53 protein-coding genes (1 of these 53 running past the window's edge) are annotated in these 57,671 nt (G+C 69.5%); 15 read left to right on the top strand and 38 right to left on the bottom strand.

Features of this window, described 5'->3' with window-relative positions; all coding sequences use genetic code 11:
- The 12 genes from murG to A5780_RS08310 all read right to left on the bottom strand — a co-directional run.
- A protein-coding gene (gene murG, locus A5780_RS08365) for an undecaprenyldiphospho-muramoylpentapeptide beta-N-acetylglucosaminyltransferase (protein WP_063017878.1) crosses the window boundary here: on the bottom strand, positions 1-963 show its 5' portion. The gene continues 213 nt to the left of window position 1, outside the view; 963 of the gene's 1,176 nt are visible here — the first part of the coding sequence; the start codon lies at positions 961-963; its stop codon lies beyond the left edge, outside the window.
- Positions 960-2,483, bottom strand: a complete 1,524-nt coding sequence (ftsW, locus tag A5780_RS08360) for a putative lipid II flippase FtsW (protein ID WP_064908159.1) — start codon at positions 2,481-2,483, stop codon at positions 960-962. The genes murG and ftsW overlap by 4 nt, the downstream gene beginning before the upstream one ends.
- A complete protein-coding gene (murD, locus tag A5780_RS08355; protein ID WP_063017874.1) occupies positions 2,480-3,943 on the bottom strand; it encodes a UDP-N-acetylmuramoyl-L-alanine--D-glutamate ligase in 1,464 nt (487 codons plus the stop codon). The genes ftsW and murD overlap by 4 nt, the downstream gene beginning before the upstream one ends.
- Before the next feature lie 48 nt (positions 3,944-3,991).
- The gene (gene mraY, locus A5780_RS08350) at positions 3,992-5,068 is read right to left on the bottom strand and encodes a phospho-N-acetylmuramoyl-pentapeptide-transferase (RefSeq protein ID WP_030514716.1); all 1,077 of its coding nucleotides are present in this window, start codon (positions 5,066-5,068) and stop codon (positions 3,992-3,994) included.
- Positions 5,065-6,585: a UDP-N-acetylmuramoyl-tripeptide--D-alanyl-D-alanine ligase gene (murF, locus tag A5780_RS08345; RefSeq protein ID WP_064908158.1), complete on the bottom strand. Its 1,521-nt coding sequence runs from the start codon at positions 6,583-6,585 to the stop codon at positions 5,065-5,067. Before murF ends, mraY begins: the two co-directional genes overlap by 4 nt.
- Entirely contained in the window at positions 6,582-8,267 is a 1,686-nt protein-coding gene (locus A5780_RS08340) for a UDP-N-acetylmuramoyl-L-alanyl-D-glutamate--2,6-diaminopimelate ligase (RefSeq protein ID WP_064908157.1), read from the bottom strand. The genes murF and A5780_RS08340 overlap by 4 nt, the downstream gene beginning before the upstream one ends.
- Positions 8,268-8,450: 183 nt before the next feature.
- On the bottom strand, positions 8,451-10,373 hold the full coding sequence (locus tag A5780_RS08335) for a penicillin-binding protein 2 (protein ID WP_082976342.1): 1,923 nt from the start codon (positions 10,371-10,373) through the stop codon (positions 8,451-8,453).
- Complete coding sequence (locus tag A5780_RS08330) at positions 10,370-11,299, bottom strand: hypothetical protein (protein WP_231982892.1); 930 nt, start codon at positions 11,297-11,299, stop codon at positions 10,370-10,372. The genes A5780_RS08335 and A5780_RS08330 overlap by 4 nt, the downstream gene beginning before the upstream one ends.
- Before the next feature lie 84 nt (positions 11,300-11,383).
- On the bottom strand, positions 11,384-12,355 hold the full coding sequence (gene rsmH / locus A5780_RS08325; RefSeq protein WP_063017292.1) for a 16S rRNA (cytosine(1402)-N(4))-methyltransferase RsmH: 972 nt from the start codon (positions 12,353-12,355) through the stop codon (positions 11,384-11,386).
- A gap of 164 nt (positions 12,356-12,519) precedes the next feature.
- Positions 12,520-12,951, bottom strand: coding sequence for a division/cell wall cluster transcriptional repressor MraZ (gene mraZ / locus A5780_RS08320; protein WP_030514722.1), 432 nt, complete (start codon positions 12,949-12,951; stop codon positions 12,520-12,522).
- 489 nt (positions 12,952-13,440) lie between these two features.
- Complete coding sequence (locus A5780_RS08315; RefSeq protein ID WP_062966235.1) at positions 13,441-13,869, bottom strand: DUF3040 domain-containing protein; 429 nt, start codon at positions 13,867-13,869, stop codon at positions 13,441-13,443.
- Positions 13,870-13,993: 124 nt separating this feature from the next.
- Positions 13,994-14,437 (bottom strand): SAV_6107 family HEPN domain-containing protein, encoded by a 444-nt coding sequence (locus A5780_RS08310; protein ID WP_227462782.1) that lies wholly within the window; start codon positions 14,435-14,437, stop codon positions 13,994-13,996.
- 241 nt (positions 14,438-14,678) lie between these two features.
- On the opposite strand from A5780_RS08310, the gene A5780_RS08305 reads away from it, so the two are divergent.
- From A5780_RS08305 to A5780_RS08285, 5 genes are all read left to right on the top strand, one after another.
- A complete protein-coding gene (locus A5780_RS08305) occupies positions 14,679-15,305 on the top strand; it encodes an N-acetyltransferase (RefSeq protein WP_063017290.1) in 627 nt (208 codons plus the stop codon).
- The gene (locus tag A5780_RS08300; protein ID WP_064908156.1) at positions 15,302-16,864 is read left to right on the top strand and encodes an NAD(P)/FAD-dependent oxidoreductase; all 1,563 of its coding nucleotides are present in this window, start codon (positions 15,302-15,304) and stop codon (positions 16,862-16,864) included. Before A5780_RS08305 ends, A5780_RS08300 begins: the two co-directional genes overlap by 4 nt.
- Positions 16,861-17,646: a carotenoid biosynthesis protein gene (locus A5780_RS08295; RefSeq protein WP_064908155.1), complete on the top strand. Its 786-nt coding sequence runs from the start codon at positions 16,861-16,863 to the stop codon at positions 17,644-17,646. Before A5780_RS08300 ends, A5780_RS08295 begins: the two co-directional genes overlap by 4 nt.
- 74 nt (positions 17,647-17,720) lie before the next feature.
- On the top strand, positions 17,721-18,428 hold the full coding sequence (locus tag A5780_RS08290) for a hypothetical protein (RefSeq protein ID WP_030514728.1): 708 nt from the start codon (positions 17,721-17,723) through the stop codon (positions 18,426-18,428).
- A 66-nt stretch (positions 18,429-18,494) separates the two neighbouring features.
- Positions 18,495-19,718, top strand: a complete 1,224-nt coding sequence (locus A5780_RS08285; protein ID WP_064908154.1) for a glycosyltransferase family 2 protein — start codon at positions 18,495-18,497, stop codon at positions 19,716-19,718.
- On the opposite strand, the gene A5780_RS08280 is transcribed toward A5780_RS08285, so the two are convergent.
- Positions 19,702-20,409: a hypothetical protein gene (locus A5780_RS08280; RefSeq protein ID WP_063017282.1), complete on the bottom strand. Its 708-nt coding sequence runs from the start codon at positions 20,407-20,409 to the stop codon at positions 19,702-19,704. The two genes, A5780_RS08285 and A5780_RS08280, sit on opposite strands and share 17 nt — an antisense overlap.
- A gap of 150 nt (positions 20,410-20,559) precedes the next feature.
- Positions 20,560-21,552, bottom strand: a complete 993-nt coding sequence (locus tag A5780_RS08275) for a methylenetetrahydrofolate reductase (RefSeq protein ID WP_063833572.1) — start codon at positions 21,550-21,552, stop codon at positions 20,560-20,562.
- A 479-nt stretch (positions 21,553-22,031) separates the two neighbouring features.
- On the opposite strand from A5780_RS08275, the gene A5780_RS08270 reads away from it, so the two are divergent.
- The 4 genes from A5780_RS08270 to A5780_RS38970 all read left to right on the top strand — a co-directional run bounded on the left by A5780_RS08270 (position 22,032) and on the right by A5780_RS38970 (position 27,608).
- A complete protein-coding gene (locus A5780_RS08270) occupies positions 22,032-23,144 on the top strand; it encodes a polyprenyl synthetase family protein (protein WP_227462781.1) in 1,113 nt (370 codons plus the stop codon).
- A complete protein-coding gene (gene crtI, locus A5780_RS08265) occupies positions 23,141-24,718 on the top strand; it encodes a phytoene desaturase family protein (protein ID WP_064908153.1) in 1,578 nt (525 codons plus the stop codon). The genes A5780_RS08270 and crtI overlap by 4 nt, the downstream gene beginning before the upstream one ends.
- Positions 24,719-24,828: 110 nt before the next feature.
- Positions 24,829-26,418 (top strand): alpha-(1->6)-mannopyranosyltransferase A, encoded by a 1,590-nt coding sequence (locus tag A5780_RS08260; RefSeq protein WP_082940588.1) that lies wholly within the window; start codon positions 24,829-24,831, stop codon positions 26,416-26,418.
- The gene (locus tag A5780_RS38970) at positions 26,415-27,608 is read left to right on the top strand and encodes a phytoene/squalene synthase family protein (protein WP_082976341.1); all 1,194 of its coding nucleotides are present in this window, start codon (positions 26,415-26,417) and stop codon (positions 27,606-27,608) included. The genes A5780_RS08260 and A5780_RS38970 overlap by 4 nt, the downstream gene beginning before the upstream one ends.
- A gap of 238 nt (positions 27,609-27,846) precedes the next feature.
- Here A5780_RS38970 and A5780_RS08250 read toward each other — a convergent pair whose 3' ends face one another.
- On the bottom strand, positions 27,847-28,215 hold the full coding sequence (locus A5780_RS08250; RefSeq protein ID WP_063017302.1) for an Rv2175c family DNA-binding protein: 369 nt from the start codon (positions 28,213-28,215) through the stop codon (positions 27,847-27,849).
- 136 nt (positions 28,216-28,351) lie between these two features.
- Between A5780_RS08250 and pknB the strand changes: the two genes are divergently transcribed.
- A complete protein-coding gene (gene pknB / locus A5780_RS08245) occupies positions 28,352-30,334 on the top strand; it encodes a Stk1 family PASTA domain-containing Ser/Thr kinase (protein ID WP_156769420.1) in 1,983 nt (660 codons plus the stop codon).
- Between the two features lie 7 nt (positions 30,335-30,341).
- Here the strand turns inward: pknB and A5780_RS08240 are convergent, their stop codons facing one another.
- The 3 genes from A5780_RS08240 to A5780_RS08230 form a co-directional block, all read right to left on the bottom strand.
- Complete coding sequence (locus A5780_RS08240; RefSeq protein ID WP_146097653.1) at positions 30,342-30,656, bottom strand: hypothetical protein; 315 nt, start codon at positions 30,654-30,656, stop codon at positions 30,342-30,344.
- A gap of 146 nt (positions 30,657-30,802) precedes the next feature.
- Complete coding sequence (locus tag A5780_RS08235) at positions 30,803-31,195, bottom strand: hypothetical protein (RefSeq protein ID WP_030514739.1); 393 nt, start codon at positions 31,193-31,195, stop codon at positions 30,803-30,805.
- 13 nt (positions 31,196-31,208) lie between these two features.
- The gene (locus A5780_RS08230) at positions 31,209-32,594 is read right to left on the bottom strand and encodes a class II 3-deoxy-7-phosphoheptulonate synthase (protein ID WP_030514740.1); all 1,386 of its coding nucleotides are present in this window, start codon (positions 32,592-32,594) and stop codon (positions 31,209-31,211) included.
- A gap of 169 nt (positions 32,595-32,763) precedes the next feature.
- Between A5780_RS08230 and A5780_RS08225 the strand changes: the two genes are divergently transcribed.
- Positions 32,764-33,279 carry a polyadenylate-specific 3'-exoribonuclease AS gene (locus tag A5780_RS08225; protein ID WP_030514741.1) on the top strand — a complete coding sequence of 172 codons (516 nt, stop codon included), beginning with the start codon at positions 32,764-32,766 and terminating at the stop codon, positions 33,277-33,279.
- A 75-nt stretch (positions 33,280-33,354) separates the two neighbouring features.
- Here A5780_RS08225 and A5780_RS08220 read toward each other — a convergent pair whose 3' ends face one another.
- The 10 genes from A5780_RS08220 to A5780_RS08175 all read right to left on the bottom strand — a co-directional run bounded on the left by A5780_RS08220 (position 33,355) and on the right by A5780_RS08175 (position 42,624).
- Positions 33,355-34,080: a 1-acyl-sn-glycerol-3-phosphate acyltransferase gene (locus A5780_RS08220; protein WP_030514742.1), complete on the bottom strand. Its 726-nt coding sequence runs from the start codon at positions 34,078-34,080 to the stop codon at positions 33,355-33,357.
- A 320-nt stretch (positions 34,081-34,400) separates the two neighbouring features.
- A complete protein-coding gene (locus tag A5780_RS08215; protein WP_064908152.1) occupies positions 34,401-35,462 on the bottom strand; it encodes an ROK family protein in 1,062 nt (353 codons plus the stop codon).
- Positions 35,459-36,202, bottom strand: coding sequence for a hypothetical protein (locus A5780_RS41765; RefSeq protein WP_231982891.1), 744 nt, complete (start codon positions 36,200-36,202; stop codon positions 35,459-35,461). Before A5780_RS41765 ends, A5780_RS08215 begins: the two co-directional genes overlap by 4 nt.
- Positions 36,199-37,443 carry an ArsA family ATPase gene (locus A5780_RS08205; protein WP_321190234.1) on the bottom strand — a complete coding sequence of 415 codons (1,245 nt, stop codon included), beginning with the start codon at positions 37,441-37,443 and terminating at the stop codon, positions 36,199-36,201. The genes A5780_RS41765 and A5780_RS08205 overlap by 4 nt, the downstream gene beginning before the upstream one ends.
- Positions 37,444-37,496: 53 nt before the next feature.
- Complete coding sequence (locus A5780_RS08200) at positions 37,497-37,934, bottom strand: SRPBCC family protein (protein ID WP_063017261.1); 438 nt, start codon at positions 37,932-37,934, stop codon at positions 37,497-37,499.
- Between the two features lie 23 nt (positions 37,935-37,957).
- Entirely contained in the window at positions 37,958-38,341 is a 384-nt protein-coding gene (locus tag A5780_RS08195; RefSeq protein ID WP_030514747.1) for a hypothetical protein, read from the bottom strand.
- Between the two features lie 123 nt (positions 38,342-38,464).
- A complete protein-coding gene (locus A5780_RS08190) occupies positions 38,465-39,637 on the bottom strand; it encodes a glycosyltransferase family 4 protein (RefSeq protein ID WP_064908151.1) in 1,173 nt (390 codons plus the stop codon).
- A gap of 66 nt (positions 39,638-39,703) precedes the next feature.
- The gene (locus A5780_RS08185) at positions 39,704-40,705 is read right to left on the bottom strand and encodes a hypothetical protein (RefSeq protein ID WP_064908150.1); all 1,002 of its coding nucleotides are present in this window, start codon (positions 40,703-40,705) and stop codon (positions 39,704-39,706) included.
- Between the two features lie 53 nt (positions 40,706-40,758).
- The gene (locus tag A5780_RS08180) at positions 40,759-41,775 is read right to left on the bottom strand and encodes an NlpC/P60 family protein (RefSeq protein ID WP_064908177.1); all 1,017 of its coding nucleotides are present in this window, start codon (positions 41,773-41,775) and stop codon (positions 40,759-40,761) included.
- Between the two features lie 255 nt (positions 41,776-42,030).
- Positions 42,031-42,624 carry a C40 family peptidase gene (locus tag A5780_RS08175; RefSeq protein WP_063017254.1) on the bottom strand — a complete coding sequence of 198 codons (594 nt, stop codon included), beginning with the start codon at positions 42,622-42,624 and terminating at the stop codon, positions 42,031-42,033.
- Positions 42,625-43,174: 550 nt separating this feature from the next.
- Between A5780_RS08175 and A5780_RS08170 the strand changes: the two genes are divergently transcribed.
- Positions 43,175-45,010: a DEDD exonuclease domain-containing protein gene (locus A5780_RS08170; protein ID WP_082976340.1), complete on the top strand. Its 1,836-nt coding sequence runs from the start codon at positions 43,175-43,177 to the stop codon at positions 45,008-45,010.
- Positions 45,011-45,056: 46 nt separating this feature from the next.
- On the opposite strand, the gene A5780_RS08165 is transcribed toward A5780_RS08170, so the two are convergent.
- From A5780_RS08165 to A5780_RS08145, 5 genes are all read right to left on the bottom strand, one after another.
- Positions 45,057-45,332 (bottom strand): Lrp/AsnC family transcriptional regulator, encoded by a 276-nt coding sequence (locus A5780_RS08165; RefSeq protein WP_036500227.1) that lies wholly within the window; start codon positions 45,330-45,332, stop codon positions 45,057-45,059.
- A 157-nt stretch (positions 45,333-45,489) separates the two neighbouring features.
- The gene (locus A5780_RS08160; RefSeq protein ID WP_063017252.1) at positions 45,490-47,118 is read right to left on the bottom strand and encodes a cytochrome bc complex cytochrome b subunit; all 1,629 of its coding nucleotides are present in this window, start codon (positions 47,116-47,118) and stop codon (positions 45,490-45,492) included.
- A complete protein-coding gene (locus A5780_RS08155; RefSeq protein WP_064908175.1) occupies positions 47,115-48,263 on the bottom strand; it encodes a ubiquinol-cytochrome c reductase iron-sulfur subunit in 1,149 nt (382 codons plus the stop codon). The genes A5780_RS08160 and A5780_RS08155 overlap by 4 nt, the downstream gene beginning before the upstream one ends.
- Positions 48,264-48,283: 20 nt before the next feature.
- A complete protein-coding gene (locus A5780_RS08150; RefSeq protein ID WP_063017250.1) occupies positions 48,284-49,162 on the bottom strand; it encodes a cytochrome c in 879 nt (292 codons plus the stop codon).
- A gap of 81 nt (positions 49,163-49,243) precedes the next feature.
- Positions 49,244-49,855, bottom strand: a complete 612-nt coding sequence (locus A5780_RS08145) for a heme-copper oxidase subunit III (RefSeq protein ID WP_082857314.1) — start codon at positions 49,853-49,855, stop codon at positions 49,244-49,246.
- A gap of 209 nt (positions 49,856-50,064) precedes the next feature.
- On the opposite strand from A5780_RS08145, the gene A5780_RS08140 reads away from it, so the two are divergent.
- Positions 50,065-50,502 carry a hypothetical protein gene (locus A5780_RS08140; RefSeq protein ID WP_063017248.1) on the top strand — a complete coding sequence of 146 codons (438 nt, stop codon included), beginning with the start codon at positions 50,065-50,067 and terminating at the stop codon, positions 50,500-50,502.
- 150 nt (positions 50,503-50,652) lie between these two features.
- Positions 50,653-51,705: an anthranilate phosphoribosyltransferase gene (gene trpD / locus A5780_RS08135; RefSeq protein WP_063017245.1), complete on the top strand. Its 1,053-nt coding sequence runs from the start codon at positions 50,653-50,655 to the stop codon at positions 51,703-51,705.
- Positions 51,706-51,729: 24 nt separating this feature from the next.
- Here the strand turns inward: trpD and A5780_RS08130 are convergent, their stop codons facing one another.
- The 5 genes from A5780_RS08130 to A5780_RS08110 are packed head-to-tail and all read right to left on the bottom strand — an operon-like array spanning position 51,730 to position 56,818.
- Positions 51,730-52,182 carry a MaoC family dehydratase gene (locus tag A5780_RS08130; protein ID WP_063017243.1) on the bottom strand — a complete coding sequence of 151 codons (453 nt, stop codon included), beginning with the start codon at positions 52,180-52,182 and terminating at the stop codon, positions 51,730-51,732.
- 41 nt (positions 52,183-52,223) lie between these two features.
- On the bottom strand, positions 52,224-53,708 hold the full coding sequence (locus A5780_RS08125; protein ID WP_064908149.1) for a long-chain fatty acid--CoA ligase: 1,485 nt from the start codon (positions 53,706-53,708) through the stop codon (positions 52,224-52,226).
- The gene (locus A5780_RS08120) at positions 53,705-54,862 is read right to left on the bottom strand and encodes an acyl-CoA dehydrogenase family protein (protein WP_064908148.1); all 1,158 of its coding nucleotides are present in this window, start codon (positions 54,860-54,862) and stop codon (positions 53,705-53,707) included. Before A5780_RS08120 ends, A5780_RS08125 begins: the two co-directional genes overlap by 4 nt.
- A gap of 20 nt (positions 54,863-54,882) precedes the next feature.
- Positions 54,883-55,641, bottom strand: coding sequence for an SDR family NAD(P)-dependent oxidoreductase (locus A5780_RS08115; RefSeq protein WP_064908147.1), 759 nt, complete (start codon positions 55,639-55,641; stop codon positions 54,883-54,885).
- A gap of 25 nt (positions 55,642-55,666) precedes the next feature.
- Positions 55,667-56,818, bottom strand: a complete 1,152-nt coding sequence (locus A5780_RS08110) for an acyl-CoA dehydrogenase family protein (RefSeq protein ID WP_064908146.1) — start codon at positions 56,816-56,818, stop codon at positions 55,667-55,669.
- A 140-nt stretch (positions 56,819-56,958) separates the two neighbouring features.
- Between A5780_RS08110 and A5780_RS08105 the strand changes: the two genes are divergently transcribed.
- Positions 56,959-57,624, top strand: coding sequence for a TetR/AcrR family transcriptional regulator (locus tag A5780_RS08105; RefSeq protein WP_036523997.1), 666 nt, complete (start codon positions 56,959-56,961; stop codon positions 57,622-57,624).
- Positions 57,625-57,671 lie beyond the last annotated feature (47 nt).

Genomic DNA, 57,671 nt, shown 5'->3' with positions numbered 1-57,671 from the left:
CTCGCCGTTGCCGTGCGGCAGCGGCACGTAGAACGCCGGCAGGCCGACCGCCGACACCTCGGCCACGGTCATCGCGCCCGAGCGGCACACCGCGGCGTCGGCGGCGGCATAGGCCAGATCCATCCGCGACAGATACGGCACGGCAACGTATTTCGCGCCGTCGCGACCGGATTCGGTATCGATGCCCTCCAGATCGAGGGTGTTCTTGGGACCGTGCGCGTGCAGCACCGAGATACCGGCCGCCAGCAGTTGCGCGGCCGCGCCGGACACCGCCTCGTTCAACCGGCGCGCGCCCTGGGAGCCACCGAAGACCAGCAGCACCGGCCCCTGCTGGGGCAGGCCGAAGTGGTCGCGGGCCTGGTTGCGCAATCCGGCCCGGTCGAGGGTGGCGATCGAGTCGCGCACCGGAATTCCGACCACCTCGGCGTCGGCGCGCCCACGTGCGTGCACACCCGAATTCGGCACGGCGGCGAGGACACGCGCCGCGCGGCGGGCGCCGAGCTTGTTCGCGATCCCGGCCTTCACATTGGCCTCGTGCACCACCAGCGGCACCCGGCGCGAGCGCCGCAGCACTCCCCCACCGGCCGCGAGGTAGGCGGGCACCGAGACGTAGCCGCCGAATCCGATGATCACATCGGCCTCGACCGCGTCGATCACCGCGCGGGTGCGGGCGACCGCGGCGCGGACCCGGCCGGGCAGGCGCAGCAGATCGGCGGTGGGTTTACGCGGCAGCGGGACCGGCGGAATCAGCTCCAGCGGATAGCCGCGTTCGGGGATCAGCGTCGTCTCCAGCCCGCGCTGGGTGCCCAGTGCGGTGATCCGGATCGAGGGATCCAGCCGGCGCAGTGCGTCCGCGACCGCCATCGCGGGTTCGATATGCCCGGCCGTGCCCCCACCGGCGACGATCACCGAGAGCGTCCGTTGCCCGGAACCCGTCGTGCCGCCGCTCTCGCCGGTTGTCACCTCGAATTACCTCGTTCTCTCGCATGTGTCATCGGATAGCTGGGCTCCCAGGCCCGGGTCGTGCGCCACGACGACGCTCCACGCGCCTCCCGCCGTCCGGCGTCGGCGCTGCGTCGTCGTGCCGAATCCGAATCTATCGACCGCCGGGGTATCGCCGCACCCCCACCCCGCGCCGGAGCGGCCCCGCGGGACGTGCCCGCGCCGCGCGACCGACCGGATTTGTCCGACCGCTTGCGCGCCGGCGGCAGTTCCCGCCGGCGCGGGCCGGAGACCGCGCGGGCCCGGCCGGCGCGAGCGGGTGCGTAGGTTTCCGGGATCGGCAGCCGCAGCAACCGGCTGAACCGCCCGTCCTGCCCGGCCTTCAACGCGGCGATCGCCTCGGGTTCGTGCCGGGCCGCGCTCGCGATCAGGCCGAACATCATCAAGGTGATCGCCAGCGACGAACCACCGGCCGACACCAGCGGCAACTGCAGGCCCGTCACCGGCAGCAGACCCACCACGTAGCCGATGTTGATCAGCGCCTGCCCGGTGATCCAGGTGGTCGCGGCCGCGGTCAGCAATCGCAGGAACGGATCGGCCGACCGGCTGGCGATGCGCAGGCCGACGAAGACGAACAGCGCGAAAAGGCCCAGCACCAAGGCACATCCGAGAAATCCGAGTTCCTCGCCGATGATGGCGAAGATGAAGTCGTTGTGCGCGTTGGGCAGATAACTCCACTTGGCCCGGCTCTGGCCGAGCCCGCGCCCCCAGATCCCGCCGTCGGCGAGGGAGAACAGCGCCTGGCGCGCCTGATAGCCGATGCCCTGCGGATCGTCGCCGGGATTGAAGAACGCGCGCATGCGATCGGAGCGATAGCCGGCCGACAGCGCCAGAATTCCCGCCGCGACCGCACCCGAGACCGCGATGGTCACGAACAGCCGCACCGGCAACCCGCCGAACCACAGCAGCGCGACCAGCACCAGGCCGACCGCGATGGTCGTCGACAGGTTCGGTTCCAGCACGATCAGCAGACAGACCAGCAGACCGGCCGGCACCAGCGGCACCAGAATGTCCTTGTAGCCGGTTTGGTCGCTGCGGCGGGTCGCCAGCAGGTGCGCACCCCACAGGATCAGGGTGACCTTCACGATCTCCGACGGCTGCACCGAGACGAATCCGAGGTCGAACCAGCGCCGCGATCCCTGTACCTGCGAACCGATGCCGGGAATCAGCACCAGCACCAGCAACAGCACCGACGCCGCGAACAGCGGGAACGACAGCTGCCGCAGCACGCGCATCGGGATCCGCAGCGCCACGTAGAACAGCGCCGCGCCGAGTGCCGCGAAGAACGCCTGCTGCATGAACAGCGAATACGCCGAACCGCCGTCGGCGTAGGCCTCCACGCTGGACGCCGACAGCACCATCACCAGCCCGAGCACGGTGAGCAGGGTGGCGATGGTTACGACCAGGTGGAAATCGGCCAGCGGGCGCGCCAGCCAGGCACCGAACCAGGTGCCCACGGGCTTGCGCGCCGGTTTCGTCACTGCTGGCTCCCGATATCTCTCTCGTCCAGGGCCTGCACCGCCGCCACGAAACTGCGGCCGCGGTGGGTGTAGTCGGCGAACATGTCCAGGGAGGCCGCGGCCGGGGCGAGCAGAACGGTGTCACCGCGCCCCGCGTATCCGGCGGCGATGCGTACCGCGCGGGCCATCACCGCGTCGGCGCCGTCGATCTCGGCGACCAGAGAGGCCGTGGAGGGTTCCCCGCTCATCTGTGCATCGTCACCCGAACCGAGCTCGACCACCGGGACATCCGGCGCGTGTCGCGCCATTGCCGCCGCGATGACCGGCGCATCCTGACCGAAAACCACCGCGGCGACGAGACGCTCGGCGACCTCCTCGATCAGATCGTCGATATGGGCGCCCTTGAGCTGACCACCGGCGATCCACACCACCTGCGGATGCGCCAGGATCGACGACCGCGCGGCGTGCGGATTGGTCGCCTTCGAATCGTCGACGAATCCGACTCCGGCCAGTTCCCGCACGAAGGCGGCGCGATGCGGGCCCACCTTGTGCTCGGCCAAGCCCTCCTTGACGAACTGCGGGGCCACGTCGATAGCGCGAGTCAGCGCGGCCGCGGCCAGCGCGTCGGCGACACCGGCGGGTCCGGGCGGGCTGATGTCGCCGACCTCGGCCAGGATCGCGGCCTTGGTGAAGGCGCGGTCCAGCAATTTACCGTCGACCACGCCGAGTTCGCCGTCGGCCGGCACCCCGATCCGGAATCCGACGGTGCGGCGCGCCTTGGACTTTCGCGCCAGCGCGGCGGCGACGGGGTCGTCGAGGCCGACCACGCCGACCCGTCCGGTCAGGGCACGCGCCTTGGCCGCGGCGTAGGCGTCGAGGCCGCCGTGCCAATCCAGATGATCCTCGGCCACATTCAGCACCACACCTGCCTCCGGGCGCACCGACGGCGCCCAGTGCAGCTGGAACGACGACAGCTCGACCGCGAGGATCTGCGGTCCCGGGGTGCGGCGCAGCGCGTCCAGGATCGGCAGCCCGATATTGCCGCAGGCGACGCTGGGCAATCCGGCCGCGCGCAGGATGGCGTGGGTCATCTGGGTGGTGGTGGTCTTACCGTTGGTTCCGGTGATCACCAGCCATTTGCGCACCGGACCGTAGAGCCGGGCCTGATCCACCCACCAGGCGAATTCCACATCGCCCCAGACCGGAACGCCCTCGGTGACCGCGGAGACCAGCACCGGCGAACCCGGCCGCCAGCCCGGGCTGGTGATGACCAGCGCGAACCGTTCCAGCGCACCGGGTTCGACGAGTTCGGCCGCGGTGGCGGTGTCGAGGCCGAGTTCGGCGGCCTCGGCCATCGCCTTCTCCCCGGCGTCGGTGACGACGGGGCGGGCGCCGATATCGCGCAGCGGCTCGATCAGCGAGCGGCCCGACACCCCCCATCCCGCGACGAGAACGTCACGGCCACGCAGAAATTCGAGCATGGGACCCGGTGATCGCAGGGCCCGCGGAGTATGTTCGACCATCGCTGCTTACCCGACCTGAGAGAGGTATTCGCTGTAGAACAAGCCCAGACCCACCGCCGCCGCGATTCCGGCGAGCAGCCAGAACCGAATGATGACCGTCGTCTCCGCCCATTTGCTCAACTCGAAATGGTGATGGAACGGCGCCATCTTGAACAGCCGGTTGCGGGTGGTCCGGAACACCGCCACCTGCAGCACCACCGACACGGTCTCGGCGACGAACAGCGCGCCGATCACGACCATGAGCAGTTCGGTGCGGGTGGTGATCGACAATCCGGCCAGCAGGCCACCGAGGGCCAGCGAACCGGTATCGCCCATGAAGATCTTGGCGGGAGCCGCATTCCACCACAGGAATCCGACGCACGCGGCCGCGCCCGCGGCACACACCAGCGCCAGGTCCAGCGGATCGCGCACGTTGTAGCAGCCGGCCTCGGCCTTGAACTCGCAGGCGTGGTAGTACTGCCAGAACGTGATGATCACGTAGGCGCCCAGCACCAGGCTCATCGAACCCGCGGCCAGGCCGTCCAGGCCGTCGGTCAGATTCACCGCGTTCGACCACGCGACCACGACCAGGCAGACGAACGCCAGGAAGATGATCACGCTCATCGAGACGGTGTTGATCTCGCGCACGTACGACAGATGCCGGCTGGCCGGGGTGCGCCCGCCCGCGCCGCGGAACTGCAGCGCGAGCACTCCGAAGATCACCGCGGCGCCGAGCTGGCCGATGTACTTACCGGCGGCGGTCAGGCCGAGGTTGCGCTGTTTGCGCAGTTTGATGAAGTCGTCGATGAAGCCGACCACGCCGAGCGCGGTGGCCAGACCGAGTACCAGCAGACCCGAGACCGAGGGCCCGTCGGCGTGATAGCCGATCCCGATCAGATGCGAGCCCAGATATCCGGCCCACATGCCGATCAGGATCGCGACGCCGCCCATGGTCGGGGTGCCGCGCTTGGCCTGATGACTCTCGGGGCCGTCGATGCGGATCTCCTGGCCGAATCCGCGCCGGGCGAACATGCGGATCAGCAGCGGCGTCAGCAGGATCGATACCGCCAGCGCGATCCCCGCCGCGAACAGAATCTGCCTCATCCAGCTGCCTCCGTGCCCTGCCCACCCGATGCGAGCACGTGCTGCGCCACCGCCCACAGACCGGCGGAGTTCGACGCTTTGACCAGTACCACGTCACCGGCCGCGATCTCGTTGTCCAGCAGGGCGATCGCGGATTCGATATCGGGTACGAGGATCGATTCCTCGCCCCACGAGCCTTCCATGACCGCGCCCTGGTGCAGCGCGCGGGCCGGGCGCCCGGTGCCGACCACGATCAGCCGGTCGACGTCCAGCCGCACCGCGAGCCGTCCGATGGTGTCGTGTTCGACGACCGATTCCTCGCCCAGTTCGGCCATTTCGCCCAGGACCGCCCAGCTGCGCCGGCCACGCGGCGCATCCGGCGTACCGCCGGCGCGCGACATCGACACCAGCGCCTTGAGCGCGGCGCGCATGGAATCCGGATTGGCGTTGTAGGAGTCGTCGACGACGGTGACCCCGTCGGCCCGGGTCCGCACATCCATCCGGTGCGCCGAATCGACCGTCGCACCGGCCAGGGCCCGGGCCACGGTGTCGAGATCCGCACCGCATTCCAGCGCCACGGCGGCCGCGGCCAGCGCGTTCGAGATCTGATGCTCGCCGTACACCGCCAGATGCACCTCGGCGTGAGACCCGTTGGCGTGCAGGGTGAATCGCGCCCGCGCCTCGGAGTCGAGCACGATGTCGGTGGCCCGAACGTCCGCGCCGGACGCCTGACCGAAGGTCACCACCCGGGCCCGGGTCCGCTCGGCCATGGCCGCCACCCGCGGGTCGTCGGCGTTGAGCACCGCGACGCCGGTGGGCGGAAGCGCTTCCACCAGTTCGCCTTTGGCCTGCGCGATGGCGTCCCGGCCGCCGAACTCACCGAGGTGCGCGGTGCCGACGTTGAGGACGACACCGATCCGCGGGGGTGCGATCTCGGTCAGCGCCTTGATATGGCCCGGACCGCGCGCGGACAGTTCCAGCACCAGGAAGCGGGAGTCGGCTCCCGCGCGCAGCGCCGTCCACGGATGGCCCAGTTCGTTGTTGAAGGATCCGGGCGGGGCGACCACCGCGCCCAACGGCGCCAGCACCCGCGCCAGCAGGTCCTTGGTGGAGGTCTTTCCGGCCGAACCGGTCACCCCGACCACGTTCAGGCCGGCGACGGCCAGCCGGTCCACACTCGCCCGCGCCAATTTCGCCAGCGCCGCCAGCACCGCGGCGCCCGAGCCGTCGGTGTCGTGGGCCAGCACATAGGAACGATTCGCCGACGCGCCGGCCGCGGGGGCGAAGGGTTCGACCACGATCGCCGGCACGCCGACCGGCCGCGCCGCCAGCACCGCCACCGCACCCGAGGCCACGGCCTTGCCCGCGTAGTCGTGCCCGTCGACATGCTCCCCCGGCAGGGCCAGGAACAGGTCGCCGGAATTGATTCGGCGCGAATCGAATTCGACCGCACCGGTCACCGTCACCGCGGGATCGCCCACATCGTGCAGCGTGCCGCCGACGATCTCGGCGATCTCCCGCAGAGTCATTTCGATCATGAAACCGTCAGGTCTTTCGTTTTACGTTCCAGGGCCTGTCCCAGCACCTCACGGTCGTCGAACGGATACTTCACACCCGCAATCTCCTGCCCGGTCTCGTGTCCCTTACCTGCCACCAGCACCACATCCCCCCGCCGTGCCCAATCCACGGCGGCGGCGATGGCGGCGGCCCGATCGCCGATCTCGCGCACCTCACCGCGTTCGGCCTCGGCGATGCCCAGCGCGCCCGCGCGGATCGCGGCGCGGATCTCGGCCGGATCCTCGGTGCGCGGATTGTCGTCGGTGATGACCAGCAGATCCGCGCCACGCGCCGCGGTGGCGCCCATCAGCGGCCGCTTACCGGCGTCGCGATCGCCACCGGCGCCCACGACCACGGCCAGGCGGCCGCCGGAGTCGCGCAGATGCCGGCGCAGCGTCGCGATCACCGATTCCACCGCGGCCGGCTTGTGCGCGTAGTCGACGAGGGCCAGGAAATCCTGTCCCGCGTTCACCCGCTGCATCCGGCCGGGCACATCCACCTCGCCCAGCGCCGCGGCCGCCACCGCCGCGTCGACACCCGCCGCGGCGCACACCGCGATCGCGAGCAGGCCGTTGGCGATGTTGTAGCGCCCGGGCAGCCGCAGCCGCGCCGAAATCTCACCCGCGGGACCGATCGCGGTGAACTGTTGCCCGCCGTCGGCCAGCGCGGCGGCGCCGGTCACCGTCCATTCCGGTTCGGTCTCCCCGGTCGGGCAGTCCGCGGTCGCCACGGTGACGACCCGGGCTCGCCCGCCCGCCTCCCGCGCCAGCCGCCGGCCCCAGGCGTCGTCCACGCAGATCACACAGGTGTCGGCCGCGACCTGTCGCTGCGGCGCGCCCGGATCCGGGACGAACAGCCGGCGCTTGGCGGCGAAGTAGTCCTCGAAATCGGCGTGGAAGTCCAGGTGATCCTGCGACAGATTCGTGAACGCGCCGACGGAGAAGTGCACACCGTCCACGCGGCCCAGCGCCAGCGCGTGGCTGGACACCTCCATCACCACGGCCCGCACGCCCTGTTCCACCATCAGCGCGAACATCGCGTGCAGCTGCGGCGCCTCCGGTGTGGTCAGCGCGCTGGGCACCCGGCGGTACTCGACGACGGCGCTCGCACCTGCCGCGGTCTCCTCCGGATTCGGATCGACGCGCCGCGCGATCCGCGTCTCGATCGTGCCGATCAGCGCGGTGGACAGCCCGGCCGCGGTGAGGCCCGCCTCCACCAGATACGAGGTGGTGGTCTTGCCCGAGGTGCCGGTGATGCCGATGACCTGTAGTCGCCGCGAGGGGTGACCGTACACAGCCGCCGACAGTTCGCCCAGTACCGCGCGCGGATCGTCGTGCACGAGCACCGGCACATCCAGTTCGCCGATCAGCTCCGCCCCCGCGGCGTCGGTGAACACCGCGACCGCGCCGCGCTCCACGGCGTCGGCGGCGAAGCGGGCGCCGTGGGCCTTGGCGCCGGCCAGACCTGCGAACAGGTCACCGGGCTGCACGGCGTTCGAGCGCTGTTCGATGCCGGTGATCTCGATCCCGGCCGGGTCGCCGGAGTTCAGCCGCGCACCGGTCAGTTCGGCAACGGCCTGCACCGGCGTCGACAACGCAACGGCGGGGCGAAGCACCTGCGGGCTGGGCTGCACGGGCACCAGGCTCCTTTCGTGGGCGCACATCTGTGCATCGGGTCGAGATTCGGGGTCGGGGAGTCAGGTTACCTGTGGGCGATCGACGGCCACGCAGCGTGGCCGCCTCGCGCGCACCGGGTCCCCGGACTCACCGCGCCCGCACCCGCCCGTGCGGCGGGCCGCAGACGGACACCCACGGTTCCGAAACCGGACATTCAGGCGCACACACCACTACATCGCCTGGAGCACAAGCTGTTTCGGCGGCACGGTGGACGGCGGAATCCGATCGCGCTGCAGCGCCCAGGAGGCGATGCTGTGGAACAGCGGCGCCGCCGACTGCCCGCCACTACCGTCGGTGCTGCGCACGGGGGCGTTCAACATGATGCCGATGACGTAGCGCGGATTGTCGGCCGGGGCGATCCCGGCGAAGGTGATCCAGTAGCGATCGCTGGAATAGCACTGGCATTTGTCGTCGATCTGCTGCGCGGTTCCGGTCTTCCCTGCGATCTGATAGCCCTCGATCGCCGCGGGCGCGCCCGTACCCTGCTGATAACCCATCGGATCGCGCTGCACCACGGCCTGGAACATCTGCCGCAGCGTACTCGCGGTCTGCGGGCTCACCACCCGCACGCCGTCCGGCTGCGGTTCGCCGGTGCGGTGCCCGTCGGGGCCGATCACGTCCTTGACGATGCGCGGCGGGATCCGCACACCGTCGTTGGCGATGGCCTGGTACATCCCGGTCATCTGCAGCAGCGTCATCGAAAGGCCCTGTCCGATGGGCAGATTCGCGAACGTCGAGCCGGACCACTGGTCGCGCGGTGGCACGATGCCGCCGCTCTCGCCGGGCAGTCCGACACCGGTGCGCTGCCCCAGGCCGAAACGCTTGACCATATCCGCGAAGCGGTCCTCACCGACTCGCTGCGCGAGCATCAGCGTGCCCACATTCGACGACTTACCGAAGATGCCGGTAGTGGTGTAGGGCATCACGCCGTGCGACCACGCGTCGTGCACGACCACGCCGCCCATGTGGATCTCACCGGGGACCTGGTGCACCTCGTCCGGATTGGTCAGGCCGTACTCGATGGAGGCCGCCGCGGTGATGATCTTGTTCACCGAACCGGGCTCGTAGGCATTGGTCACCGACGGATTGCCGATATCGGCCGAGGCCCAGAACTTCGGATCCTGCGCCGGATTGAAGGTGTTGTCGTTGGCCATGGCCAGCACCTGGCCGGTGTGGGCGTCCAGCACCACCGCCGAGGCGTCCTGCGCGCCGGATTTGTCCTTGGCCTCCTGGACCTGCTGCTGCACGTAGTACTGCAGATCGGAGTCGAGGGTCAGTTCGACATCGGAGCCGTTGACCGCGGGCACCTTGTCGCGCTCGCTGCCGGGGATGACCGCCCCGTCGGAGCCGCGATCGTAGGTGTGCGAACCGTCGGTGCCGGCCAGCGTCGCGTCCATCGACGCTTCGAGCCCCACCTGGCCGTGCCCGTCCCAGCCGGTCGCGCCCACCACGTTGGCCGCCAGCGCGCCGCCCGGATAGACCGGCGTGTCCTGACGTTCGGTCCCGACTTCGGGGAACTTCTCGGTGATCTCGTCGGCGACCCGGGAGTCGACGTTGTAGGCCAGATAGGTGAACTGGTCGTCGCTGCGCAGTTTGGCGAGCAGTTCCGCTTCGGGAGGCGCGTCCTTGCCCAGCTTCTCGTGGATCGTCTTGGCGATCTCCTCCAGCCGCTTGTCGACCTCGGGCGCCTTGTCGCTCTTCGCCCGCGCGTCGGCCAGATCCTTGCGCACGGCCACCGGCCGGAAGTTGAGCTTCTTGGTCACGACGGTGAACGCGAGCCTGCGGCCGTCCCGATCGAGGATGGCGCCGCGTTGCGCCCAGTCGGTCTGATGCACCGTGCGCTGGCTGGCCGCCTCGGCCGACAGGTTGGGCGCGGAAAACGTTTGCAGCCAGAGCAATTGCATCGCGACGACGAGCAGCGCCACCAGCATGAGGACGCGCCCGACTCCGAACCGCAGCCGCGTGGAGGCATCCGCGCGCGAACCCGCCCGCGGGCGGGGAGCGCGGCGCGGCCGGGCGGGTGTGGATCGCACACCCGCCCGGCCGCGTCCCGTGGCACCACCGCCGGTTCTGCCTCCGGCGCGGCCGGTCATCGATCGGCCCCCTCGGGTGCCGCCTGGACCACCGGCTGAGTGCCGGCCGGCTGCGCGGCGGGTGCTACGGGCGCGGGCGGACCGGCCGGTGCCGTCGGTTGGATACCCGCGGGTGCGACCGGCGCCGCCTGCGCCGCGGGCTCCGGTTCGGCAGCGGGTGCGGCCGGGGCCGCCTGTGCCGCCGGTTGAGTCCCGGCCGGAGGTGCGGCCGGCGCCGCCGGTGCGGCCTGTACCGGTGCCGGAACCTGCGTCGACTGGGCCGGCGGATGCGGCGCTGTCGTCGTCGGCGCCGGGGGCGGATTCTGATCGGCCGGACCGGGAGCGGGAGCCGGCGGGGCGGGGGTCGTGGTCACCGGGACCAGCCGTTCCCCTTGAGCCTGAGCGAGTTTCGGCGGCAGCGCACCCGGCTTGGCGGGAGTCGTGTTCAGCGGCGGCACCGGCGCGCCCTCGGCCGGTGTCTCCTTGCCGACCACCGTCACCGAACCGTCGGGAGCCACGAGCAGGCGGGCGGGATCCTTGGCCGGGATCATGCCCAGCTCGCGTGCGCGGTTGGCCAGTTCGGGCGCCGAGTCGGCGGCCTCCACCTCACGCTGCAGTGCCGCACGCTCGTCGAGCAACTGCCGGTTGATGCGGCGGGCGTCGCTGAGCTGATAGCTGTCCTCGGCGGCATGCGTGGTCAGCACCAGGGTCGCGAGCAGACCGCAGCCGAGCAGGGCGAGAATCGCCGCCACGAACGGCAGCCGCCCGGCCATCATCGACCCGGCGCGCCGGGGCAGCGGCGGAAGCACGCGCTCCCCCGCCCGATTGCGCCGGCGCGCATAGGCGCGTTGGGCCGCACCGGATTTCACGCGGTCGGCGCTGTGCGCTCGCCGCGGCGCGGACCGCTGCGTCCGCTGTGGTGCGTCCACCCGTGTCCGCACGCTCATATTCCTGCCTCCCCTACCGATTTCCTGTGGGACTGCCCGTCGTAGTGCTGCCGAACCGGCAATACCCCCGTCGCCGGATCGCTGTCACCCGGCCGCCTGTATTCGCTCCGCGGCCCGCATGCGCACCGGCGCCGCGCGTGGGTTCTCCTCGATCTCCGTTTCGCTCGCCTTCTCCGCGCCCCTGGTCAGAATCGCGAATTCCGGTCCCATGCCGGGCAATTCGACGGGCAGGTCCAATGGTGTGCGCGAGGCCGAGGCCTGCGCGAAGATCTGTTTGACGACCTTGTCCTCCAGCGACTGGTAGGACATGACGACGATCCGGCCGCCGACCTCCAGCGCCGCCAATGCCGCCGGCACCGCGGCCTCGAGCGACTCGAGTTCGCGATTGACCTCGATCCGCAGGGCCTGGAAGGTGCGTTTGGCGGGGTGCCCGCCGGTGCGCCGGGTTGCCGCCGGGATCGCGTCGTAGAGCAGTTCCACCAGTTGGGCACTGGTCGTGAACGGCCGCTGCGCGCGCCGGCGGACGATCTCACTCGCGATCCGGCCCGCAAAGCGTTCCTCGCCATAGGTTTTCAGGATCCGGGCCAGATCGCCGTGGCTGTAGGTGTTGAGCACATCCGCCGCGGTGAGGTCGGACGTCGGGTCCATCCGCATGTCCAGCGGGGCGTCCACCGAATAGGCGAAGCCCCGCTCGGCCTCGTCGAGCTGCATCGAGGACACACCGAGATCCATCAGCACCGCGCGCACGGAGCCTCGTTCGGGCAGCCCGGCCTGGCGCAGCGCGCCGGGCAGGCCGTCATATCTGGTGTGCACCAGCGTGATTCGATCGGCGAAGGGCGCGAGCCGCTCGCCAGCCAGGCGCAGCGCCTCGGTATCGCGATCCAGCCCGATCAGGCGGATCGCGGGATAGGTCCGCAGGAAATGTTCGGCATGCCCGCCCAAACCGAGCGTGGCGTCGACGAGGACTCCGCCGGATTCCAGTGCGGGGCCGAGGATTTCGTCGGCACGACGCAAAAGAACCGGAACATGGCGGGGGCGGTCGCTATCATGGTTCACCTCGACCTCCCGGATCCTGGCTCACGGTGCTTGCGACGGGTGGATGGTCTAACGAGTGGACAGCCAATGCCCCGGGGTCTCTGACCGAACACGGCACCTGGCGTTGGGGAAGTACGTCAGGGTCCGTGCCGGGCAGAGGCCGCAGGGCACTCGCCTGTCTCGGATCAGAAAATTCCGCCCAGCGACTCGTCTCCTGCCAGCGAGTAGTCCTCCTCGTGCTCGGCGAGGTAGGAATCCCACGCCTGTTTGTCCCAAATCTCGAGGAAATCGACCGAGCCGATCACCACGCAGTCCTTGGACAGATTCGCGTAGCGGCGATGTTCGGCCGACAACGTGATCCGGCCCTGCCCATCGGGACGTTGCTCGTCCGTGGACGCCGCCAAGGCACGAACGAAAGCCCTTGCCTGCGGGTTGCTTCGGGACGCCGCCGCGGCTCGCCGCGCCAGGGCGGTGAACTCTTCTTTGGGATAGACGGCAAGGCTGTGGTCCTGACCTTTCGTGACCATCAACCCTCCCGCCAGTTCGTCGCGAAACTTCGCAGGCAACGTCAGTCGCCCTTTGTCGTCCAGGCGAGGCGTGTAGGTACCGAGAAACACAGTCTCGACACCTCCCGCTCGATCACCTCGTCTGGTCGGCGCTCTTATCAGTGCGCGCTCCACATTACCCCACTTTCCCCCACTTTCAATCGAAAGCCGCGGTGATCTCGGTCCCCGGCTCGGGGATTGAGCAGGTCAACTCAGCTATCACCGCGGTGGGGAGATTTCGTCGAGTTCCCCCGACACGCGCCGCCGGCGAGCCGGGCAGCCCGACAACCATCAGCAAACCCGCAGCTGGGAGCGGCCCCGGCCGGTGGTGGGCGAGAGTGGGGACCGGGCGTGGGGAAAGGTGGGGAGATGCGGGGACCGACGAATCCGCCACCCCGTGAACGCGATCCGGATCACTCCGCGAAAGAAAAACGACACGCCGCACATCACGGCGTGTCGTTCGAGGCGGTTCAGTTGTCGGCTACTCGCCGCTGGGCACGGCAATCATCGCGCAACCACATTCGGCCGCTCGCCTCCGCTCCCGCGGACGCGAGCGGAGGCTCAGCTGTCCTGCTCGAAGCGGCGCCTGAACCGATCTTCCATGCGGGCGGAGAAGCCACCGGCCTTGCGTTGCTTACCCTTTGCCGCACGGCCGGGAATGCCACCGGGACCGGAGGGGGCGTCGCCGCTGCCTCGGCCGCTCTTGGTCATACCCGAGCCGCCCAGCAGCAACAGCACACCCGCGCCGAACATCACGATGAAGCCGAGCAGGCTGATGATGGGGAATCCGCCGGGCTTGACGGGCAGGGCGATTCCCGCAATGAGAAGAACGAGGCCGAGGACGAAGAGCGCGGCCGCCTGAAGTCTGCGTCTTCCGGTGGCAGAGCGAAGCCGACCACCACGCACGGTCGAGGCGAATTTAGGGTCCTCAGCATAGAGCGCGCTCTCGATCTGTTCGAGCATGCGCTGCTCGTGCTCGGAGAGTGGCACGGTACCTCCCCCGGCACTAGGTCCTGGTTGTCGCCTCCGGGTAGACGACAAGTAGCCGACCTTGGCGGCTACTGCCACCAATGATACGAGTTCGATCAGTGCGCTACCACCTACTCGCCGATGTTCACGCCGTACCGTCGGCGAGCCAGCCCGGCGCGGGACGCAACCGGGCCGCCGTAATCGCCAGCGCATCCTCCACATCGCGCAGGAATGCCTCCACCCGCGAGGCGAACTCGTCGGCCTGGGTATCGCTGATCGCCCGGTCCAGTCCGGCCTCGAGCGCGGCACGGGTCTCGGAGAAGGAACTGAAGTAGTCCGACCACATCACGAATTCCGGTGCGGCCTGCTGCATCAGCACCCAGGCGTTGCGGGAGCGGGCCCGCGGTGCGCGGTCGGCACCGGTCGCGGCCAGCACCGCCCCGGCCCCGCGCAGCGCCGCGAGGTAGGCGCTGCGCAGCCGCTCACGCGGATCGGGTTCGGCCCAGGCCTGCTGCACCATCGTGTCCGCCCGGTCGAGCAGTCCGCCCGCCCGGCCGGCACGTCGTGGATCGTCCATCCGACCAGCCATCTCGACACCTCCACATTTCGCATACCGCGCCCGGTCGACCGTGCCGAACCGAACAGGTATTCGAACGTTTCAATTGAATGTGAATATAGAGACGACCACCGACAGACTTTCGCGCCGAACGCGCGCCGCGCACTCTGGATGGGGACCCCCGCACCCCACGCACCCAACTCCGACGCCCGCCCCCGACACCACAGACACCTTCGACAGACAGAGACGGCCCCGAAGATATGGCTCCCCGCTCATGACCGCCGTCAGGCCCCGCCACACCCCCGCGCCCGTCGTCGTCGACCTCTCGGCAGCGACGTTGCGCCACCGGCTGCACGACGCCCTCGCCGTGTACGTCGCGGCGATGGACTATCCACGCGGCACCGAACACCACCGCGCCCCGATGTGGGCCGAACACACCACCCGGCCGGGCTGGCAGGCCGTCGCCGCGGTGGTCCCCGACGACAGCGGCCAGGTCGATCTGCGTACCGCGCCGATCGTGGCGATCGCCTACGGCTATCGCGGCGCGCCGCACCAGTGGTGGCATCAGCAGGTCCACACCGGCATGCGCCGCTCGGGCTGGCCGGAGCAGACCGCGCGGGCCCTGCTGTCCGACTACTTCGAACTCACCGAACTGCACGTCCATCCGTCCGCTCAGGGCCGCGGCATCGGCGAGACCCTGCTGGTACGGCTGCTCGAGCAGCGCACGGAGGCGGCGGTGCTGCTGTCCACCCCGGAGGTCGACCACGAGGCCAACCGCGCCTGGCGGCTGTATCGCCGGCAGGGATTCACCGATGTGGTCCGGCATTTCGTCTTCTCCGGCGATACCCGGCGCTTCGCCGTGCTCGGCCGCCGGCTGCCGTTACGGACGCCCGAACAGTGACGACACTGGTTCTCGGCTCCGGCCACAACGCACTGGTCGCGGCCTGCTATCTGGCACGCGCGGGACATCCGGTCGAGGTACTCGAGCGCGACGAGGTGCTCGGTGGCGCGGTGTCGACGGTCGAACGCTTCCCGGGCCATCTCATGGACCGCGGTTCCTCGGCGCACATCATGATCCGCCACACCGGCATCATCGAGGAACTCGAGCTGGAGAAGTTCGGCCTGCGCTACATCGATTGCGACCCTTGGGCTTTCGCCCCCGCACCGGTGGGCTCGGATGCCCAGCCGATCGTCTTCCACCGCGATGTCGACCGCACCTGCGCCTCGATCGAACGGGCCTGCGGCCCCCGCGAGGCCGAGGCCTACCGGCGGTTCGTCCGAACCTGGGGTCCCCGGGCCCAGCGGGTGATGCGGGCGTTCGGCGGCGCGCCGACGCCGGGCCGGTTCCTGCGCGCGTTCTGGGGCCTCGACGCCCGGGCCGGCGGCAGCGCGCTGTCACGTGAATTCCTGCAGTCCGGAGATGCCTTGCTGGACAGCTGGTTCGACGACGAACGGCTGAAGGCGGCGCTGGCCTGGTTCGGCGCGCAGTCCGGACCGCCGATGTCGGAACCCGGCACCGCGCCGATGGCCGGTTTCGCCGCCCTGATGCACACGCTCCCGCCCGGCCGCGCGGTCGGCGGGAGCGGTGCGCTCACCACGGCACTCGTGGCGCGGCTGCGCGCCGACGGTGGCATCGTCTCGGCCGGTGACGAGGTAACCGAACTGCGCCGCTCGGGCGAGGGCTGGCGGGTGCGCACGGCGAGCGGCCGCGACCTGTCCGCCCGCACCGTGATTTCCGGCACACACGTGCTCACCACCCTGGAGTTGTTGCGGCGCGGCGGATTCGACGACACCGTTCTCGCCGACTGGCGGCGGCGTATCCGGGTCGGCCCCGGCATCGGCATGGTCGTGCGGACCGCGACCTCCGCCCTCCCCGTATACCCCGGTGCCACACCGGAGGAGTCGACGCGCGGACTGCAATTGCTGGTGACCGATCGACGGCAGTTGCGACTCGCCCACGCCGCCGCGCTGGCCGGGGAACTGCCGCCGCGTCCGGTGGTGCTGGCCATGAGTTTCAGCGCCCTCGACCCCACGATCGCACCGCCCGGCGAACATCAGCTGTCACTGTGGGCGCAGTGGCATCCGCACCGGCTCGCCGACGGCAGCGAGTGGAGCGCGCACGGTGAGCGCGAGGCCGACCGCATCATCGCCGAAGTCGATTCCTACGCACCCGGTTTCGCCGATTCGGTGCGGCAGCGGTATGTGCAGACACCCGCCGATCTGGAAACCGAATTGGGGCTCATCGGCGGCAATGTCATGCATGTGGAGATGTCGATGGATCAGATGTTCTTCTGGCGGCCGATTCCGGAACTGTCCGGACAGAAGGTGCCGGGGGCGCCCGGGCTGTATCTGACCGGCGCCTCCACCCACCCCGGCGGCGGAGTGTCGGGCGCCAGCGGGCGCACCGCGGCGGGGCTGGTGCTGCGATCGCTGCGCCGCGGTCGCTTCACTCGGCGATGACGGCGCGGCAATGGCCGGCGGTGACCGCCGTGGCCTGGGTCGCGGCCCAGATCGCCTATCCCCTCACCGACGGCTCGGCGCGCGATCGGGTGACGATCCTGATCGTCGCGCTGTCGGCGGCCACCGCACTGCTGCACGCCTGGGTGGCCCGGGGCATCGGCTGGGCGGCCGGCTACGCGATGATCGTCGGCGGCGTCGGCGCGGTCGCCGAGATGATCGGCACCGCAAGCGGATTCCCGTTCGGCTGCTACCACTACGCGCACGGGCGGCTCGGTCCCGATCTCGCGCAGGTGCCGCTGCTCGTGCCGGTGGCCTGGGTCGGCGGTCTCTACCCCATCTGGGTGGCGACCGGGCTGCTGTGCCGCCGCACCGCCACCCGCATCGCCGCGACGGCCGTGGGGGCGGTGGGCTGGGACCTCTACCTCGACCCGCAGATGGTGGCCGACGGGCAGTGGACCTGGTGTTCGGCCCATCCGGGCCTGCCGGGAATCGGCGATATCCCGTATACGAACTACGTCGGCTGGTTCGCAGTCGGCGCCCTGATGGCGACACTGCTCGCGGCGCTCGAACGCCGTTGCGCACCGCGCGGCGCCGGACCCGCGGTACCGATCGCGGTGCTGTTGTGGACGTGGTTCGGATCGGCCCTGGCCCATGCGGTGTTCCTGGATCTGCCCGCGTCCGCGGGGTACGGCCTGATCGGTCTCGGGCTGGTGGCGCTACCCACGGCGGTATGGGTGCTGCGGGCGGCGCGGCACCGCGACCGGCTGCCCGCGCCGCCGTAAACGCCCGTCGCGTGCCGACGATCACTGCGGCTCATGGCACGATGTGTGCCGTGCAGCCGAGTCCGACACCATCGATGCCAGAGTCGACCCACACGCCGCGGCGAACCCGGCGTCATCGCCTCTGGTCCGTAGCCCTGCTGGCGCTGCTGTTGGCGCCGCTGCTGACCGGCTGCCTGCGGGTCCAGGTCTCGATGGGCGTGTCCTCCAACGACCGCGTGTCCGGCCATCTGGTGGCCGCCGTGATCCCGGCCAACGACAAGGACAAGGGCCCCGAGCTGAAGGCACCCGAAACCCTGGCCGCGAAGATCCGGGTCGAGCCCTACAGCCAGGACGGCTACGTCGGCAGCCAGGTCTACTTCGACGACCTGACCTTCGGCGAGGTGCAGCAGCTGGGCGCGCTGTCGGATCAGACGCAGGGCATGTTCAACCTGCAGTTCATCCGCACCGGCGACAAGGTCACCCTCACCGGCCGGGTCGACCTGAAATCCGTTCCGCCGCAGGGTTCCGACGTGCAGTTCACCGTCGCCTTCCCGGCCCGGGTGGCCACCACCAACGGCACTCGCCAGGGCGATTCGACAGTCTCGTGGAAGCTGCCGGCCGGCGATGTGAGCACCGTGCGCGCCGAGGTCAACTACGCCGACCCGAACACCCGCTCCTTCGCCGGATGGGCCGGCATCGTCGGCGGCATCACCCTCGCGGTGGCCGCCATGGTCGCGGTGCTGGCGTATCTGAATCGCAACCCCACGCCGCCGTGGCGTCCGCGGGTGAAGCAGGACGCCTGATCAGGGACCACGATGGGCGTCCGTGAGCACCGCCTCCGCCGTCTCGGCCCAGCCGGGAACGGCCACATGACACGGCTCGGTGCGCGGTCGGTCGTCGGGCCGCTCGTCACGGCGGGCGCGATCGTGGCCGGCGCGGGATGTGCGATGGCACTGGTGAACCGGCTCGGCACGCGGCGGCTGCGGGCCGATGCCACCCCCGCGATCGAGCCGGTGATCATCGCGATCCCGGCCCGCGACGAAGCACCACGACTACCGCGGCTGATCGCGGATCTGCGTGCCCAGCAAGGTGTTTCGCGCATGCGGATCTGGATCCTCGACGACGGATCCACCGACGGCACCTTCGCGGCCGCCGTCGAGGCGATCGGTGACGACGATCGATTCACCGTGGTCGCCGCCGACACCGACCCCGAACCCGGATGGACCGGCAAGAACGCGGCCTGCGCGCGTCTGGCCGAACTCGCGGGTGTCACCGCCGACCCGCCGCCCGGCGTCCTGATCTTCCTCGACGCCGACGTACGGCTGCGCCCGCAGGCGATCGCCGCGGCGGTGAGCGAATTGCGCCGCAGCGGTGCGGGTTCGGTGTCTCCCTGGCCGTATCAGCGGGCGGGATCGCTCGCGGAGGCGCTGGTGCAGCCGCTGCTGTGCTGGTCGTGGGCCACGACGCTGCCGGTGCGGCTCGCCGATCGCGGCCTGCGGCCGTCGACCGCGGTGGCTTGCGGGCAGTTTCTCGTCTTCGACACCGCGGTCTATCGCGCGGTGGGCGGGCATGCGGCGGTGGCCGGTTCGATCACCGAGGATCTGGCGCTGGCGCGGGTGCTGCGCCGCGCCGGACATCGCACCGTGCTGGCGGCGGCGGGGACACTGGCGAGTACCCGCATGTACCGCGGCGCGGCCGAAGTCGAGGGCGGCTACACCCGCTGGCTGTGGTCGGCCTACGGCGGCCCGGCCGGCGCCCTGGCGGTGGATATGGTGGCCGCGGTCGCGTACGTGCTGCCCGCCCTCGCCGCGCTGTTCGGTCGCGGCCGGATCCGGCGGATAGGTGTCGCGGGCTACGGCGCGGGTGTCGCGAGCCGGCTGCTGGCCCGCTCACTGGAATCCGGGACGCTGCCGCGCGGCGCCGATATCGGTGCGGCGCTGGCACATCCGGTGTCGATCGGCGCGTATCTGCGCCTGTCGGGCCGGTCGTGGCTGCTGCATCGGCGCGGGGCGCTGCGCTGGAAGGGCCGCCCAGTGCCGGACGGCCCGGACCGTTCCCGGCCCGGGCGCGCCGAACTCAGGGCACCGAGGTAACGCCGACCGTCGGCAGGAACGCGCAGGTGTTGGCGCCGTTGCGGACCGTGCCGAACACCGCCGCCAGCACCGTTCCGGAGCCGGTGTCCACCGGCACCGCGCGCACGCCGCCGACCGGCAGCGCCGCCAGGAAGAAGTTGCGGATCGCCTGCTCGAACGCCGGGCGCACCTCCGGCGGCAGATTCGGCGGCACCATCGAGCCGACGACCTGGGACAGCGGGCCCATCGCGGCGAATCCGCCGCGGCCGTTGGACACGTTGAACCAGGCCACCTGCATACCGGTGGTGTCGGCGCCGTCGGGGCCCATGCCGTAGGGGACGAAGGCGAACATCGTCTGCCCGGCCTTCACCGCGGACAGATCCAGCCCGGGCACCGGCACCGCCAGCTTGGGCCACGGCCCGGGTACCGCACCGGCCAGCGCCGGGACGAGTCCGAGGGTGCTGCCGTCCTGGCAGAACGCCGACCCGGACGGATACAGGAACGGCTGGATGCCCAGCTGTTTCAGCGATTCGACCGCGGTCTGATAGGCGGTCAGCAAATCCGTCGCCGCCGCCGGGTTCTGGCCCACGGCAGCGATGGTGGCGGCGGGGTCGGGCGGGGCGGCGGTCGCGGCGGCGGCGCCGGCGAAGGTCAGCGCACCGGTCACGGTGAGCGCTGCGGAAAGACGGACGAGACTGGTCACCACGGCCATCGGGGTTCTCCTGAGTTCGGCGGAACATCCGCACCAGGGTCGGTCCGCCGGGCCGCACAGCATGACTCGGGGACCTCCGCGTCGTCACGGTGCACGAGAGGGTACCGCCGGTGGAGGCGAATGCGCGGCAACTCGCCCGCGAAACGCCGATCAGGCGCTGACGGCCGCCGGGGTCACCGTATAGCCGAGGTTGGTGAGCACCTCGGTGGTCGCCTTGGCGAAGTTCAAGGTGATGAAATGCAGGCAGGGCGCACCCTCGTCGATCAGTCGCTGCCCGATCTCGGTGGCGATCTCGATGCCCACCGCGCGCACGGCGTTGCGATTGGCCTCCGGATCGTTTCCGGCCGCCTGCTCGAGCCGCTGCATGACCCGCGCGGGCAGCGGCCGGCCCGACAACTCCTCGGCCCGCTGCACGGTGCGCAGCGAGGTGATCGGCATCAGCTCGGGAATGATGGGCTTGGCGCCCTGTTCGGCGTCGTAGGCCGCGACCCGATCCCGCAGGCGCAGATAGTGTTCCACGTCGAAGAACATCTGCGTGATCGAATACTCCGCTCCCGCACGCAGTTTCGAGACCAGGTAGCGAGTGTCGTGCTCCAGGTCGGGAGACCGGTAGTGGCCCTGCGGGAACGACGCCACTCCCACGTGGAAGTCGCCGAGCTCGCAGACCATGCGGACCAGTTCCTCGGCGTATTCGACACCGTCGGGATGTTTGCGCCACTCCCCCAGCGGATCGCCCGGCGGGTCGCCGCGCAGCACGAGCATGTTGCGGATGCCGGCATCGGCGTAGCTGCCGACGATGGACCGCAGTTCGGCCACGCTGTGCCCGACCGCGGTCAGATGCGCGACGGTCAGCAGTGTGGTTTCGCGGGCCAGCTGCCCGGTGATGCGCGCGGTGCGATCGCGGGTGGATCCGCCCGCCCCGTAGGTCATCGATACGAACGCCGGATGCATCCGCTCGAATTCACGGGCGGCGCGCCACAGCCGCGCCTCGGCCGCGGCATCGCGCGGCGGATTGAATTCCACCGAGAACGGGATGGTGCCGTCGGGGCGGCGGCCCAGCTGCCCCACCACGGAGGGAGTTCCGGACGGCGTCCGGGAAGGTCGGCCTGGGGTCGATCGTCCCCGTACATTGTCGAAACTCACCGGTCCAGTGTAGTAGGACGACCTCTTCGGACGGGCCGCCCGGCCCGGATCCGCGCCGGTCCAGCGGCCGGTGCGCCTGCGGCCGGAGCTGTGCATCGGTGTCGCGGCCCACCGTCCGCCCCGACGGCGCCGGGCCGGCGGTCCCCACCCGCCTGCGCTCCGCCGACCGACCACCCCGAGCGCCACGAGACGGTCGCGCACGGACCGGCCGACCGGCCGCGATCTCGCCCGTCCGATGCGATGCGGTGCCGGTCACGCACCGGCTACGGCGCTGTCGGGCGACGGAACCGACGCAGTAAGGTTCACGGTGGGCCGCTGGACGCCGCGATACGACTTCCCCGCGACGACCGGCCGGGACCGCCGCAGCCGTCGCCGGTGCATACACAGGGTCTCGCCCCGGCCACATCCTCGGCACGCCGGAGCCGCCCCGGCGTACCCGGCATCGGCTCGCCGATACGACGAACTACCTGGAGGTTGCGTTGTCCGTTGGTCCGGCCAGCCCGGCACGTCCGGCGCCGAACGACTCCGCGGCGCTGGTGCGCGCGGTCGAACAGGCGCTGACCGGATTCTTCGCCGACCGCCGCGAACTGGTCGCCGAACTGGGGCCGGTGGTCATCTCCGCGACGGCCGCCCTCGAGGATTTCGTGCTGCGCGGCGGCAAACGGACCCGACCGGCGTTCGCCTGGACCGGATGGCTCGGCGCGGGCGGCGATCCATCCGGTGATCAGGCCGAATCGGTGCTCACCGCGTGCGCGGCCCTGGAACTGGTGCAGGCGTGCGCACTGATCCACGACGACATCATCGACTCCTCGCGCACCCGGCGCGGCTTCCCGACCGTGCACGTGGACTTCGAAGATCGCCACCGCGACCACGGCTGGGGTGGCGATTCGGCGCATTTCGGAGTGAGCGTGGCGATCCTGATCGGCGATTTGGCGCTGACGTGGGCCGACGACATGGTCGCCGCCGCCGGCCTGGACGCCGCGGCCCGGGCGCGGTTCGCGCCGGTGTGGGCGGCGATGCGCACCGAGGTGATGGGCGGCCAGCTGCTCGACGTGCACGGTGAGGCCGGCGCCGACGATTCGGTGGCCGCCGCGCTGCGGATCAACCGGTACAAGACCGCCGCCTACACCGTGGAGCGGCCGCTGCATCTGGGCGCCGCGCTGGCCGGGGCCGATCCGGAGCTGATCGCCGCCTACCGGGAGTTCGGCACCGATATCGGCATCGCGTTCCAGTTGCGTGACGACCTGCTCGGCGTCTTCGGCGATCCGGCCGTCACCGGCAAACCGTCGGGTGACGACCTGCGCGAGGGAAAGCGCACGGTCCTGGTCGCCGAGGCGCTGCGCCGCGCCGACGCCACCGATCCCGCCGCGGCGCGGCTGTTGCGCTCGTCGCTGGGCACCGACCTCGCTCCCGATCAGGTCACCCGGTTGCGCGACCTCATCACCGGGCTCGGCGCCGTCGACGATGTCGAGCGCCGCATCACCGAACTGACCGACCGCGGCCTCGGCGCGCTGGCGGCCAGCTCGGTCACCCCCGAGGCCGGCGATCGGCTGCGCGCGATGGCGCTGGCCGCGACCAGGCGGGTGTCGTGAAAACCGTTGCCGGACGGTGCGATCGGATCGTCGTCGTGGGCGCCGGCCTGTCCGGGCTGGCGGCGGCGCTGTATCTGACCGGAGCCGGGCGCCGGGTGACCCTGCTCGAACGCGCCGATCATCCGGGCGGACGAGTCGGCCTCTATCGCGGGCCGGACTACGAGATCGATTCGGGCGCAACGGTTCTCACCCTGCCCGGGCTCATCGACGAGGCGCTGGCCGCGGTCGGCACCGACACCGCCGCCCACGGACTGCGGATCCACCGACTCGATCCCGCCTACCAGGCGCATTTCGCCGACGACAGCGTGATCGGGGTGTATCCGGATCCGGAGCGAATGGCGGCCGAGGTGCGCCGCGCATGCGGAGACGCACAAGCACAACGCTATCGGAACCTGCGGGACTGGCTGGCCCGGATCTACGCCGGCGCCTACGACCAGTTCATGGACACCAATTTCGATTCCCCGCTCGATATGGTCCGCATACCCGAGAAGCGCGCGGCGCTGTGGGAACTGGTGCGGCTGGGCGCGTTCGGCCGGCTGGGCCCGCGGGTCGAGCGCATCCTGAGCGATCCTAAGCTGGCGCGGCTGTTCACCTTTCAGGCTCTCTACGCCGGGACCGCACCCGCGCAGGCGTTGGCCGTCTACGGCGCGATTCCGCATATGGACACCTCGCTGGGCGTCTACTACCCGGTCGGCGGCATGCGGGCGATCACCGCGACGCTGGCGGCCGCGTTCACCGGCGCCGGTGGGCAGCTGGAACTGAACTGCGAGGTCAGCGGTATCGATTACCACGCCGGGCGCGCGCGGCGGGTCCGCACCGCCGACGGGCGCGACTTCGACTGCGATGCGGTGGTCCTGACCGCCGATCTCGGCTCGCTGAGCCGTTTCGGCATTCGCCGGCACCGTCCGTTGCGGGCGGCACCTTCCGCGGTGGTCGCGCACGGCACCATCCCGGCCGAGGTGGCGGCGCGGTGGCCGCTACAGGCCCACCACACCATCGATTTCGGCCGGGCCTGGGAGGAGACGTTCGCCGAAATCGCCGCCCGGCGCGGCCGCGGGCGACTGATGAGCGATCCGTCGCTGCTGATCACCCGGCCCGCGCTCAGCGATCCCGGCCAATTCGTCGAACGGCCCACCGGACGCTACGAACCGCTGTCGGTGCTGGCGCCGTGCCCGAATCTCGATGCCGCGCCCCTGGATTGGCCGCGTCTGGGACCGGCGTACCTGCGAGAACTGCTGGCCGTACTGGAGCAGCGCGGATACCGGGGTATCGCCGGACATTTCACCGTCGATCACCTCGACACGCCGCAGACATGGCATGAGCAGGGAATGATCGCCGGAACGCCGTTCTCGGCCGCGCACCTGTTCCGCCAGACCGGACCGTTCCGCACCCGCAATCTCGCTCGCACCCCGGCCAACGTGGTGCTGGCCGGATGCGGGACCACGCCGGGGGTCGGCGTGCCGACCGCGCTGCTGTCGGGAAAACTGGCCGCCGAACGCATTACCGGCCCCTTCCGGCACGCCGACGGCGCCACGGCGCCGACCGGCGCGCTAGGGTTGCCGACAACCCATTAAACTGGCCCGCGAACTGACCACTCCCGCGGTTCCGCACCGCACCGACATTCCCGGGGGGAAGACGAACCATGCCGACCCCCGATATGGACACTGCCCCCGCGACAGCGCCGATGACCAGCACCGTTACCACGGTGCCGGTGACCACCGTGCCGGTCCCCGAGCCGGCCGTGCACACCGTGCGCTGGTGGGTGCGCTGGGCGGGCGACTTCTTCCGCAGCCCCGAGGGCCACGCCGCCCTGCTCGGCTTCTGGGGCGCGGTTCTGATCACCTTCGGCGGCTTGGGCGCCGGCGCGGTGCGCCGCAGCGATCCCCTGCTGGAAGCGGCCCACCTGTCCTGGCTGCGATTCGGGCACGGCTACGCGCTGGCCACCATCGTGGTGTGGCTGGGTGTGCTGTCGATGATCGTCGCGTGGGTCCGGTTGGGACGCATCACCATCGGCACCGGCGCCCGCCGCGGCCCCGGCAGCACCGTGACGCTGAACGAACTGCGGGTGATCGTCGGCATCTGGATTCTGCCGCTGCTGTTCGCGGTGCCCATGTTCAGCCAGGACGTGTACTCGTATCTGGCGCAGGGCGCGCTGTTGCGCGACGGTTTCGACCCGTACAAGGTCGGGCCGGTGGTGAATCCCGGTGTGCTGCTGGACAATGTGAGCCCGGTCTGGACCACCACCACCGCACCCTACGGCCCGATCTTCCTGCTCATGGGGCAGGCCATCACCAGTATCACCGGTGACAACGTGGTGGCCGGCACCATCGCGATGCGCCTGGTCATGCTGCCGGGACTGGCCCTGATGATGTGGGCCGTCCCCCATATGACCAAACACCTCGGCGGTAAGCCGACGGTGGCGCTGTGGCTGGCGGTGCTCAACCCGCTGGTGCTGATCCATCTGATCGGCGGCGTGCACAACGAGATGCTCATGGTCGGCCTGATGGCGGCCGGCATCGCCCTGGTGCTGGAGCGCCACCACGCGGCCGGCATCGTGGTGGTCGCGATCGGTGTCGCGATCAAGGCGACTGCCGGGGTGGCGCTGCCGTTCCTGGTGTGGATCTGGATGATTCACGAACGCGAGCGGCGAGCCGCGGAGAACAAGGGGCCGCTGCCGCACCCGATTCGGACCTTCGTCAAGATCGCGGGCCTCGGCGTGTCGGTGTTCGCGGTGGTCTTCGTGGCCGCCTCCGCGGCCGCGGGTGTCGGTATCGGCTGGCTGACCGCGCTGTCGGGGTCGAAGAAGATCATCAACTGGCTCTCGCTGCCGACGATCATGGCGCACATGGTCACCTGGGTGACGCCGCTGAATCTCGGCGAGGTGCTGGTGTGGACGCGCGGACTCTGCGCGCTCGCACTGGTCGCCATCCTGGCGTGGACCTGGTGGCGCTACAAGAGCTCGGAACGCGATGCGGTGATGGGCATTCTCATCGCCTTCGTCGCGATCGTGATCCTGTCGCCGGCGGCGCTGCCCTGGTACTACTCGTGGCCGCTGGCGCTGGCCGCCGGATTCGCCATGTCGACCACCACCCTGATGATCCTGGTGGGGTTGTGCACCTGGCTGATGCTGGTGTTCCAGCCGGGCGGCTCGATCGGCCTCTACAACGTCTGGCACGTCGCGGCGGCCACCTTCGTCGCCGTGGTGGCGGCGCTGTCGCTGCGCAAGGTGGATCCGCTGCGGCTGCGCGCCGATTCGGGCAGACCCAAGCAATGACCGGCCGCGGCACCGACGCCGAACTGGCGGCCGCATACCGGCATTGCAGAGCCATCGCGGCGGAACACGGCCGCACCTATTTCCTGGCCACCCGGTTACTGTCACCGCCGCAGCGGTCGGCGGTGCACGCGCTCTACGCGTTCGCCCGTACCGTCGACGATGTTGTCGATCGCGCCGAAAGCACTTGCGACGCGGTCGGTTTCGGTGCCCTCGGCGCCCAGCGCTCCGCCGCGGCACGGGATCGCGCCTCCGTTCGCACGAGCAGTCAGGCCGCGCCCGATTCCGGAAACGCCGACCTCGCGGCGGCATTGCGGCTGGACCGAATCGACACGCAACTCCGTACCGCACTGAAGGATGCGGGGCTCCTCGCCGAGATGTGGTGGACCGCTGCCGGCACAACGGAGGCCGAGACCCCGCTCGCGGAAAGCGTAGCGATCGACGCCCCGGTACTCGCCGCCCTCGTCGACACCGTCGCCCGGTATAGCATTGCGCCCGACCACTTCCGGGTGTTCCTCGATGCCATGCGGATGGATGTGCCGGGTAGCCCGCTGTTCCGGAACCGGTATGCGGATATGGGCGAATTGCGAGAGTACATGCGCGGTTCGGCCGCGGCGATCGGACTGCAACTACTCCCGATCCTCGGTACGGTGGTGCCGGTGGCCGAGGCCGAACCGGCGGCCGCCGCGCTGGGTGAGGCGTTCCAGCTCACCAACTTTCTGCGGGATGTCGCCGAAGATCTCGATCGCGGGCGCATCTACCTGCCGGGCGACGAACTTGCGGCCTTCGGCATCGACGCCGATCTGCTCGCTCATTGCCGGCGTACCGGCCGGACCGATCCGCGGGTCCGCCGCGCCTTGGCACATCTGATCGCGACGAACCGCGCGGTCTATCGCACCGCCGCGCCGGGCATCGATCTGCTCCGGCCGCGGGTACGCCCCGCCATTCGCACCGCGGCCGTGCTGTACGGGGGAATCCTCGACGAGATCGAGCGCCACGATTACGCCGTATTCGACCGCCGCGCAACGGTTCCCACCGCACGGCGGCTCCGGGTCGCGGTCACCGAATTGGGTTCCGGATTGCGCCGCCCGGCGAATCCGTCCTCGCCGCTGCGCGCCCCGCTCCCCCACGTTTCTCACACCGCGGTCCCCCGCGCGTTCGGTACGGCACGGCCGAACGCGCCCCGCGCCTGACACCGAACTCACCGTCACCGACGGACCTCTGCCCCGCCATCGCCCTCGACCCGTCCGAAGCGACCACCGCGCGGCACACCGACGACGGCCTGCAGGCCGCGACCAGGGCCGCCACCGGCGTCACCGCGGTCGAACTGCCCGACGCCGACCGCCCCAGCGCGGCGCCACCGCCGACTGTCTCGCGCGGCACTCGCAGCGTTGAGCGGGCGCGCTCCCGATCCGGGACCGAACGCTCGCCTCAGAACGGTTCGGCCGCGGCCCGGCGGACGACCTCGCGGGCGAGCGGCCCGTGGATGGCGTCGATCGGGCGGCCGGGCAGGGTGTCGTCCTCGGCGTAGATCCACTCGAGGATTTCCTCGTTCGTATATTTCGCATCCCGCATCACCGTGATGAGGCCGGTCAGGGGCTTGACGACCGCGCCCGAGGAATCGAAGAAATCTTTCGGGATACCGGCGATACCGCCGCGGCGGATCGCGATCAATTGATGATCGCGCAGCATCTGATGCACTCTGGTCACCGCGATACCGAGTTGTTCGGCCACATCCGGCAACGGGAGCAGGGTTACCGATTCGGGAACGACATCATCGCTGCAAGGAAATGCACTCACCCGCACAACGGTAGTCCGTCGGCATCCGGATACGGCGTACGCCCGGTTTCGACGTGGGCGTTAGCACGTCATCAGCGACCGTGACGGCGCACGCCTATACGATCGGGGGTGCCGTCACGGGGGCGGCAACCGCTAGGTGAAATTCGGAGGACAGCAGTTGATCGGCCAGATGCTGGACGGGCGCTACCGCATCGACGCGCCGATCGCGCGCGGTGGGATGTCGATGGTGTTCCGGGGAGTCGACACCCGGCTGGACCGGCCCGTGGCGATCAAGGTGATGGACCCGAAGTTCGCCGGCGACCCGCAGTTCCTGACCCGCTTCGAATTCGAAGCCCGCTCGGTGGCCAAGCTCAAGCACCCCTCGCTCGTGGCGGTCTACGACCAGGGCATCGACGGGGAGTATCCGTTCCTCATCATGGAGCTCGTCGAGGGCGGCACCCTGCGCGAACTGCTGCGCGAACGCGGCCCGATGCCGCCGCACGCGGTGCGCGCGGTCGCCGAGCCGGTGCTGCGCGCGATCGGGGTCGCGCATGCCGCGGGACTCGTGCACCGCGACGTCAAACCGGAGAACGTGCTCATCTCCGATGCCGGTGAGGTGAAGATCGCCGACTTCGGCCTGGTGCGGGCGGTGGCCGGCTCGAATATGACCTCGGCCAGCGTCATCCTCGGCACCGCGGCGTACCTGTCGCCGGAACAGGTCACCGCCGGGAACGCCGACGCCCGCAGCGACGTGTACTCCTTCGGCATCCTGATCTTCGAAATGCTCACCGGCCGTGCGCCGTTCACCGGCGACACCTCGCTGTCGATCGCGTATCAGCGGGTCGAGAAGGACGTGCCGAGCCCGAGCCGGTTCATCGAGGGCGTGCCGCCGGAATTCGACGATCTGGTCGCGCACGCCACCGCCCGCGAACCCGCGCATCGCTTCGCCGATGCCACCGAGATGGCCGCCGAACTGAATCGCATCGCCACCGTGCTGCACCTGCCCGACTACCGGGTACCGGCCCCCCGGGAATCGGCCGAACACCTGTCCGCGCGATACCGCGTCGTGCAGACCCCGGCCGCGGCCCCCGGACCGGCCCACTCCCCGCAGCCGGTCACCGAGGCGACGACCCGGCTCGCGTCCGAGCCGGGGCGCACCCGGGTAATGACCGCGGCCCATCCGATGCCCGAGCCCGAACCGGAGCGTCCGCACCAGCCACCGGCCCCGCCACATCGGCCGGAATTCGTACCCGATCGCGGCAGATCCCGGCGCCGGGTGCTCATCTGGGCGGCCGTGGTGGTGGTGCTCGCGCTGCTGCTGGGCATCGGCGGCTGGTGGCTGGGCGTCGGCCGTTATTCGTCGGTGCCGGCGATCGCCGGGATGACCACCGAACAGGCGACCGCGAAGTTGAAGGACGCCGGATTCGGGACGACCGTGCGCGACAAGGCCTCCGACATCATTCCGGTCGGCGGGGTGGTCGGCACCGATCCCTCCGCCGGGGCGAAGGTGCTGAAGGGGTCGACGGTCGCCGTCCTGGTGTCCAGCGGACAGCCGCACGTGCCGCAGTTTCAGCCCGGCCAGGACACGAAGACGGTGAACCAGCTCATCCGCGATGCCGGGCTCACCCCCGTCGACGGCGGCGAGAAACCCAGCACCGCCCCGAAAGGGTCGGTGGCGCAACTGGATCCGGCCCCCGGCACGGTTCTGCCGACCGGCGCGCAGGTGAAGGTCTACCGCAGTAAGGGTTCGCAGCCGGTGAAGCTGCCCGATGTGCGCGGCAAGACCGTCGAGGAGGCGAAGGCGGCGCTGCAGAACGCCGGACTCTCCGTCGGTGACACCCGCACCGACTTCGACGCGAGGATCAAGTCGGGTCAGGTCGCGGGCACCGATCCGGCCGCCGGCACCCAGGTGCTCTCCGGCGCCACGGTGACGCTGATCGTCTCCGACGCCATCCAGGTTCCCGATGTCACCGGCAAGAACGCCGCCGTGGCCCGCTCCGAACTCGAGGGGATGGGCCTCAAGGTCGTGCTGAACCAGGTGTTCAGCGGCGACCGCGGGACGGTCCGCGTGCAGTCACCGTTCGGCGGTTCGAATGTGGCGCCCGGATCCACGGTCACCCTCACCGTCCTGCCGTTCTGATCCGAGATCAGCCGAGCACGCCACCCACATCCGCGCCGCCGAGCAGTTCGGCCTCGCTGATGCCCAGCCGCCGACTGGCCAGGTCGAGCGCCTGCTGCAGCACCGCGCTGGCACTGGCGCCCACCACCTGGGAATGTTCGAGCCGGCCGTTGCCGCGCACCACCCGAACCCGGCAGCGCCACGCGATTCCGGCGCGGTCGACCTCCGGGCGTTCGATCACGATCGTCACCGGGACACCGTCGATCTCGAGCACATGTTCGGCGAGGGCGGCGATCGGCCTGCTCGCAGTTTGCAATCCCCTGGCTACCGATGCGCTCTGCATAGCGATCCTCTCAGCACATTTCCCGCACAGCCCATTGCCGCTGCAGTGTCACGCCTGGAAACCTAGTGCAGGTTCGAGCGTTCAGCAACTGGACAGCTAACTTTTGCGGATCATGTCACGACCGCGTGATTTCCCGGCAGGCGGTGTCAGCCGACCGCCAGCAACGGATCACCGGTCTCCGGATCGTTGATCGCCACCACCGCCGCGGTGGTGAAAACCTCCACCGGCACCCCGCCGATACTCGGGCTGATGTTGGTGGTGATCTGCGCGGCGGCAGCGGCAGGCGCGTAGCCGTGGGACACGTCGAACTCCCAGGAGATCTCGTAGCCCCAGCAGATGTTGAAGATCAGCAGGCGGCTGCCGTCGCGCAGCACGACCTCCGACGGAATCCCGTCGCGGTCGCGATCGCGCAGCAACCGCAGGATGGTGCGATCGGCGTTGCCGATCCGGAGCGCGCTCTGCGCGCTGGCCGGACCTTCCCCGCGCGGGCGGCCGTCACCGCGCGAGGGGCCCTCGTCATTGCGAAATACGACGTCCACTACGGCCGATCCGTCACCGCAGCATCTCGGCGACCAGGAATGCCAATTCCAAGGACTGCTGGGTATTGAGACGCGGGTCGCAGGCCGTCTCGTAGCGGTCCTCCAGATCCAGATCCGAGATGTCCTGGGCGCCGCCGAGGCATTCGGTGACGTTCTCGCCGGTGAGCTCGATGTGCAGGCCGCCCGGATGGGTGCCCAGCGCGTGGTGCACCTCGAAGAAGCCCTGCACTTCGTCGACGATGCGATCGAAGTGGCGGGTCTTGTAGCCGGTGGAGGATTCGTGGGTGTTGCCGTGCATGGGATCGCACTGCCAGATCACCTGATGGCCGGTGGCCTGCACCTTCTCGATGATGGGCGGCAGCACGTCGCGGACCTTGGTGTTGCTCATCCGCGCGACCAGGGTGAGCCGGCCCGGCTCGTTCGTGGGATCGAGCCGCTCGACGTATTCCACCGCCTGATCCGGCGTGGTGGTCGGGCCGATCTTGATGCCGATCGGGTTGGCCAGCAGTTCGGCGAAGGCGATATGGGCGCCGTCGAGCTGCCGGGTGCGCTCACCGATCCACAGGAAATGCGCGGACAGGTCGTAGAGCACCGGATCGCCGGCGGCGTTGTGGGACAGCCGCAGCATCGCTCGCTCGTAGTCGAGGACCAGCGCCTCGTGGCTGCAGTAGATCTTGGCCGACTGCAGGCTGGGATCCTGCACCCGGCAGGCGTTCATGAACGCCAGGCCGCGGTCGATCTCGGAGGCCATCTGCTCGTAGCGGGCACCCGCCGGCGACTGCGCGACGAAATCGCGGTTCCAGTCGTGCACCTTGTGCAGATCGGCCATCCCGGCGCCGGTGAGCGCGCGCACCAGGTTCATCGCCGCGCTGGCGTTGGCGTAGGCGCGCACCAGCCGCGAGGGGTCGTGCTCGCGCTGGGCCGCGTCGGCGACCAGCGCGTTGACCATGTCGCCGCGATAGGACTTGAGGCCGAGTGCGTCGACGTCGGCCGAGCGGGGTTTGGCGTACTGGCCCGCGATCCGGGCCACCTTCACCACCGGCAGGCTCGCGCCGTAGGTCAGCACCACCGCCATCTGCAGCAGGGTGCGGATGTTTCCGCGGATATGCGGCTCGGTGTTGTCGGCGAAGGTTTCCGCGCAGTCGCCACCCTGCATCAGGAAGGCTTCGCCGCGGGCCACCTCGGCCAGGCGCAGGCGCAACTCCTCGACCTCGGCGGGCACGCACAGCGGCGGCACACTCTCGAGGACGGTGCGCATGGTGGCGGCCTGCTCGGGATCCCACGACGGCTGCTGCAGGGCGGGGCGGGCGAGTGCGGCGTCGAGTCGCCGACGGAGCTCGGCAGGCAACGGTGGCAGTTCCGGCAAGCGATCGATCGGTACGTCGACGGTCCAGTTCACCAGATCAGAATACGGACCTTCCGCAATCCCGGGGTAACCCGGAGGGTAGGGGGCGATGATTACGTCCGCGCGGGCGGGGCCGTAACCTCGAGCCGGGCCGGGTCGGGCGGTTCGGCCGAGATATCACCGCGAGCGCCGGTGTACGCCGAATCGGAAAGGGCACGACCGCGTGAAATATTTTTATGACTGCGAATTCATCGAGGACGGAGTGACGATCGATCTGATTTCGATCGGCGTGGTCTGCGAGGACGGTCGGGAATATTACGCGGTGTCAACGGAATTCGACCCCGAGCGAGCCGGGCAGTGGGTACGGCGCAATGTATTGCCGAAACTTCCCTCCCCCTCCTCGCCGCTGTGGCGCAGCCGGCAGCGCATTCGCGACGACCTCTATCAATTCCTGGTACCGCGACCGACCGTGCGTCCGGAATTGTGGGCGTGGGTGGGGGCCTACGACCATGTGGCGTTCTGCCAGTTGTGGGGGTCGATGGTGGATCTGCCGACGGCCCTGCCGCGCTACACCAACGAGCTGCGCCAGCACTGGGATCACCACGGCCGGCCGGAGTTGCCGCCGGTGCCGGCCGACGCGCACGACGCGCTGGCCGACGCCCGGCACAATCTCGCCAAGTACGAGGCCATCGAGGCGTTCCGGCGCAGCGGCGCGATCACCGGTATCGATCGGCGGTAGGCGGCGGGCGCCGCGCTGCCGATACGACTCGGCCCCCGGACGGTTGTCCGGGGGCCGAGAACGTAACGGCGAAAGTCAGCTCGCGAGGGTCTCCGGGATCCGTTCTGCCTCGGGGCGGCTGCCGGAGGGCACGCCCTTCTTCAGGCTGGCGGCGTAGACGTCGACGTACTCCTGACCCGACATCCGCATCAGCTCGTACATGATCTCGTCGGTGACGGCCCGCTCGACGAAGCGGTTACCGCCCATTCCCTCGTAGCGGGAGAAGTCGATCGGCGCACCGAATTTCACGGTGACGCGGCGGCGGCGCCACCGGAACGGGCCGGGAGGGCACACCTCGTCGGTCCCGATCAGCGCCACCGGGATCACCGGCACACCGGTCTCCAGGGCGAGGCGTGCCACACCGGTCTTGCCCTTGTACAGGCGGCCGTCGGGCGAGCGGGTGCCTTCCGGGTACAGGCCCACCATGCGGCCCTCGCTCAGCAGTTTGCGAGCGGTGTTGAGCGCATCCTCGGCGGCGCTGGCGCCGCTGCGGTCGATCGGATACTGGCCGGTGCCGGAGAAGAAGAACTTCTGCAGCCGGCCCTTGAGTCCGGGCGTGGTGAAGTATTCGGCCTTGGCCAGATAGGTGATGCGACGCGGGCTCAGCAACGGGGTGAACAACCAGTCGGTGAACGACAGATGATTGCCGGCGAGGATGACTGCTCCGTCGGCGGGAATATTCTCCACGCCCTCGACCTTCGGCCGGTTGTAGATGTGCATGAAGGGCCCGACCAGCACGAATTTGAGCAGCCAGTAGAACATTGCGTCCTTTCCCCTGTGATTGTCGAACGGGACCGGCCTCGTCGCAGGCACCTCCGTCGGCACCGACTCTACCGTCGCCGACCTGCTGCGACCAACCCCACACGAGGTATTTCACATGCCCGCAATCACATCGGTGAAATCGGGTACACATGAGGTGCTTACATGCGCGAAAACCGACCGGGCGTCGAGCGAATCGGCGAGATGTACGACGCCCCGGATCGTTTGCTCCCTACCTCGTGCGCCCCGGCCGCCCGTTCGACGCCCCGGCGCGAGAAGCCGATCCGCTTCCCGTCGCGCGGCATCGGCGGGGAGGAGGAAGACTATTCCCGGCCTGCGGCGGAGCGAGGTCGGCTCACGGCCGCCGAATCGACACCGCTGCCGGTTGTCCGCGAACGCCCTTCGGCCGCCCCGGTCTCGAGCGCCGTGCGCGCGAGTTCGGCCGCGCCGACCATCCCCGCCGCCTCACCCAGTTGCGTGGTGCGGATGCGAGCCAGCGGGCGATGACGGCCGCCGGTGATGGCGGCGGCGTAATGCTCGCGCGCGTCGTCGAGGAACAGCGGCGCCGAGGAGCTGACGCCACCCGCGATGACGATCAGGTCGGGATCGAAGATGTCGCTGACGAAGGCCAGTCCCAGCCCGAGCCAGCGGGCGAAATCGGCCATCACGTGCAGCGCCACCGGATCACCGTCGTGGGCCGCGCCCGCGACCCGGCGCCCGGTCAGCGATCCCGGATCGCCGACCACCTCGCGTGCCAGGATCGTGGAGGGCATCGGATCGGTGGCCAGCATTTCGATCGCGGTGTCGACCAGAGCGGTACCGCTGCAGTAGCGCTCCCAGCAGCCGCGTTTGCCGCACGGGCAGATCCGGCCGTGCGGCACCACCTGCAGATGGCCCAATTCCGGTGCGACACCGTAACTTCCGCGATACAGCCGCCCCTCCACCAGCAGCGCCGCGCCGATGCCGGTGCCGATGGCGACCAGTACGCCGTTGTGCGCGCCCGCGGCCGCGCCGAACCGGTATTCGGCCCACATCGCCGCGTTGGCATCGTGTTCGAGGATCACCGGCAACCCGAGCCGGCGTCCGAGCCGGTCGGCGACCGCGGTGTCCTCCCACGGCAGATGCGGCGCGAAACGCACCGAGGAGCGGGATTCGTCGACGAATCCGGCGACCGCCAGCCCGACCGCACCGATGTCGTGGCGCGCACACAGTTCCCGGACCGCGCGGTCGAGGCCGTCCTCGAGTGCGTGCGCGGAATGCGGCGTCGGCGCCTGGACGGTGTCGAGAACCTCCCCGTCCCCGTCGACGACCGACGCCCGGATATTCGTCCCGCCGACATCGATACCGACGGTGAGCGGAGCCTCTCTTCCGACCCTGCTGGTCATTTCTTGATCCGCACCGGGATGGGAACGTATCCGGGTCGCTCGACCGAATCCCGCCCCCGCCCAGCACGTTCGGCCGCGCGCCGGCCACCGCGGCGCGCCTTGCTCCCCTGATCGTCGGCCGCCGGCTTCGCTCCCGGAGCCTTCTCCGTAGCGCCGCCGCGGTCGTGTCCGGGCGCGTCCGCATCCCGTCGGACACCCTTCGCGCGGCGGTCGGCACCGGGAGCACTGCCACGCGCTTCGGCACCGGGACCACTACCGCGCGCTTCGGCCCTGGGATCACTGCCGCGTGTTTCGGCTTGGGTCCCACTGCCGCGCACCTCGGCACCGCGGTCCGACACATCGCCGGCCGCCCCGCCCGCGATCCACCCGTCGTGCTCCGTTCGCTCCGAACTCGGATCGGCGCCGACTTCCGTTGCCACGGAATCGTATTCGCCGGATTCGTCGTCGGCGTCCGGAAGGTCGTCCGGGAGCAGCGGTTCGACCGGCACTCCGGCCAGCGCCTCGCGCAGCACGGTCACGATCGCGGTGCCGTGGTCGGCGACCGCGGCGACGAGCTCGTGGTGTTCGCCGCGAACCAGCGCCGCGGTCGCGCAGACGGGACACCAGCTGCAGCTGTCCCATTCGCGGCCGTCGGCGGCCGCGCGGCGCAGGGCGGGTTCGACTCGTTCGAGCAAGGTTTCGGCGAGGGCGCGCAGTTCCTGGGCGAATTCGCCGAAACTGTCCTCGTGGGCGTGGGTCATTGCGGCCAGACCCCCGGGTCGGGCCGGAAACGCACGATGAGCTGCTCACCGTCGAGTTCGGCGCTGTCGACCGTGCACCGCCGCAATACCGGCGCCAGTCGTAGCCGCCGCCGGACCCCGTCCGCTCCCACGATCACATCGTCCTCCACTCGTCCGAGTCGCAGCGTGCCCGGGTCGACCACCGGCAGGCGCATCCGCAGCGTGAATACCGAATCCAGCCCGGTGCCCGACTCCCACCGCACCTCCGGCTCCCCTGCGGCGGTGCCCGGCTCCGGCGTCGTGTCGCCCAGCATAGGGTCTGGCTCGGCAGTCGGCGGGTTGCCACGAACGGGCAATGCCTGCGCCAGCGCCGACAACGCCCGCGGTCCGACCGGTTCCGGGCCGCTGTGATGGGCGATCACCACGGGCACGTCGGGCATCCGGCGGCGCAGGTCCGCGATCACGTCGAGTTGTTCCGCGCGCCGCTGCAGGTACCACTGCACCGCGGGGTGCGCGCCACCGTCGGCCGGCGGCACCGGCGGCAGCACTTTGTTCACCACCACCGCGTCCAGGCGTATACCCAGAAGCGCGGCCGCCGAACGCACCCGCGCGGATTCGGCCAGCGCGACCCGTTCGGCGCCGGTGATCAGCCGCGCCCCGGTGCGGTGCGAATCGGCGAGCAGATCCCGAATCGCCGTGACCGCGGCCGCGATCCGCTCCACCGTCGCCGCCAGCACCGCGCGCCGCATATCCGTACCGGTCGCACTCAGCACCCGGGCATGGGTGGGCCAGATTCGCTCGAGGTAGCCGAGCAGGGTGTCGGGTGCGGTGACGATGCGCAACATATCCGCCGAGGGCGGGCAGTCCACGATGATCAGATCCCAGTCGTCCTCACCCGCGAACTGGGCGATCTCGGTCAACGCCAGTAGTTCCTGCACGCCCGGCAGTCCGGTGAGTTCGGCGGGATCGAGTGCGGCGAGGTCGATGCCGTGATCGTGGCCGGCGCCGGACAGCATCCGCGCGACGTCGCGGAACCGATCCTCCAGCAGCGCAAGCGAATCGATCTCGATGACGTCGAATCCGGGGGCGACGGTCACCACCCCGGCAACCGTGCCGGGATCGTGCGCGAAGCGGAAACCCAGTGCGTCGCCGAGCGAATGAGCCTGGTCGACCGAGGCGACCAGCACGCGCTGTCCGGCCTGCACCGCGGCGATGGCCGCTGCGCAGGCGAGCGTGGTCTTACCGACTCCGCCCTTGCCGATGAACAGTTCGAGACGGGTCGTGACGGCACCACGACCGCGCTGCGGAGGCCGGGTCAGCCTTCGACCCGTTTCTTGAGTTCTTTGAGGGCCGTATCGGTGATCACCTTCTCGGCCTTGCGTTTGAACATCCCGATCATCGGGATGGTGAGGTCCACGGTCAGCTCGTACACCACCTGGGTGGTGCCGTCGGGCTGCTCGATGAGCTCGTAGGTACCGTCCTGCGCCTTCTGCAGGTCGCCGCTGACCAGTTGCCAGCTCACCGCCCGTCCGTCGGCCCGCCAGGTGTAGGACAGCACGTAGGTGTCCTTGACGACGCCGGCGTCCAGCACGAATTTCGCCGTGCGGGCCCGTCCGTCGGGGAAGGTCTCCAGTACGTCCACCGATCGTGCCGCCGATACCCATTCGGGATACGACGGTAGATCGGCGATGACGGCCATCACCCGATCCGAGGGGGCATCGATGGTGATCGACCTCTGGGTCCGGTCGGCCATGACTGACAGCGTTTCCTTTCGACCTAGCGTGACGGCGCCACACCGGCCGGACGGCCGGCCTCCAGCCGCGATTTCACCTCGAACGACATCTTCTTGCCGGCGACCCGCCGGGAACGGTTGGCGGCCATCAGGGTTCGGGGCGAGAGTGCGGCCGCGCCCGGCGGTTCGGCATGCATGAAGTAGTGCAGGATCACCCCGTCCAGCGACGGCTCCAGCCAGACCTCCATGGTGCCGGTCAGCGGCCCGCTTACCGACCAACGAATTCCCTTGTCACCCCGGTCTTCTCGCACCTCGAGGGTGAGGTCGGGCCACCAGCGGTGCCATCGCGACCGATCGGCCAGGACCTCGGCGACCGCGGCGCCGGGCGCGGCGACGAAGGTCTGGTCGGCCACCTGGATGCTGCTCACGGCTGTGGCTCGCTGCTGCGCTCGCTCATGAAGCCCGAGCCTACTGGGTCGGAGCCCGGAGGCGGTAACGCAGTGCCGAGCCCGCGCGACCTGCCGTCACGCGCGGCCGGGGCGCCGGCCGGCTCACCGGACGGAGCCGTCGGATCCCAGGACACCGGAATGCGCGCCGGGATCGAGCAGACCGCGCAACCGGCCGCCCAGAACGTCCCAGCGCCACTGGTCGGCGACCCATTCGCGACCGGCGGCGCCCATCCGCGCCGCGGCGTCGCGATCGGACAGGATGTCGACGACGGCGGCGGCCACGGCTCGTTCGTCGCGCCCGTCGACCACCGTGCCGGTGCGGCCCTCGAGAACGGTTTCCGGTGCGCCGCCGGAGTTTCCGGCGACCACGGGCACGCCGGTGGCCGATGCCTCCAGATAGACGATGCCGAGGCCTTCCACGTCGAGCCCGGCGCCGCGGGTGCGCGAGGGCATCGCGAAGACGTCGGCGAGGGTGTGGTGGGCGGCCAGTTCGGCGGCGGGGACGCGACCGGTGAACACCACGTCCGACTCCAGGTCCAGCGCGCGCACCAGCGCGCGCAACTTCTCCTCGTACGGGCCACCGCCCGCGATGACCAGCACCGCGCCGTCGATGCGGCGGCGGATCTCGCGCATCGCCAGAATCAGCATGTCCTGGCCCTTGCGCGGGACCAGCCGCGACAGGCACAGCACCGTGGGCCGCTCGCCCAGGCCGTACCGGGCGCGCAGTTCCGCCCGCGCGGCGGGGTCGGGACGGAAGACGGTGCTGTCCACCCCCGGCGGCAGATATTCCAGGGCAGCCTGGGCGCCGAAGGCCGCGGCGAAGCGGCGGCGCGTGTATTTGCTGACGTAGGTGACGACATCGGTGTGGTCACCGATCACCCGCAGCACCTGCCGGGCGCCCGGCAGCATGGACCAGCCCACCTCGTGGCCGTGGGTGCTGGCGAGGATCCGATCCGCGCCGAAACGGCGCAGCGCCGGCGACATCAGGGCCAGTGGCGCGGCCGCACCGAACCAGACGGTATCGCATCGTTCGTCACGCAGCAGCGTGGCGGCGCGGCGCAGCACCAGCGGGGTCGGCAGCATCAGGGTGGTCGGGTGGCGCACCACCCGGAACGGCTGCTGGGCATCGAACCGCAGATGGGAGTCGCCGCGCCAGCGGGGCGCGTAGACCACGAGGTCCTCCGGCGGCATCCGCAGCGCGAGCGAATGAACATACGACTGGATGCCGCCCGGCCGGGGCGGAAAGTCGTTGGTGATCAACAGCGTGCGGCCCATGGGGGCGAGTCTATGGGTGTGGCCGCCACGTCCGGCGCAACGGGTGTGGCCGCCGCGTCCGGGCTCCTAGGCGGCCACGCGGGCCTTGATCCAGTCGCGCCAGGCGGAGACGAATTCGGTTCGGCCCAGGCCGAGTGTCTCCCGCAGGCCGCGATCCAGCGCGGCCTGGTCCTGGGGGCCGGTGGCGAGCCGGTGGTAGAGCGCCACGAGTTTCGGCTCTCCGAATCGGTCGGCGACGAACGCGTTGGCCGACCAGGCCTGTTCGTAGGCCAGGGCGGCATCGGCGCCGGGGCTCGGCGTGAACGCGGTATCGGACGGCAGGTCCGCGGGCAGCTCACCGGAGCGGGCGCGGGTGGTGACGGTCGGCGCGAGCTGCGCGAAACGCTGCTGATCTCCGCGGTGGCCGCAGTACTCGGCGAACCCTTCCAGCACCCACTGCGGGGAACCGTCGACGGTCCCGGCCCGGGCGGCGACGTGGGTGAGTTCGTGGCGCAGGGTTTCGCGCAGACCGTCCGGGCCGAGCCGGCGCCCGGCATCGGGCGAGAAAACGATCCGCTGACCGGTGGGCTGGGTGCCGGGTACGAACGGATCCGACACCGAGGCCGCCGCGACCTGGTCGGACACCGGACCGGTGGCGTGGGTCAGCGCCGCGAATTCGGAACTGCTCGACGCGACGGCCACCACGGCTTCGTGGGCCCAGTCGGTACCCCACACCTGGGAGACCGCCGTGACCGCCGGGCCGGCCTCGCGGGCGAGCTGGTCGACGTCGCCGCGCTGGTACGGATGCCCCAGCACAACCGACAACTTGCCGTCGTCACCCGAAACGTGTTGCGCGACAACGGGTCCGTACGAACTCATGATGCGCCGCAACTCGGGCAGCTGCGGATCGGCGTGCGAGGGCGCGGAATCGGTTTCCGCGGCGGCGGGCACGGTGTGCAGGCCTGTCTTCGGCAGCAGCAGTAGGGCGCCGCCGGCCGCGGTCAGCGCCACCACCACGGCGAGGGTGGCGACGAATTCGAAGCGCCCACGATGCGCCAGCCATGTCCGGACCCGCAACAATCCGCTCATACGACACGATCCTCACGTCGGTGTGATGACTCGCCGCCAGATTCTCGCAGTGTTTACGGCATTCCGATCCAGTATCGGCGCGCGGAATGGAAGGGGGTGTTGCCCATCGGCGCCACCGCGACCGGCACACCGAAAGTGGAGGCGTGCAGGATCATGCCATTTCCGGCGTAGATGCCGACGTGCGAGGCGTCCGAATAGAAGAACACCACGTCGCCGGGCTGCAACGAGTCCCGCGACACCGGCGTGCCGACGGTGGCCTGCGCCTGGCTGGTGCGCGGCAGATCGATACCCACGTGATGGAAAGCCCACTGCACCAGGCCGGAGCAGTCGAACTGATCGGGGCCGGTCGCACCCCAGACGTACGGATCGCCGACGCGGGTCAATCCCGCGGCCAGCGCGCTGGTACCGCTGCCCGGGACCAGGCCGCGCAGCAGGGTGTCGCGGTCGAAACCGGGCGGGAACAGCGATCCGGCGAGGGTGGATTTCTCCCCGGCCGAGAGCGCACCCCAGGCCTGGATGACCTGAGCCATCGCGCCCTGCAGATCGGCGCGCTTGTGTTCGAGGTCCGCGCGCACCTGGTCGGCCTTCTGCGCGGCGGCCTGCGCGGCGTCGGAGGCGGATTTGGCGGCGGTTTCAGCGGCGGTGGCCGAATCGGTGGCCTTGGAGAATTGCGTCAGCTGATCGGCGGTCTGCGTGGACAGCACATCCAGCGTCGACATCTGGTCGAGCAACTGCTGCGGGGAATCGGAGACCAGCACCGAGAACAGCCGGTTGGTCCGGGCGCCCTGATAGGCGGCGATCGCGGTCCGGTCCACGGCCGGTTGATATTTGCGCACCTCGGCCTTGGCGGCATCGAGGGCCTGGGTCGCGGTCGCGAGTTTGGCATCGGCGTCGCGGGCCACGCCCTGTTTGGCTTCCAGATCGCCCTGCGCGGCCAGCGCCTGCTGGTTGAGCTGCTCGGACTGATGCGACAACTCGATGAGCCGCTGCACCGCGTCACCGGCGGTGGCCGGTTGTTCCGCCGGAGCCGGATCGGCCGTCGCCAGACCACCGGAAGACGCTCCGAACATGAGCGCGCCCACTGCCAGTGAGCCGCCGACCAGGCGTCTGGTTCTGTTGTTGCGTTGCGCGTTGCCCTTGTGCGCTGTCACGGCCTGCCGTGCCCCGTTCTCTCGTCCCGAGCTGGAAACCACGAAGGTCTCGATAAGGTTACGGAACGGCGACCGTCCATGTCCAGCAGGGCACGAAACGATCACGCCGTATAGCCCGAATGCCCGGATCGGCGGTCCGAACTGTGCGGAATGCGCCGATCCGGGTGGGTCGAATCAGTAGCGGCGAGCGCCCGCGACCGGCATCGAGGAGATCGGGGCGACCTTTACCGGCTCACCGGCGGTCGAGGCGTGCACCACGTTGCCGTCGCCGACATAGAGCGCGGAGTGGCTGCCGCCGTAGAAGGACACCACGTCACCGGGCTGCAGCGCGTCCAGCGAGACGGGGGCACCCTCCTCGAGCTGTTCGTAGCTCGTACGCGGCAGTTCGCGCCCGGCCTGCTCGTAGGACCACTTCACCAGGCCCGAGCAGTCGAAGGCGTTCGGGCCGGCGGCACCGTACGAGTAGGGGGCGCCGACCTTGGACAGGGCGGCATCGGCCGCGCGCTGACCGACGGTCTGCTGCGGCGCGAACGGCGCGGGAGCGATCCCCGGAATCTGAATGCCCGGCGGGACGGCGCCCTGCGGAACGGCGCCCAGGACCTGATCGGGAACATCGAAGGTGCCGACGCCCGGTACGGTGACCGGCGCGGCCGCGGCGGTGGTCGCCGGGAGCAGCAGAGCGCTGAGGGTTGCTGCGCCAACGGCTCCGGCCGCAACGGCCCGGCGGGCGGTACGAGGCAGCCCCTGAACCTGTCGCTTGATCGCCATGATGCGGTACTCCTCATCTGCCCCACGACGCCGCACCCGGTGGTGCGTCGGACTCCGTGAGGTCTCGAAAAGATTACGAGGGCATAACGGTGCGTTGTAAAGCCCGGACGCGTCGTCTCGGGTTCAGGTAAAGGCCCCCGCTCGACAGCATGCGAGATAGCTCACAGTGATCACGAAACGATAACGACGCCGGTCGCCGGATGCGTTTACCCAGGTGCGTCCCGCCCCAGGATCAGGCGAGCCACCACCGGAGCCGAGAGGCGCTCCGGCGGGAAACCGCAAGTAACCGAGAGCATGTCGGCCGGAAACCAACCGAACAGTCCGCACGTTTGAGAACCGGCACCGCACAGTCAAGCCCGGCTTCGCCGTCGCCGTCGCAGACCTCGCTCGTTCGCCGCTAATTCATAGCCGTACCGAATTACCGTGACCCTGATCACTTTTCGGCATACTCGTGCAATCCGAACCTCGCAGAGCGCAGATCTCGCGCCGGTCCGGCTGCCCGCCGACATCCGGAACGATCCTGTCGGACCCTGCGCCTACGCTGCTCGCCGTGCCCTCCCCCGTCCCGCGACCGGCCCAGCTGGCCCTCGAACTTCCCGGTCACGGCGGTGACGAGCCCGAGATCGCACTGCGAGACGTCACCTTCGTCGTGGTGGACCTCGAGACCACCGGGACCCGGCCCGACGGGGACGCCATCACCGAAATAGGTGCGGTGAAGGTGCGCGCCGGCGAAGTACTCGGCGAATTCGCGACGCTGGTCGATCCCGGCTGCGCGATTCCGCCGCAGATCGTGCAGGTCACCGGCATCACCACCGCGATGGTCCTGGAGGCCCCGCGAATCGAGGCCGTGCTCCCCGGATTTCTCGAATTCGCGTCGGGCGCAGTGCTCGTCGCCCACAACGCGCGCTTCGACATGTCCTTCCTGAAGGCGGCGGCCCAGCGCTGCGAGACCGCATGGCCGGCCTTTCAGGTGCTGTGCACGGTTCAGCTGGCGCGGCGCATTCTCGATCGGGACGAGGCGCCGACGGTGCGGCTCTCGGCGCTGGCTCAGCTCCTCGGCGCCTCCACCCGGCCCACCCACCGCGCCCTCGACGACGCGCGCGCCACCGTCGACGTCCTGCACGCGCTGTTCGAACGGGTGGGCAATCTCGGGGTCCAGACCCTGCCCGAATTGATGGACTATCTGCCCGAGGTCACGCGCCGCCAGCGCTCCAAGCGCATCCTCGCCGCCGATCTGCCCGCCGCACCGGGGGTGTATCTGTTCCGGGGACCCTCGGAGGAGGTCCTCTATATAGGGACGGCGGTGAATCTGCGCCGGCGCGTGCGCAATTACTTCACCGGCTCCGAAACCCGCACCCGCATGCGGGAAATGGTCATGCTCGCCACTCGCGTCGATCACGTCCGCTGCGCGCACGGACTGGAAGCGGGAGTGCGCGAGCTGCGCCTGCTGGTGGCGCACACCCCGCCCTACAACCGGCGCTCGAAATTCCCCAAGCGCGCCTGGTGGCTGACCATGACCGACGAGCCCTTCCCCCGATTCGCGGTGAGTCGCACCCCCACCGCAGATGCTCTGGGGCCCTTCCATTCCCGCACCGACGCCACCGAGGTCGCGGCAACCCTCGCGGAATACAGCGGACTGCGGACCTGCACGACACGCATCCCCCGCGGCGGGGTGCACGGCGGCGACTGTCCGCCCGCGGCCGTGGGCGGGTGCCCGGCGGCGATCTTCGGCGAGCGGGTGCCGGCCGCACAGTACGCGGCGGCCCCGCGGGCGGTGCGGGATCTGTTCACCGGACGCGACGACGCACCTTTGCGCGCGATCGCCGCCCGCATCGACGAGTACGTCGCCGCAGAGCATTTCGAGGCCGCCGCGCGGCTGCGTGATCGCACCTGCGCCGTGGTGCGGGCGCTACGGCGCACTCAGCGCCTGGCCGCCCTGGCCCGGATCGCCGAGCTGATCGCGGCCCGCCCCGACGGCAGCGGCGGCTGGGAGTTCGCGGTGATCCGCTACGGGCGCCTCGCCGCCGCCGGAACCGCCGCACGCGGTATCCCGCCGATGCCGGTGGTCGAGAGCCTGGTCGCCGCCGCCGAGACGGTCCGCCCGACCACGATCACAGCAAACCCGTCAGCGGAGCCGCGCATCCCCACCGACACGGATGATCTGCACGATCCCGACCACCCGCCGCTGCGCGGAGCCCCACCCGAGGAGACCGGCGTGATCGCCCGCTGGCTCGACCAACCCGGGACCCGCATCGTCCGCACCAGCGACGGCTACCGGGAACCGCGGCTGGGCGCGGGTCCCTGGCTCGCCTGGGTCGAACGTGCCGAGGCGGCCACCCGCGTGGAATCGGCTGCGAGCGAATACCTCACGCGTACCAGCGCGTAGTAGCTCACGGCCGGTTTTCACCGGACACCAGGCGCGAGCGCGGCACTCACTCCCCCAGCGAGAACCCCGCCTCCACATCCGCACTCGAATACGACTTGAAGGCGATATGCGTCGTCGTGCGCAAGACTCCGGCGGTCTTGTTCACCCGACCGGTCACCACCTCGGCGATCTGTTCGTGATCGCGCACCCGCACCACCGCGATCAAATCGACGTCTCCCGCGCACGAGTAGACCTCGGCGACGCCGTCGAGATCGGCCAGTGCCTGCGCGGTTTCGGGAATCCGGGCCGCCTCGGCGTGGATCAGAACGATCGCGGTAATCATGAGCGCGAGTCTAATTGCGCGCCGCCGACGAGCCCGCACCGTGGCCGTATCGCCGCAGGAACGCGGTCGCCACACGGCACCAGCCGCACATGACACGGCCGCACATACGACGGAGCCCCGAGCCGAATGATCGACTCGGGGCTCCGAAACAGCGAACTCAGTGGCTGTGCTTGCCGCCGCTGCCGCTGGTCTGCTCCTGGTAGGTGGCCAGGACCTCCAGCTGCTTGTGCTCGGCCTCGTGCTCGCTCGCGGTGAGTGCCTCGGCCTCGGCGGGCGGATCGGCCCGCAGGAACGAACCCGAACCCGGCTTGCCGGCCCAGCCCAGCTTGTTCATCTTCTTCGGCACCGGCGCGCCCTGGTACTCCAGCGGAATCGGGTGGCCGTGGGCGTCGACCGGGCCCAGCGGCTGGTGCACCTCGATGTACTCACCGTGCGGCAGGCGCTTGATCACACCGGTCTCGATGCCGTGCTCGAGGACCGTGCGGTCGGCGCGCTGCAGGCCCAGGCACAACCGGTACGCCAGGAAGTAGGCGATCGGCGGCGCGAGGAGCAGGGCGATGCGGAAGAACCAGGTCGTCGCGTTCAGCGACACGTCGAACTTCAGCGCGATGATGTCGTTGACACAGGCCAGGGTCAGCACCAGGTAGAAGGCGATGGCCATGGCGCCGATCGCGGTGCGCACCGGCACGTCACGCGGACGCTGCAGGATGTTGTGGTGCACCGTGTCGCCGGTGAGGCGCTTCTCGATCCACGGGTACGCGATCAGCACCGCGAACACCAGACCCATGATCAACGCGACCCAGAACGGAGCCGGAACGGTGTAGCGGCCCAGATACAGCTCCCACGGCGGCATCAGACGGGCCATACCGTCGGTCCACATCATGTAGAAGTCGGGCTGCGAACCGGCCGAGACCTGTGACGGGTTGTAGGGACCCAGGTTCCAGATCGGGTTGATCTGCAGCACACCACCCATGACGGCGAGCACGCCCAGGGTGAACATGAAGAACGCGCCCTGGTCGGCGGCGAACACCGGCACGATGCGGGCACCGACCACGTTGTTCTCGGTGCGGCCCGGTCCGGGGAACTGGGTGTGCTTCTGGTACCAGACGATCGCCACGTGCGCCGCGATCAGCGCCAGCATGATGCCCGGGAAGAGCAGCACGTGCGCGATGTACAGACGCGGGATGATGATCGTGCCCGGGAAGTCACCGCCGAAGATCAGCCAGTGCATCCAGGTGCCGACCAGCGGAATACCCATGGTGATACCACCGAAGGCGGCCCGCAGACCGGTACCCGACAGCAGGTCGTCGGGCAGCGAGTAACCGAAGAAGCCCTCGAACATCGCCAGGATCAGCAGCAGCGAGCCGATAACCCAGTTCGCCTCACGCGGCTTGCGGAACGCGCCGGTGAAGAAGATGCGGAACAGGTGGATGATGATCGAGCACGCGAACAGCAGCGCCGCCCAGTGGTGCACCTGGCGGACGAACAGACCGCCGCGCACCTCGAAGGAGATGTTCAGCGCCGTCTCGTACGCCCGCGACATGGTGACGCCGCGCAGCGGCTGGTAGGCGCCGTGGTAGACGACCTCGCTCATCGACGGATCGAAGAACAGCGTCAGGTAGATACCCGACAGGATCAGGATGATGAAGGCGTAGAGCGCGATCTCACCCAGCAGGAACGACCAGTGGGTCGGGAAGACCTTGTTGATCGACCGTTTCACGAACGCCGCGGCACGGTACCGCTCGTCCATCTCGTTGGCCTGTGCGACCACTTTGCTCGGACTCATGAACGACGCTCCCAGAAGGCCGGACCGAGCGGCTCGATGAAGTCGCCGTTGGCGACCAGGTAGCCGTCGGTGTTGACGGTGATGGGCAGCTGCGGCAGCGCGCGGGCGGCGGGACCGAAGATCGGCTTACCCCACTCGGTCGCCGAGAACTGCGACTGATGGCACGGGCACAGGATCCGGTTCGTCTGCTGCTCGTACAGCGACGTCGGGCAGCCCAGGTGAGTGCAGATCTTCGAGTACGCCCAGTAGTCACCGAAGTTGAAGCTCTCCTGGCCCCTGCGCTTGATCGCCTTCTGCCCGTCCTCCGGGCGCAGGCGGATCAACATGACCGCGTTACGGATGCCACGCAGCGACTGGAGGGTCTCCTCCTCGTTGCCGCGCCACTCCTCTTTCCACGGGAACACGGTCTCCATGGCGCCGGCGTCGAGGTCCTCCGGCCGCACCAGCACGATGTCCTCGGGCCGGCCGGTGTCCTTGCGCAGGTAGATCGTCTGGCCCGGGAAGTCCGGAGTCCAGCCCGACACCCACAGCGGGGACTTCATGCCCTTGGCCCACGGGTTCTTGATCATACCGCCGACGAACAGGAACAGTGCGCCGATACCCAGCACACCCACGCCCAGTCCAGCGGTACGGGTGATCATCTTGCGACGTCCCAGCGTCGAGGTCTCCAGCGCGTCCGACAGCTGCGCGCCCAGGGTGCGCCGGTCGACCTCGTCGGAGGGACCGTCGTGGCGGGTCTGGATGGAGATCTCGTTCGGGACGAACTTCTTGCGGATGATGACGGCGGCGACACCGATGGCCAGCACCGCGATACCCAGCAGCAGGCCGTAGAGCGGCGTGGCCAGCGAGTACAGGCCGTTGCCGTCCTCGTTGCGGCCCTTGTACTCCCAGGGCCAGAACAGGAAGACGCCGATCAGCCCGGCCGCCGCGAGGGCGGAGATGGCGAACCAGAACGTCACGTGCCGCTCGGCGCGCTTCTCCGCGCGTGTGCCCGGAACCGGCCAGCGCGGAGCGCGGTAGACGACGTCGACGCCGTCGCGCGCGGTACCGAGTTCGACCAGCTCGGCGGTCGACATCGCGTCGAGCTGCTCCTCGGTGGGGTTCAGGTTCACGCCCTTACCGCCGCCATCCTCAGGCCGGCTCATCTCGTTTCGCTCCTGTTCGCTCATGATCGCGATCCGATCCACATCGCGGCGCCGACCAGCACGATGATGCCGGCGACCCAGATGGCGATGGCCTCGGTCGCGGGACCGAAACCGCCCAGGCCGTATCCGGCCTCCGGCTTGGTCTCGGTGCGGTCCTTCACATAGGCCACGATGTCACGCTTCTCCTCCGGAGACAGCTGCCGGTCGGAGAATTTCGGCATGTTCTGCGGGCCGGTGAGCATCGCGGTGTAGATCTGCTGCGCGTTGGCCGGCTCCAGCGGCGGCGCGAACTTGCCGGAGGACAGCGCACCGCCCTTACCGGTGAAGTTGTGGCAGGACGCGCAGTTGAGGCGGAACAACTCGCCACCGCGTCCCAGGTCGGCTCCCTTGATGAGGGAATCCTGCGCGATCTCGCCGTTCGGGTCGCGAACCACGGTCGGGCCGCCGCCGTTGGCCGCCACGTACGCGCCCAGCGCGTCGGTCTGGCGGGCGTCGAACTTCGGGGGCTTGCGCTGGATCTGCGCGCCGTTACCCGCGGCGGGCATGCGACCGGTGGACACCTGGAAGTAGACCGCCGCCTCGCCGACACCGATCAGGCTGGGGCCGCGGTCCTGAACACCCTGCAGGTTGGCGCCGTGACAGGTGATGCAGGAGGTCTCGTAGATCTGCTTACCCTCGCGGATCAGCGCCGACTGATCCTCGTTGGCCGTCGCGACCTGTGCGTGCGGGGTGAGCGCCGATGCCGCGAAGCCGGCTCCGACGAGGCCCATCAGAAGAACCAGACCGCCGGCGAGCTTGCGGCGCATCCGGCGCTGCTTGCGGGTCTTGATGGCCTGGTTGTTCTCAGCGCTGCCGATCCCGCTCGTGGGATCTGGCGCTGACGGGGGCGATGAACTCATCTGTGTCCCTTTGGAGTAGACGGAACCGACTTGTGCAAAGTGTGTATTTGTCGCGGACCGCGCGTGACGGCCGCCGCCCGGCTAGCGGACGAAGTAGATCGTGGCGAACAGCCCGATCCAGACGATGTCGACGAAGTGCCAGTAGTAGGAGACGACGATGGCCGCGGTGGCCTGCGCCGGCGTGAACTTACTGACCTTGGTGCGAATCAGCAGGAAGATGAACGCGATGAGACCGCCGATGACGTGCAGACCGTGGAAGCCGGTGGTGATGAAGAACACCGAGCCGTAGATGCTGCTCGAGATGGTGGTGCCCTCTTGGTAGAGCGCGTGGTACTCGGTGCCCTGACCGGCCACGAAGAACGCGCCCATGAAGAAGGTGAGCAGGTACCAGCGGCGCAGGCCGAAGACATCGCCGCGCTCGGCCGAGAACACACCCATCTGGCAGGTGAACGAGGAGGCGATCAGCACGGCCGTGACCGGCACGGCGAGCTTGAGGTTCAGCTCGGTCGGTTCCGGCGGCCAGTTGCCATGAGCCTGGGCACGAGCGACGAAGTACATGGCGAAGAGGCCGGCGAAGAACATCAGCTCGCTCGACAGCCAGATGATGGTTCCGACGCTGACCATGTTGGGCCGGTTCAGCGAATGCACACGCTGAGTAATGGCCGATCCTGGGGTCCCTACTGCGGTCGTCACGCCGGTAAGTATGACTCGTCGTAGTACGACAGGCGTAGCCGGGTGCGAATTCGGGGTGTCGGGCTCGGAATCATCAGCGCGCGTGCGGGTCTGGAGCCCGGTTCGGCGTGTCCGGTGAACCCGCAGGTCGAGCGTCGATGCGACCACGGTGACCAGCGGAAATCCCGAGTATGCGATGCTGCGTCGACGCGCGGAGGAAGGCGGGTGGCATGGGAATTCGATCGGTGTGGCAGCGGCTGTCGGGCCGGGGTGCGGCGACGGAATTGGATCCGGCGCGAACGGATCTGATGGTCGTGGTGTCCAGTTTCGACGATGCCGAAGCCTGCTCGAGCGCGCTCGCGCGGGCGAGCGGATGGCGCGCCGAGGAGCAGGCCCTGCTACGCCATCATCTGCGCATCCCGGCCACCGCCCGGGACGAGGTCGTCGACATCGCCGCCCAGGACGGCTACTCCCCCGCCGCGACGTCCGAGGCTTCCGATCCGACCGGCAGTCATATCGAATTGGTATTACAGCGGGTGCAGATCCTGGACGCGCTGCACTGCTCGCAAGAACGGTCGCGGATGGCCGGATTGGCGCAGCGGCACGAGGGCACGGCGGTGGGCTGGGACGCACTACAGCCGAGCGGAATCGAGCCGGGATCTCCGTAATCTTCTTCCGCAATCTTCTTCCGTAACGCCGAGAACAAAGAAATTGCCTCCGCCGATTAGGCTGCTAGCCGGGCGGCCGACGACGATCCGACGGCCCCCACGCCCGCGCGGACGAGCGGTGCGGGTGTCCGATCGCGAACGGGAGATGTGATGAGCGCGCGCAGCTGGCCCGAGATTCTCGGTGCCCTGACCGACGGGGTCGATCTGACCGCGGAGGAGGCGGCGTGGGCGATCGACGAGATCTTCTCCGACAACGCCACCCAGGCGCAGATCGCGGCCTTCGGCGTGGCCATCAAGATGAAGGGCCCCACCGCGATCGAGCTGTCCGGCCTGGCGACCGGCATGTTGAGCCATGCCCGGCGGGTGTCGCTCGATATGGGCGCGGTCGACATCGTCGGCACCGGCGGCGACCGCTCCGGCACGGTCAATATCTCCACGATGTCCTCGATCGTGGTGTCCGCGGCGGGCATTCCGGTGGTCAAGCACGGTAATCGGGCCGCGTCGTCGAAGAGCGGCGGCGCGGACGTGCTCGAGGCGCTGGGCGTGCGGATCGCGTTGAGCCCGGAGTCGGTGGCCCAGTGTGTGCGCGAGGTGGGCATCGGCTTCTGCTTCGCCCCGCTGTTTCATCCGGCGCTGCGGTTCGCCGGTCCGGCGCGCAAGGAGATCGGCATTCCGACGGTCTTCAACGTGCTCGGCCCGCTGACCAATCCGGCGCAGCCGAGCGCGGGACTGATCGGATGCGCCTTCGCCGAGCTCGTCCCCGTGATCGCCGGGGCGTTCGCCGAACGCGGCGCCAATGCGCTGGTGGTGCGCGGAAACGACGGCCTCGACGAGATCACCACCGCCGATACCACCGATGTGTGGGTCGTCGCCGCGGGTGAGAAGTACGAGACCGTCATCGATCCGACGCTCCTAGGCATCCCCCGCGTGGATCCGGCGGCACTGCGCGGCGGCGATGCGACCGTCAACGCCGCGATCGCCCGCGACATGTTCAACGGCGCCCCGGGGCCCGTCCGCGACGCGGTCCTGCTCAACTCCGCCGCCGCGATCGTCGCCTTCGAGCTGACCCCCGAGACCGCCCGCACCGACATCCACGAGCTGCTGCGCCCGGCGCTGGAGCGGGCGGCGGCCTCGGTCGACACCGGAGCGGCCACCCAGTTGCTCGACCGCTGGGTGAAGGTGAGCAACGAGCTCGGGGACTGAAACCGGGGAACAGCCCCCGGGCTGTCACTTCAGGTAGCGCACGATGCTTTCCGCGACGCACGCGGGCTTGTCCGCCCCGTCCAGTTCGATGGTGACGGTCCGCACCGCCTGGATGCCGCCGGGGATCTCGGAGACCGAGTCCAAGTGGACGCGGGCGCGGATGCGGCCGCCCGACGGCACCGGCGTGATGAAGCGAACCTTGTTGAGCCCGTAGTTGATTCCCATCGTGATGCCGCCCACCGTGGTCGCCTGGTTGCTCAGCGGCACCAGCAGCGACAGGGTGAGGAATCCGTGCGCGATGGTGTGTCCGTAGGGGCCCTGCGCGGCCTTCTCGGCGTCGACGTGGATCCACTGGTGGTCGCCGGTGGCGTCGGCGAAGGTATCGATGCGGTCCTGGTCGACCTGCAACCAGTCGCTGACACCGAGTTCGGTGCCCACGGCCGCGGCGAGCGCGTCCAGATCGGCGAAATCTGTCATGTCCGGTCCCTTCCGTGCTGCCGGGGCGTTGCGCCGGCAGCTCACATGAAACGTTGTTTCAGTTCGCGTTTGAGCACCTTGTGCGTGGGCCCCAGCGGCAACTCGGAGACGAACTCCACGCGCCGGGGGTATTTGTACCGTGCCACATGCTCGCGGCCGTAGGCGACGACTTCCTCGGCGCTGAGCTCACCGGCCGGCACGACGATCGCCACGATCTCCTCGCCGTAGTTCTCGTCCGGCACTCCGATCACCGCCACCTGCGCGATCCTCGGATGCCGCAGCAGCGCCTCCTCCACTTCGGTGGGATAGACGTTGAATCCGCCGCGGATGATCATCTCCTTGATCCGGTCGACGATCCGCAGATATCCCTGCTCGTCGCGCACGCCGAGGTCGCCGGTGCGGAACCAGCCGTCGACCACGGCCCGCGCGCTCGCCTCCGGATTGCCGGTGTAGCCGCTGAACACGTTGTGCCCGCGCACCACCACCTCTCCGACGCTGCCGGTCGGCAGCAACTCGATGCGGTCGGTGACGCCGGGATCGGCGATCTCCACGTCCACGCCCCACACCGGATGTCCGACGGTGCCGGCGCGCGGTCCGAAGACCGGCTGGTTCACCGCCGCGGTCGGTGAGGTCTCCGAGAGCCCGTACCCCTCGAGGATCCGCGCGTCGAACACCTCCTCGAACCGTTCCAGCACCGGCAGCGGCAGTGCCGCACCCCCGGAGATGCACAGCCGCAGTGCGGGGAGTTCGGCGGCGCCGGCGGCCGCCTCGATGAGTCCGTGATACATCGTCGGGACGCCGTGGAAGGTGTTCACGCGTTCGGTCACCATGAGCCGAATCGCCTCGGGCGCGGTGAATCTCGGCATCAGGACGAGGGTCGCGCCGACCCGCCAGGTGGAGTTCATCGAAACCGTCTGCCCGAATACGTGGAACAGCGGCAGCGCGCCCAGAGCCACATCGTCGCGGTGCACATCGTTGGCGTCGAAGGCGTTCACGGTGGCGCACATGACCATATTGAGATGGCTGAGCTCCGCCCCCTTGGGCCGGCCGGTGGTCCCGCTGGTGTAGAACACCACGGCGGTATCCAGCGGCGAGCGCGGGACGAACAGCGCGATCGCCTCGCCCGTCAGGCCGTCCGGTCGCACGCAGGCGATGCCGACCCGGCGAGCCGCCTCCGCACCGACCGATTCCACCTGCGGATGGCAGATCAGCAGCGTCGCCCCGCTGTCGCGCAGGACGAATTCGGCCTCGTCGGCGGTGAGCAGCAGATGCACCGGCACCACCGTCGCCCCCGCCGCGAGGATCGCGTAGTAGGCCCGGGGAAAGTCGGCCGTATTCGGGCACATCAGCGCGACCCGATCCCCCGGCCGGATACCACGCTCGATCAACGCGCCGGCCTGTTCCCTTGCCGCACGCCACAATTCGGCGAAGGTGAGCCGACGCTCGCCCTCGATGAGCGCCACGTGCCCGGGTCGGCGCCGCGCCGGTTCGGCGAGGATGCTCGCCAGCGACAGCGTCGCGTTCACAGCCCCATATCCTTGGCGATGATCATCTTCATGACCTCGTTCGTCCCGCCGTAGATGCGATTGACCCGATTGTCGGCATAGAGCCGGGCGATCGGATATTCGTTGATGAAGCCGTAGCCGCCGTGCAGTTGCAGGCAGCGGTCGATGACGCGCGCGGCGACCTCGGTGCAGAACAGCTTCGCCGAGGCGGCGTCGGCCGCACTGAGTTCACCGGCGTCGAGGGCCTCGAGAGCCCGGTCCACCACGGCCTCGGCCGCGTCGACCTCGGCCTTGCAGGCGGCGAGCTCGAATTTGGTGTTCTGGAACGAGGCGACGGGTTTGCCGAAGACGTTGCGCTGATGGGTGTACTCCTGCGCGAACCGCACCGCGGCCGCCGCCTGGGCGTAGGCGCCGGCGGCGATGGAGAGCCGCTCCTGGGGCAGATTCTGACCCAGGTAGGAGAAGCCCTTGTTCTCCTCGCCCAGCAGATCCTCGACCGGCACCCGGACATCGGTGAAGTTCAGCTCGGCGGTATCGGAGGCCCGCAGCCCCAGCTTGTCGAGTTTGCGGCCGATCGTGTAGCCCGGTGACTTCGTGTCGACCACGAGCAGCGAGATGCCGAAGCGGCGGTCGTCCTCGCGGGGCGGCGCGGTGCGGGCGCAGACGATCACCCGGTCGGCGTTCACGCCACCGGTGATGAAGGTCTTGGCGCCGTTGAGCACGTAGTGCGTGCCGTCCTCGGAAAGCTTGGCGGTGGTGCGCATTCCGGCCAGATCCGACCCGGTGCCGGGTTCGGTCATGGCGATGGCGAACATGATCTCGCCGGCGGCGAATCCGGGCAGCCAGCGCTTTTTCTGTTCCTCGGTGGCGAGCTTCTTCAGATACGGCAGGCACAGTCCGACGTGCACGCTGGATCCGCCGAACGACACACCAGCGCGTGCCGTCTCCTCCATGAGGATGGTCTGGAATTTGAACGAGTCGATGCCGGCGCCGCCGTATTCCTCGGGCACCTCGATGCCGAAGACGCCCAATTCGGCGAGTTTGTAATAGAAATCGCGGGGCACGATGCCCGCCTCCAGCCACGTGTCGTAGACCGGGACCACTTCGGTCTCGACGAATTTGCGGACCGTGCCGCGGAAGGTGTCGTGGTCCTCGGTAAAGCTGGTTCTGCGCATGATGTTCTCCTGGAACGGTTTCAGAGCCGACGGCCGCCGTCGACGTAGATGGTCTGGCCGGTGATGAAGGACGCCTCGTCGGAGGCGAGGAAGGCGACGGTGTTCGCGATGTCGTCGGGGCGGCCGACCCGGCGCACCGGAGTGATCTCGGCCGATTTCGCCTGCCATTCCTCGACCGACACGCCGACGCGGGCCGCGGTGGCGGCGGTCATCTCGGTGACGATGAAGCCCGGCGCGACCGCGTTGACGTTGATGCCGTAGGGGCCCAACTCGATCGCCAGGGTGCGGGTGAGTCCCTGAATGCCCATCTTGGCGGCCGAGTAGTTGGCCTGGCCGCGGTTGCCGAGCGCCGAGACGCTGGAGGTGTTGACGATCTTGCCGTAGCGGCGGGCGACCATATGCCGTTGTGCCGCACGGGAACACAGGAACGCGCCGCGCAGGTGTACCGACATCACGGTGTCCCAGTCGTCGGCCGACATCTTGAACAGCAGGTTGTCGCGCAGCACGCCGGCGTTGTTGACCAGGATGTCGAGCGACCCCAGCTCCGCGGCGACGCGATCGAAGGCGGCGTCGACGCTCGCCTCGTCGGTGACATTGCAGGCCAGCGGGACGGCCACCCCACCGGCGGCGACGATCTCGTCCGCGGTTGTCTTGCAGGCGTTCTCGTCGAGGTCGGCGATGGCCACGGCCGCCCCGTCGGCGGCCAGGCGGGCCACGGTGGCCGCACCGATACCCCGGGCGGCCCCGGTCACCACGGCCACTCTGCGCTGATCTGTCATCGAATTCTCTCCTCGAAATCGGTTGTCACACGAAGGCGTTCACGCCGGTGAGGGCGCGGCCGATGAGTAGTTTCTGGATCTGGCTGGTGCCTTCGTAGAGGGTGAGCACCCGCGCGTCGCGCAGGTTCTTCGACACCGGGTATTCGTCGATGTACCCGTATCCGCCGAATACCTGGATGGCGTTGTTGGCCGCCTTCACCGCGGCCTCACTGGCGAACAACTTCGCCACCGAGGCCTCGGTGCCGAACGGTTCGCCACGATCGACCAGGTCGGCGACTCGCCAGGCCAGCAGCCGCGCGGCCTCCACATCGACGGCGATGTCGGCGATCAGCTCCTGCACGAGCTGGTAGGAGGCGATCGGTTTACCGAACTGTTCGCGTTCCCCGGCATAGCGCACGGCGACCTCGAGGCAGGCGCGGGCGACCCCGACACATCCCGCGGCCACGCCCATGCGCCCCTTGTCGAGGGCGGCCATCGCGATCCGGAACCCCTGTCCCTCGCCGCCGAGTCGCGCCGAATCCGGCACCCGCACCCCGTCGAGCACGATCTCCGCGGTCGCCTGTCCGCGCAGACCGAGTTTGCCCTTGATCTCGGTGCGGCCGAAACCCGTCGCGTCCGTGGGCACGAGGAATGCGGTGACCCCCTTGGGTCCCGGTCCGCCGGTGCGCGCGAAGATCAGCGCGATATCGGCCCAGGTGCCGTTGGTGATGAACATCTTGGTGCCCGAGAGCACCCAGTCCTCGCCGTCGCGGACGGCACGGGTGGTCAGATTCGCCGCGTCGGACCCGGTGCCCGGTTCGGTGAGGCCGAAGCAGCCCAGCGACTCTCCCGCGCACAAGCGGGGCAGCCAGTCCCGCTTCTGCTGCTCGCTGCCGTAGCTCTCGAGCGATTTCCCGACCAGCCCGAGCGAGACCGACACGATGCCACGCACCGAGCTGTCGCCGCGGCCGAGTTCCTCGAGCAGCAGGCAGTACGACAGCGCGTCACCACCCGAGCCGCCGTACTCCTCCGGGATCTCGATACCGAGAAAGCCCATGTCGCCGAGCTTGCGCACGATCGCGGTATCCACCGATTCGGCGCGATCCCAGGCCGCGGCGTAGGGCACGACCTCCTTGTCGACCCAGGCGCGGGCAACCTCGCGCAGCTCGCGTTGGGCATCGCCGAGTTGCAGATCCATGACGGAAAACTCCTAACCGAACGTTGTTAGGTATCTATTGCCACGATAAACTAACAGCGTTCGGATGTTCAAGGCTCCGGTGCCCGACGGTGTAGGTTGACTCGGCACGGTCCGGTTTCGCGGCGAAGGAGGTGGCGAGGATGCCTCGGCCACGGGTACCGCTACTGAGTCGCGAACGCATCCGCGAGACGGCACTGGAATTGATCGACCGCGACGGACTACCCGAGCTCTCGATGCGGAAACTGGCCGCCGAGCTGGGCGTTCAGGCGGCCTCGCTGTACGGCCACTACCCCACCAAGGACGATCTGCTCGACGATATCGCCGCCGGCATCATGTCCCATGTGGACGCCTCGGCCTTCGAAACCGCCGACTGGCGCACCGGCCTGATCTCGTGGGCGCGTTCCTACCGCGCCGCCCTGGTCCGCCACCCCAACTTCGTCCCCTACCTGGCCTCGGGCCCCGGTAAGCGCGAGGAGAATCTGCGCGCGGCCGACGCCGTGCACGGCGGCCTGGTCGGCGCCGGCTGGCCACCCCGCCAGGCCACCATGATCGGCGCGGCCACCCGCTACGTGGTGATGGGTTCGACCATCGGCTCGTTCTCCCGCGGCTTCGTCGACGACGTCCAGGTCTATCGCGACCGTTACCCGCATCTGGAACAGGCGCACCTGCTGCGCGCCAAGGCCGACGAAATCGACTCGGAGAGTTTCGAATTGGCGCTGGAATCGTTCGTCACGGGCCTGGAGATCCGCTTCGCCGCCATCCAGCAGCGCCGCGCCCGCCGCCGCGAGAAATCCGCCGAGGTCTGACCCGGGCCCACCCGGCGGAAACGCCGCGGGCCGGCTCGGAATCACCG

Origin of the sequence: Nocardia sp. 852002-20019_SCH5090214, assembly GCF_001665865.1 — a bacterium.
Classification (GTDB): Bacteria; Actinomycetota; Actinomycetes; order Mycobacteriales; family Mycobacteriaceae; genus Nocardia; species Nocardia nova.
The sequence above is the reverse complement of the archived record's forward strand: the minus strand, read 5'-3'. Positions and strand labels throughout refer to the sequence as shown.

Coding starts and splice junctions, on each gene's coding strand:
- murD (WP_063017874.1), bottom strand. CDS start 3,943: ATGCTCGAATTTCTGCGTGGCCGTGACGTTCTCGTCGCGGGATGGGGG.
- mraY (WP_030514716.1), bottom strand. CDS start 5,068: ATGAGGCAGATTCTGTTCGCGGCGGGGATCGCGCTGGCGGTATCGATC.
- murF (WP_064908158.1), bottom strand. CDS start 6,585: ATGATCGAAATGACTCTGCGGGAGATCGCCGAGATCGTCGGCGGCACG.
- A5780_RS08340 (WP_064908157.1), bottom strand. CDS start 8,267: ATGTGCGCCCACGAAAGGAGCCTGGTGCCCGTGCAGCCCAGCCCGCAG.
- A5780_RS08335 (WP_082976342.1), bottom strand. CDS start 10,373: ATGACCGGCCGCGCCGGAGGCAGAACCGGCGGTGGTGCCACGGGACGC.
- A5780_RS08330 (WP_231982892.1), bottom strand. CDS start 11,299: ATGAGCGTGCGGACACGGGTGGACGCACCACAGCGGACGCAGCGGTCC.
- A5780_RS08310 (WP_227462782.1), bottom strand. CDS start 14,437: ATGGCTGGTCGGATGGACGATCCACGACGTGCCGGCCGGGCGGGCGGA.
- A5780_RS08305 (WP_063017290.1), top strand. CDS start 14,679: ATGACCGCCGTCAGGCCCCGCCACACCCCCGCGCCCGTCGTCGTCGAC.
- A5780_RS08295 (WP_064908155.1), top strand. CDS start 16,861: ATGACGGCGCGGCAATGGCCGGCGGTGACCGCCGTGGCCTGGGTCGCG.
- A5780_RS08290 (WP_030514728.1), top strand. CDS start 17,721: ATGCCAGAGTCGACCCACACGCCGCGGCGAACCCGGCGTCATCGCCTC.
- A5780_RS08285 (WP_064908154.1), top strand. CDS start 18,495: ATGACACGGCTCGGTGCGCGGTCGGTCGTCGGGCCGCTCGTCACGGCG.
- A5780_RS08280 (WP_063017282.1), bottom strand. CDS start 20,409: ATGGCCGTGGTGACCAGTCTCGTCCGTCTTTCCGCAGCGCTCACCGTG.
- A5780_RS08260 (WP_082940588.1), top strand. CDS start 24,829: ATGACCAGCACCGTTACCACGGTGCCGGTGACCACCGTGCCGGTCCCC.
- A5780_RS38970 (WP_082976341.1), top strand. CDS start 26,415: ATGACCGGCCGCGGCACCGACGCCGAACTGGCGGCCGCATACCGGCAT.
- A5780_RS08240 (WP_146097653.1), bottom strand. CDS start 30,656: ATGCAGAGCGCATCGGTAGCCAGGGGATTGCAAACTGCGAGCAGGCCG.
- A5780_RS08220 (WP_030514742.1), bottom strand. CDS start 34,080: ATGTTCTACTGGCTGCTCAAATTCGTGCTGGTCGGGCCCTTCATGCAC.
- A5780_RS08215 (WP_064908152.1), bottom strand. CDS start 35,462: ATGACCAGCAGGGTCGGAAGAGAGGCTCCGCTCACCGTCGGTATCGAT.
- A5780_RS41765 (WP_231982891.1), bottom strand. CDS start 36,202: ATGACCCACGCCCACGAGGACAGTTTCGGCGAATTCGCCCAGGAACTG.
- A5780_RS08200 (WP_063017261.1), bottom strand. CDS start 37,934: ATGGCCGACCGGACCCAGAGGTCGATCACCATCGATGCCCCCTCGGAT.
- A5780_RS08190 (WP_064908151.1), bottom strand. CDS start 39,637: ATGGGCCGCACGCTGTTGATCACCAACGACTTTCCGCCCCGGCCGGGC.
- A5780_RS08185 (WP_064908150.1), bottom strand. CDS start 40,705: ATGAGCGGATTGTTGCGGGTCCGGACATGGCTGGCGCATCGTGGGCGC.
- A5780_RS08180 (WP_064908177.1), bottom strand. CDS start 41,775: ATGTTCGGAGCGTCTTCCGGTGGTCTGGCGACGGCCGATCCGGCTCCG.
- A5780_RS08175 (WP_063017254.1), bottom strand. CDS start 42,624: ATGGCGATCAAGCGACAGGTTCAGGGGCTGCCTCGTACCGCCCGCCGG.
- A5780_RS08165 (WP_036500227.1), bottom strand. CDS start 45,332: ATGATTACCGCGATCGTTCTGATCCACGCCGAGGCGGCCCGGATTCCC.
- A5780_RS08160 (WP_063017252.1), bottom strand. CDS start 47,118: ATGAGTCCGAGCAAAGTGGTCGCACAGGCCAACGAGATGGACGAGCGG.
- A5780_RS08155 (WP_064908175.1), bottom strand. CDS start 48,263: ATGAGCCGGCCTGAGGATGGCGGCGGTAAGGGCGTGAACCTGAACCCC.
- A5780_RS08150 (WP_063017250.1), bottom strand. CDS start 49,162: ATGAGTTCATCGCCCCCGTCAGCGCCAGATCCCACGAGCGGGATCGGC.
- A5780_RS08140 (WP_063017248.1), top strand. CDS start 50,065: ATGGGAATTCGATCGGTGTGGCAGCGGCTGTCGGGCCGGGGTGCGGCG.
- trpD (WP_063017245.1), top strand. CDS start 50,653: ATGAGCGCGCGCAGCTGGCCCGAGATTCTCGGTGCCCTGACCGACGGG.
- A5780_RS08130 (WP_063017243.1), bottom strand. CDS start 52,182: ATGACAGATTTCGCCGATCTGGACGCGCTCGCCGCGGCCGTGGGCACC.
- A5780_RS08120 (WP_064908148.1), bottom strand. CDS start 54,862: ATGCGCAGAACCAGCTTTACCGAGGACCACGACACCTTCCGCGGCACG.
- A5780_RS08115 (WP_064908147.1), bottom strand. CDS start 55,641: ATGACAGATCAGCGCAGAGTGGCCGTGGTGACCGGGGCCGCCCGGGGT.
- A5780_RS08110 (WP_064908146.1), bottom strand. CDS start 56,818: ATGGATCTGCAACTCGGCGATGCCCAACGCGAGCTGCGCGAGGTTGCC.
- A5780_RS08105 (WP_036523997.1), top strand. CDS start 56,959: ATGCCTCGGCCACGGGTACCGCTACTGAGTCGCGAACGCATCCGCGAG.